Origin of the sequence: Amycolatopsis sp. NPDC023774, from assembly GCF_040639695.1 — a bacterium.
In the GTDB taxonomy this organism is placed as follows: Bacteria; Actinomycetota; Actinomycetes; order Mycobacteriales; family Pseudonocardiaceae; genus Amycolatopsis.
In genome coordinates, this window is the sequence record NZ_JBFAAJ010000003.1 from 421,763 (window position 1) to 476,235 (window position 54,473).

Annotated in this window: 60 protein-coding genes and 9 pseudogenes (2 of these 69 running past the window's edge); 32 read left to right on the top strand and 37 right to left on the bottom strand. The window is 71.5% G+C overall.

What is annotated here, in order from left to right; genetic code table 11:
* Positions 1-919, bottom strand: the 5' portion of a protein-coding gene (locus AB0F91_RS11505) for a DEAD/DEAH box helicase (protein WP_360596880.1). Its footprint begins 830 nt before the window's first position; 919 of the gene's 1,749 nt are visible here — the first part of the coding sequence; it begins with the start codon at positions 917-919; its stop codon lies beyond the left edge, outside the window.
* A gap of 225 nt (positions 920-1,144) precedes the next feature.
* Between AB0F91_RS11505 and AB0F91_RS11510 the strand changes: the two genes are divergently transcribed.
* A complete protein-coding gene (locus AB0F91_RS11510; protein WP_360596882.1) occupies positions 1,145-2,278 on the top strand; it encodes a YihY/virulence factor BrkB family protein in 1,134 nt (377 codons plus the stop codon).
* Positions 2,279-2,319: 41 nt separating this feature from the next.
* On the opposite strand, the gene AB0F91_RS11515 is transcribed toward AB0F91_RS11510, so the two are convergent.
* Together AB0F91_RS11515 and AB0F91_RS11520 are read right to left on the bottom strand one after the other, a co-directional pair.
* Positions 2,320-3,159: a hypothetical protein gene (locus AB0F91_RS11515; RefSeq protein ID WP_360596884.1), complete on the bottom strand. Its 840-nt coding sequence runs from the start codon at positions 3,157-3,159 to the stop codon at positions 2,320-2,322.
* Positions 3,160-3,557: 398 nt separating this feature from the next.
* On the bottom strand, positions 3,558-3,800 hold the full coding sequence (locus AB0F91_RS11520) for a DUF3039 domain-containing protein (protein ID WP_360596885.1): 243 nt from the start codon (positions 3,798-3,800) through the stop codon (positions 3,558-3,560).
* Positions 3,801-3,894: 94 nt separating this feature from the next.
* On the opposite strand from AB0F91_RS11520, the gene AB0F91_RS11525 reads away from it, so the two are divergent.
* The 5 genes from AB0F91_RS11525 to AB0F91_RS11545 all read left to right on the top strand — a co-directional run bounded on the left by AB0F91_RS11525 (position 3,895) and on the right by AB0F91_RS11545 (position 6,821).
* Positions 3,895-4,113 (top strand): hypothetical protein, encoded by a 219-nt coding sequence (locus tag AB0F91_RS11525; RefSeq protein WP_360596886.1) that lies wholly within the window; start codon positions 3,895-3,897, stop codon positions 4,111-4,113.
* Positions 4,065-4,388, top strand: a complete 324-nt coding sequence (locus AB0F91_RS11530) for a pyridoxamine 5'-phosphate oxidase family protein (protein ID WP_360596887.1) — start codon at positions 4,065-4,067, stop codon at positions 4,386-4,388. The genes AB0F91_RS11525 and AB0F91_RS11530 overlap by 49 nt, the downstream gene beginning before the upstream one ends.
* 331 nt (positions 4,389-4,719) lie before the next feature.
* Positions 4,720-5,031: a hypothetical protein gene (locus AB0F91_RS11535; RefSeq protein ID WP_360596889.1), complete on the top strand. Its 312-nt coding sequence runs from the start codon at positions 4,720-4,722 to the stop codon at positions 5,029-5,031.
* Between the two features lie 9 nt (positions 5,032-5,040).
* Positions 5,041-5,955, top strand: a complete 915-nt coding sequence (locus tag AB0F91_RS11540; RefSeq protein WP_360596890.1) for a pseudouridine-5'-phosphate glycosidase — start codon at positions 5,041-5,043, stop codon at positions 5,953-5,955.
* Positions 5,952-6,821 (top strand): sugar kinase, encoded by an 870-nt coding sequence (locus AB0F91_RS11545; RefSeq protein ID WP_360596892.1) that lies wholly within the window; start codon positions 5,952-5,954, stop codon positions 6,819-6,821. The genes AB0F91_RS11540 and AB0F91_RS11545 overlap by 4 nt, the downstream gene beginning before the upstream one ends.
* Before the next feature lie 62 nt (positions 6,822-6,883).
* Here AB0F91_RS11545 and AB0F91_RS11550 read toward each other — a convergent pair whose 3' ends face one another.
* Positions 6,884-7,231 carry a DUF3099 domain-containing protein gene (locus tag AB0F91_RS11550; RefSeq protein ID WP_360596894.1) on the bottom strand — a complete coding sequence of 116 codons (348 nt, stop codon included), beginning with the start codon at positions 7,229-7,231 and terminating at the stop codon, positions 6,884-6,886.
* A 17-nt stretch (positions 7,232-7,248) separates the two neighbouring features.
* The gene (locus AB0F91_RS11555) at positions 7,249-8,532 is read right to left on the bottom strand and encodes an amidohydrolase (protein ID WP_360596896.1); all 1,284 of its coding nucleotides are present in this window, start codon (positions 8,530-8,532) and stop codon (positions 7,249-7,251) included.
* Between the two features lie 19 nt (positions 8,533-8,551).
* On the opposite strand from AB0F91_RS11555, the gene AB0F91_RS11560 reads away from it, so the two are divergent.
* The 4 genes from AB0F91_RS11560 to AB0F91_RS11575 all read left to right on the top strand — a co-directional run bounded on the left by AB0F91_RS11560 (position 8,552) and on the right by AB0F91_RS11575 (position 13,940).
* Positions 8,552-10,066, top strand: coding sequence for a class I SAM-dependent methyltransferase (locus AB0F91_RS11560; protein WP_360596898.1), 1,515 nt, complete (start codon positions 8,552-8,554; stop codon positions 10,064-10,066).
* Positions 10,063-10,488: a D-aminoacyl-tRNA deacylase gene (dtd, locus tag AB0F91_RS11565; RefSeq protein WP_360596900.1), complete on the top strand. Its 426-nt coding sequence runs from the start codon at positions 10,063-10,065 to the stop codon at positions 10,486-10,488. Before AB0F91_RS11560 ends, dtd begins: the two co-directional genes overlap by 4 nt.
* A gap of 323 nt (positions 10,489-10,811) precedes the next feature.
* Positions 10,812-11,843, top strand: a complete 1,032-nt coding sequence (locus AB0F91_RS11570; RefSeq protein WP_360596902.1) for a sigma-70 family RNA polymerase sigma factor — start codon at positions 10,812-10,814, stop codon at positions 11,841-11,843.
* 426 nt (positions 11,844-12,269) lie between these two features.
* The gene (locus AB0F91_RS11575; protein WP_360596904.1) at positions 12,270-13,940 is read left to right on the top strand and encodes a fumarate hydratase; all 1,671 of its coding nucleotides are present in this window, start codon (positions 12,270-12,272) and stop codon (positions 13,938-13,940) included.
* A gap of 72 nt (positions 13,941-14,012) precedes the next feature.
* Here the strand turns inward: AB0F91_RS11575 and AB0F91_RS11580 are convergent, their stop codons facing one another.
* From AB0F91_RS11580 to AB0F91_RS11615, 8 genes and pseudogenes are all read right to left on the bottom strand, one after another.
* On the bottom strand, positions 14,013-14,438 hold the full coding sequence (locus tag AB0F91_RS11580; protein WP_360596906.1) for a MarR family transcriptional regulator: 426 nt from the start codon (positions 14,436-14,438) through the stop codon (positions 14,013-14,015).
* Between the two features lies 1 nt (position 14,439).
* Positions 14,440-15,876 (bottom strand): MFS transporter, encoded by a 1,437-nt coding sequence (locus AB0F91_RS11585; protein ID WP_360596907.1) that lies wholly within the window; start codon positions 15,874-15,876, stop codon positions 14,440-14,442.
* Positions 15,877-15,976: 100 nt separating this feature from the next.
* The gene (locus AB0F91_RS11590; protein WP_360596909.1) at positions 15,977-16,414 is read right to left on the bottom strand and encodes an SRPBCC family protein; all 438 of its coding nucleotides are present in this window, start codon (positions 16,412-16,414) and stop codon (positions 15,977-15,979) included.
* Between the two features lie 177 nt (positions 16,415-16,591).
* Complete coding sequence (locus AB0F91_RS11595; RefSeq protein ID WP_360596911.1) at positions 16,592-17,098, bottom strand: hypothetical protein; 507 nt, start codon at positions 17,096-17,098, stop codon at positions 16,592-16,594.
* 41 nt (positions 17,099-17,139) lie between these two features.
* Positions 17,140-17,631, bottom strand: coding sequence for a hypothetical protein (locus AB0F91_RS11600; protein ID WP_360596912.1), 492 nt, complete (start codon positions 17,629-17,631; stop codon positions 17,140-17,142).
* An 88-nt stretch (positions 17,632-17,719) separates the two neighbouring features.
* Positions 17,720-18,387: pseudogene (locus AB0F91_RS11605) on the bottom strand (phosphonatase-like hydrolase).
* Positions 18,384-19,502: a TIGR03364 family FAD-dependent oxidoreductase gene (locus tag AB0F91_RS11610; RefSeq protein WP_360596914.1), complete on the bottom strand. Its 1,119-nt coding sequence runs from the start codon at positions 19,500-19,502 to the stop codon at positions 18,384-18,386. The pseudogene AB0F91_RS11605 and the gene AB0F91_RS11610 overlap by 4 nt, the downstream one beginning before the upstream one ends.
* Before the next feature lie 94 nt (positions 19,503-19,596).
* Positions 19,597-19,977 (bottom strand): DoxX family protein, encoded by a 381-nt coding sequence (locus AB0F91_RS11615; protein ID WP_360596916.1) that lies wholly within the window; start codon positions 19,975-19,977, stop codon positions 19,597-19,599.
* Positions 19,978-20,228: 251 nt separating this feature from the next.
* Between AB0F91_RS11615 and AB0F91_RS11620 the strand changes: the two genes are divergently transcribed.
* Both AB0F91_RS11620 and AB0F91_RS11625 read left to right on the top strand, forming a co-directional pair.
* Positions 20,229-20,465 (top strand): hypothetical protein, encoded by a 237-nt coding sequence (locus AB0F91_RS11620; protein WP_360596918.1) that lies wholly within the window; start codon positions 20,229-20,231, stop codon positions 20,463-20,465.
* Positions 20,466-20,555: 90 nt separating this feature from the next.
* Positions 20,556-20,774: a hypothetical protein gene (locus AB0F91_RS11625; protein ID WP_360596920.1), complete on the top strand. Its 219-nt coding sequence runs from the start codon at positions 20,556-20,558 to the stop codon at positions 20,772-20,774.
* 10 nt (positions 20,775-20,784) lie between these two features.
* Here the strand turns inward: AB0F91_RS11625 and AB0F91_RS11630 are convergent, their stop codons facing one another.
* A complete protein-coding gene (locus AB0F91_RS11630; RefSeq protein ID WP_360596922.1) occupies positions 20,785-21,048 on the bottom strand; it encodes a hypothetical protein in 264 nt (87 codons plus the stop codon).
* 92 nt (positions 21,049-21,140) lie between these two features.
* Here AB0F91_RS11630 and AB0F91_RS11635 point away from each other — a divergent pair, with 92 nt between their 5' ends.
* Together AB0F91_RS11635 and AB0F91_RS11640 are read left to right on the top strand one after the other, a co-directional pair.
* Complete coding sequence (locus AB0F91_RS11635) at positions 21,141-21,338, top strand: hypothetical protein (RefSeq protein WP_360596924.1); 198 nt, start codon at positions 21,141-21,143, stop codon at positions 21,336-21,338.
* 221 nt (positions 21,339-21,559) lie between these two features.
* On the top strand, positions 21,560-22,366 hold the full coding sequence (locus AB0F91_RS11640; RefSeq protein WP_360596926.1) for a serine protease: 807 nt from the start codon (positions 21,560-21,562) through the stop codon (positions 22,364-22,366).
* Positions 22,367-22,437: 71 nt separating this feature from the next.
* Here the strand turns inward: AB0F91_RS11640 and AB0F91_RS11645 are convergent.
* Positions 22,438-23,518, bottom strand: a pseudogene (locus tag AB0F91_RS11645) (nitronate monooxygenase).
* Between the two features lie 119 nt (positions 23,519-23,637).
* Positions 23,638-23,757, bottom strand: a pseudogene (locus AB0F91_RS11650) (hypothetical protein); the annotation flags it as partial.
* A gap of 183 nt (positions 23,758-23,940) precedes the next feature.
* Between AB0F91_RS11650 and AB0F91_RS11655 the strand changes: the two are divergent.
* Positions 23,941-24,416, top strand: a pseudogene (locus tag AB0F91_RS11655) (thiolase domain-containing protein); the annotation flags it as partial.
* A gap of 16 nt (positions 24,417-24,432) precedes the next feature.
* On the opposite strand, the gene AB0F91_RS11660 reads toward AB0F91_RS11655, so the two are convergent.
* From AB0F91_RS11660 to AB0F91_RS11670, 3 genes are read right to left on the bottom strand one after another with little or no spacing between them, the layout of a single operon-like run.
* The gene (locus AB0F91_RS11660; protein ID WP_360596927.1) at positions 24,433-25,455 is read right to left on the bottom strand and encodes a YhjD/YihY/BrkB family envelope integrity protein; all 1,023 of its coding nucleotides are present in this window, start codon (positions 25,453-25,455) and stop codon (positions 24,433-24,435) included.
* 44 nt (positions 25,456-25,499) lie between these two features.
* Entirely contained in the window at positions 25,500-26,276 is a 777-nt protein-coding gene (locus tag AB0F91_RS11665) for a transglutaminase-like domain-containing protein (RefSeq protein WP_360596928.1), read from the bottom strand.
* Between the two features lie 37 nt (positions 26,277-26,313).
* Positions 26,314-27,540, bottom strand: a complete 1,227-nt coding sequence (locus tag AB0F91_RS11670) for a cytochrome P450 (RefSeq protein ID WP_360596929.1) — start codon at positions 27,538-27,540, stop codon at positions 26,314-26,316.
* 224 nt (positions 27,541-27,764) lie between these two features.
* Here AB0F91_RS11670 and AB0F91_RS11675 point away from each other — a divergent pair.
* Together AB0F91_RS11675 and AB0F91_RS11680 are read left to right on the top strand one after the other, a co-directional pair.
* A pseudogene (locus tag AB0F91_RS11675) lies at positions 27,765-29,006 on the top strand (steroid 3-ketoacyl-CoA thiolase).
* Positions 29,007-29,037: 31 nt separating this feature from the next.
* Complete coding sequence (locus AB0F91_RS11680; protein WP_360596931.1) at positions 29,038-29,400, top strand: VOC family protein; 363 nt, start codon at positions 29,038-29,040, stop codon at positions 29,398-29,400.
* 6 nt (positions 29,401-29,406) lie between these two features.
* On the opposite strand, the gene AB0F91_RS11685 is transcribed toward AB0F91_RS11680, so the two are convergent.
* From AB0F91_RS11685 to AB0F91_RS11695, 3 genes and pseudogenes are all read right to left on the bottom strand, one after another.
* Complete coding sequence (locus tag AB0F91_RS11685; protein WP_360596932.1) at positions 29,407-30,021, bottom strand: hypothetical protein; 615 nt, start codon at positions 30,019-30,021, stop codon at positions 29,407-29,409.
* Between the two features lie 416 nt (positions 30,022-30,437).
* Positions 30,438-30,908 (bottom strand): pyridoxamine 5'-phosphate oxidase family protein, encoded by a 471-nt coding sequence (locus tag AB0F91_RS11690; protein ID WP_360596934.1) that lies wholly within the window; start codon positions 30,906-30,908, stop codon positions 30,438-30,440.
* A 37-nt stretch (positions 30,909-30,945) separates the two neighbouring features.
* Positions 30,946-31,134 (bottom strand): annotated as a pseudogene (locus AB0F91_RS11695) (short-chain dehydrogenase); the annotation flags it as partial.
* 225 nt (positions 31,135-31,359) lie between these two features.
* On the opposite strand from AB0F91_RS11695, the gene AB0F91_RS11700 reads away from it, so the two are divergent.
* The 3 genes and pseudogenes from AB0F91_RS11700 (at position 31,360) to AB0F91_RS11710 (ending at position 33,432) form a co-directional block, all read left to right on the top strand.
* Entirely contained in the window at positions 31,360-31,584 is a 225-nt protein-coding gene (locus tag AB0F91_RS11700; protein WP_360596935.1) for a hypothetical protein, read from the top strand.
* A pseudogene (locus AB0F91_RS11705) lies at positions 31,581-32,623 on the top strand (nitronate monooxygenase). The gene AB0F91_RS11700 and the pseudogene AB0F91_RS11705 overlap by 4 nt, the downstream one beginning before the upstream one ends.
* A gap of 8 nt (positions 32,624-32,631) precedes the next feature.
* A complete protein-coding gene (locus AB0F91_RS11710) occupies positions 32,632-33,432 on the top strand; it encodes an alpha/beta hydrolase (RefSeq protein WP_360596937.1) in 801 nt (266 codons plus the stop codon).
* Between the two features lie 412 nt (positions 33,433-33,844).
* On the opposite strand, the gene AB0F91_RS11715 is transcribed toward AB0F91_RS11710, so the two are convergent.
* The 5 genes from AB0F91_RS11715 to AB0F91_RS11735 all read right to left on the bottom strand — a co-directional run bounded on the left by AB0F91_RS11715 (position 33,845) and on the right by AB0F91_RS11735 (position 35,948).
* The gene (locus AB0F91_RS11715) at positions 33,845-34,189 is read right to left on the bottom strand and encodes a hypothetical protein (RefSeq protein WP_360596938.1); all 345 of its coding nucleotides are present in this window, start codon (positions 34,187-34,189) and stop codon (positions 33,845-33,847) included.
* The gene (locus tag AB0F91_RS11720) at positions 34,186-34,764 is read right to left on the bottom strand and encodes a VC0807 family protein (RefSeq protein ID WP_360596940.1); all 579 of its coding nucleotides are present in this window, start codon (positions 34,762-34,764) and stop codon (positions 34,186-34,188) included. Before AB0F91_RS11720 ends, AB0F91_RS11715 begins: the two co-directional genes overlap by 4 nt.
* A gap of 57 nt (positions 34,765-34,821) precedes the next feature.
* On the bottom strand, positions 34,822-35,325 hold the full coding sequence (locus AB0F91_RS11725) for a hypothetical protein (protein ID WP_360596942.1): 504 nt from the start codon (positions 35,323-35,325) through the stop codon (positions 34,822-34,824).
* Between the two features lie 213 nt (positions 35,326-35,538).
* Positions 35,539-35,661 (bottom strand): hypothetical protein, encoded by a 123-nt coding sequence (locus AB0F91_RS11730; RefSeq protein ID WP_360596944.1) that lies wholly within the window; start codon positions 35,659-35,661, stop codon positions 35,539-35,541.
* On the bottom strand, positions 35,658-35,948 hold the full coding sequence (locus AB0F91_RS11735) for a hypothetical protein (protein WP_360596945.1): 291 nt from the start codon (positions 35,946-35,948) through the stop codon (positions 35,658-35,660). Before AB0F91_RS11735 ends, AB0F91_RS11730 begins: the two co-directional genes overlap by 4 nt.
* Positions 35,949-36,028: 80 nt before the next feature.
* On the opposite strand from AB0F91_RS11735, the gene AB0F91_RS11740 reads away from it, so the two are divergent.
* From AB0F91_RS11740 to AB0F91_RS11765, 6 genes are all read left to right on the top strand, one after another.
* Positions 36,029-37,159 carry a sensor histidine kinase gene (locus tag AB0F91_RS11740; RefSeq protein WP_360596947.1) on the top strand — a complete coding sequence of 377 codons (1,131 nt, stop codon included), beginning with the start codon at positions 36,029-36,031 and terminating at the stop codon, positions 37,157-37,159.
* Positions 37,144-37,800: a response regulator transcription factor gene (locus AB0F91_RS11745; RefSeq protein ID WP_360596949.1), complete on the top strand. Its 657-nt coding sequence runs from the start codon at positions 37,144-37,146 to the stop codon at positions 37,798-37,800. Before AB0F91_RS11740 ends, AB0F91_RS11745 begins: the two co-directional genes overlap by 16 nt.
* Before the next feature lie 20 nt (positions 37,801-37,820).
* Positions 37,821-38,783, top strand: a complete 963-nt coding sequence (locus AB0F91_RS11750; protein WP_360596950.1) for a squalene cyclase — start codon at positions 37,821-37,823, stop codon at positions 38,781-38,783.
* 840 nt (positions 38,784-39,623) lie between these two features.
* Positions 39,624-40,316 carry a hypothetical protein gene (locus tag AB0F91_RS11755; RefSeq protein WP_360596951.1) on the top strand — a complete coding sequence of 231 codons (693 nt, stop codon included), beginning with the start codon at positions 39,624-39,626 and terminating at the stop codon, positions 40,314-40,316.
* A complete protein-coding gene (locus AB0F91_RS11760) occupies positions 40,205-41,026 on the top strand; it encodes a S8 family serine peptidase (protein ID WP_360596952.1) in 822 nt (273 codons plus the stop codon). Before AB0F91_RS11755 ends, AB0F91_RS11760 begins: the two co-directional genes overlap by 112 nt.
* Positions 41,023-41,280: a hypothetical protein gene (locus AB0F91_RS11765; protein ID WP_360597110.1), complete on the top strand. Its 258-nt coding sequence runs from the start codon at positions 41,023-41,025 to the stop codon at positions 41,278-41,280. The genes AB0F91_RS11760 and AB0F91_RS11765 overlap by 4 nt, the downstream gene beginning before the upstream one ends.
* 67 nt (positions 41,281-41,347) lie before the next feature.
* On the opposite strand, the pseudogene AB0F91_RS11770 reads toward AB0F91_RS11765, so the two are convergent.
* The 5 genes and pseudogenes from AB0F91_RS11770 to AB0F91_RS11790 form a co-directional block, all read right to left on the bottom strand.
* Positions 41,348-41,590: pseudogene (locus tag AB0F91_RS11770) on the bottom strand (tyrosine-protein phosphatase); the annotation flags it as partial.
* Positions 41,587-42,789: an amidohydrolase family protein gene (locus tag AB0F91_RS11775; RefSeq protein ID WP_360596953.1), complete on the bottom strand. Its 1,203-nt coding sequence runs from the start codon at positions 42,787-42,789 to the stop codon at positions 41,587-41,589. The pseudogene AB0F91_RS11770 and the gene AB0F91_RS11775, both read right to left, overlap by 4 nt.
* A complete protein-coding gene (locus AB0F91_RS11780; protein WP_360596954.1) occupies positions 42,786-44,219 on the bottom strand; it encodes a sodium:solute symporter family protein in 1,434 nt (477 codons plus the stop codon). Before AB0F91_RS11780 ends, AB0F91_RS11775 begins: the two co-directional genes overlap by 4 nt.
* The gene (locus AB0F91_RS11785) at positions 44,219-44,419 is read right to left on the bottom strand and encodes a hypothetical protein (RefSeq protein ID WP_360596955.1); all 201 of its coding nucleotides are present in this window, start codon (positions 44,417-44,419) and stop codon (positions 44,219-44,221) included. Before AB0F91_RS11785 ends, AB0F91_RS11780 begins: the two co-directional genes overlap by 1 nt.
* 4 nt (positions 44,420-44,423) lie before the next feature.
* Complete coding sequence (locus AB0F91_RS11790) at positions 44,424-45,623, bottom strand: M20 family metallopeptidase (protein ID WP_360596956.1); 1,200 nt, start codon at positions 45,621-45,623, stop codon at positions 44,424-44,426.
* A 121-nt stretch (positions 45,624-45,744) separates the two neighbouring features.
* Between AB0F91_RS11790 and AB0F91_RS11795 the strand changes: the two genes are divergently transcribed.
* Positions 45,745-46,758, top strand: a complete 1,014-nt coding sequence (locus AB0F91_RS11795; RefSeq protein WP_360596957.1) for an Lrp/AsnC ligand binding domain-containing protein — start codon at positions 45,745-45,747, stop codon at positions 46,756-46,758.
* Between the two features lie 124 nt (positions 46,759-46,882).
* Here the strand turns inward: AB0F91_RS11795 and AB0F91_RS11800 are convergent, their stop codons facing one another.
* From AB0F91_RS11800 to AB0F91_RS11815, 4 genes are all read right to left on the bottom strand, one after another.
* Positions 46,883-47,062, bottom strand: a complete 180-nt coding sequence (locus AB0F91_RS11800; RefSeq protein WP_360596959.1) for a hypothetical protein — start codon at positions 47,060-47,062, stop codon at positions 46,883-46,885.
* Between the two features lie 317 nt (positions 47,063-47,379).
* Positions 47,380-48,870, bottom strand: coding sequence for a DUF1996 domain-containing protein (locus AB0F91_RS11805; protein ID WP_360596961.1), 1,491 nt, complete (start codon positions 48,868-48,870; stop codon positions 47,380-47,382).
* A gap of 240 nt (positions 48,871-49,110) precedes the next feature.
* Positions 49,111-49,860 (bottom strand): zf-HC2 domain-containing protein, encoded by a 750-nt coding sequence (locus AB0F91_RS11810; protein WP_360596963.1) that lies wholly within the window; start codon positions 49,858-49,860, stop codon positions 49,111-49,113.
* A 7-nt stretch (positions 49,861-49,867) separates the two neighbouring features.
* On the bottom strand, positions 49,868-50,401 hold the full coding sequence (locus AB0F91_RS11815; protein WP_360597100.1) for a sigma-70 family RNA polymerase sigma factor: 534 nt from the start codon (positions 50,399-50,401) through the stop codon (positions 49,868-49,870).
* Positions 50,402-50,798: 397 nt separating this feature from the next.
* Between AB0F91_RS11815 and AB0F91_RS11820 the strand changes: the two genes are divergently transcribed.
* Genes AB0F91_RS11820 through AB0F91_RS11840 form a run of 5 tightly spaced genes read left to right on the top strand, consistent with a single transcriptional unit; the run spans position 50,799 to position 54,079 of the window.
* Positions 50,799-51,224, top strand: a complete 426-nt coding sequence (locus AB0F91_RS11820) for a hypothetical protein (protein ID WP_360596965.1) — start codon at positions 50,799-50,801, stop codon at positions 51,222-51,224.
* Positions 51,225-51,267: 43 nt separating this feature from the next.
* Positions 51,268-51,960, top strand: coding sequence for a DUF4142 domain-containing protein (locus AB0F91_RS11825; RefSeq protein WP_360596966.1), 693 nt, complete (start codon positions 51,268-51,270; stop codon positions 51,958-51,960).
* Complete coding sequence (locus AB0F91_RS11830) at positions 51,953-52,561, top strand: ferric reductase-like transmembrane domain-containing protein (RefSeq protein WP_360596967.1); 609 nt, start codon at positions 51,953-51,955, stop codon at positions 52,559-52,561. Before AB0F91_RS11825 ends, AB0F91_RS11830 begins: the two co-directional genes overlap by 8 nt.
* Positions 52,558-52,782: a ferredoxin gene (locus AB0F91_RS11835; RefSeq protein ID WP_360596968.1), complete on the top strand. Its 225-nt coding sequence runs from the start codon at positions 52,558-52,560 to the stop codon at positions 52,780-52,782. The genes AB0F91_RS11830 and AB0F91_RS11835 overlap by 4 nt, the downstream gene beginning before the upstream one ends.
* Positions 52,775-54,079, top strand: coding sequence for an FAD/NAD(P)-binding oxidoreductase (locus AB0F91_RS11840; protein WP_360596969.1), 1,305 nt, complete (start codon positions 52,775-52,777; stop codon positions 54,077-54,079). The genes AB0F91_RS11835 and AB0F91_RS11840 overlap by 8 nt, the downstream gene beginning before the upstream one ends.
* Positions 54,080-54,122: 43 nt before the next feature.
* Here AB0F91_RS11840 and AB0F91_RS11845 read toward each other — a convergent pair.
* Positions 54,123-54,473, bottom strand: a pseudogene (locus tag AB0F91_RS11845) (acetyl-CoA C-acetyltransferase) (its annotated part continues 291 nt past the right edge of the window); the annotation flags it as partial.

Here is a 54,473-nt window from a genome sequence, read left to right on the forward strand (position 1 = left end):
GCTGCAGGATCTTTGCGTACGCGCGCGCCGACTCCTGGTCCGTCGCGATCACCAGACCGCCCGCGTCCGGCACGCCTTGGCGGACCTGCGACAGCCGCGTGTCGGCCGCCTGCAGGACGGCGGGGATCCACTCGCCCGCCGGGTCCAGCGCGGTGCGCCACGCGCGGGCGTTCTGCTCGGCCGTGAGCGGCTCGCCCAGCCGCGCGGTGAACTCCTCCCCCGCGCTGGTCCGCCACGACGCCTCGCCCGAGTAGGCCAGGAACACGACCGGCCGGACCACGCCGTCGGCCAGCGCGTCGGCGTAGCCGTACGAATGATCGGCCTTGCTGCGCTGGAAGCCGCCCGCGTCGGGCTCGTAGGTCACGAACGGGATGGCCGAATCGTCGCTGCGGAACGGGGTCCCGGTCAGCGCCAGCCGTCGGCGAGCGGGGGTGAACGCCTCGCGCACCGCGTCACCCCACGACTTCGCGTCGCCGCCGTGGTGGATCTCGTCGAGGATGACCAGCGTCTTGCGGTTCTCGGTGCGCACGCGGTGCAGCGTCGGGTGCGCGGCGACCTGCGCGTAGGTGACGGCGACGCCGAGGTAGTCCGACGAAGTGACACCCGTGGTGTTGCGGAAGTTCGAGTCGATCGGGATCCCGGCCGCCGCGGCCGAGGCCGCCCACTGGTGCTTGAGGTGCTCGGTCGGCGTGACGATCGTGACCGCCTCGATGGTGCGGTCCGACAGCAGCTCGGCGGCGATGCGGAGACCGAACACGGTCTTGCCGGCGCCGGGCGTCGCGACCGCGAGGAAGTCCTTTGGCTTGCTCGAGAGGTACTTCGTGAGCGCCCGGCGCTGCCATGCGCGCAGCGGACGCGCGGTGGTGTCCTGCTCGGCGGGTGGTGCCCCGAGGACCCCCTGCGTCGTCGTCTCGGACAACCTCGCTCACCCCCTCCCCAGGCCGCGAGTCGCGGCCGTGACGTGCGAAAACCCCCACTGTGGTACCGGCTTCGACGCCGGCGACTGCGGTGAGGGCACTTCGGGCAGCTTACCTTCCGGGCGCCGCGGCGCCCGGCACCGCCACGGGTGATGTCCCCCGACACACCCGGCGAGGGGACCCGCGACGAGCCAAATCACCGCGAATGGACCATGCTGGGACCCACCATGGGTGAGGTGAGACCGGACGCCGAGACGGCGACGGCGACGAAGACGGCGCGCAAAGGGCCGTGGCGCCTCACCACGCGCACCTTCGCCAAGGCGTGGGACGGCAACATCTTCTCCGAGGCGGCCGAAGCGGCGTTCTGGCAGACGCTCTCGCTCCCGCCCCTGCTGCTCGGGCTGCTGGGCAGCCTCGGCTTCGTCGGCGAGTGGTTCGGCCAGGGGGTCGTCACGGCCGTGCACGACCGAATCATCACGTTCTCCCGGACCATCTTCAGCACCAATGCGGTGCAGGAGATCATCGAGCCGACGGTGAACAGCATCCTCACCGTCGGCAAGGGCGAGATCGTGTCGGTGGGCTTCGTCATCTCGCTGTGGGCGGGCTCGTCGGCGATGTCGTCGTTCGTCGACGCCATCACCGTCGCCCACGACCAGTACGGCGTGCGCAACGAGGTGTGGCAACGGATCTTCGCGCTGCTGCTGTACCTGTGCGGGCTCGTGATCCTCGTCGTCGGGCTGCCGCTGCTGGCGATCGGGCCGGACCTGCTGCCGGAGTTCTTCCCCGTGGCCTGGCGCGGCACGGTGTCGGCGTGGGTCGGCACCCTCTACTACCCCGTGCTGGGCGTGATGATCGTGCTCGCGCTGACCACGCTGTACAAGCTGGCGCTGCCGCGGCGGCTGCCCTGGCACCGCGGGCTGCCCGGCGCGGTGCTCGCGATGCTCGTGTTCCTCGTCTCCAGCATCGGGTTGCGCATCTACCTCAACTGGATCACTAAGACCGGCTACACCTACGGCGCGCTCGCCGCGCCGATCGCGTTCCTGCTGCTGATGTTCTTCATCGGCCTGGCCGTGGTCTTCGGCGCCTACTTCAACAGCGCGATCCAGGAACTGTGGCCCGCCAAGGCGACCCGGCGCCAGCGCCGCAAGTGGCGCCGGCTCGAGATGGAGCGGGCCAACGAGCGCATGCGCGCCGAGGAAGGGCGCAAGCTCTGGGACCGCACCACGATCCCGTTGCGTCGCCCCAAACGCGCCGCGGACTCCGAACCCGAAGAGCCGCACGAAGAAGCGGTTCCGGACGAGGACGCGGCGGGCGAGCTGCCCGACCGGCCCGGTCACGACGCCGTGCGCAAGCTGCCGTGAAGGGCACCCCTGTTCCGTAGAGGTGCGCTTCACGAACCGGATCACTGCTGCCGGAACCGCCAGGTCTTGCTGTCCACGGCGATGCAGACGCCCGGCGACATCACGATCACGCGCAGGGTGTTGTCGCGCTCGTCGAAGTCGATGCCCTCGACCTCGAAGGTGCCGCTGCACCCGCTCTGCAGCGGCAACTGGCCCAGCGACGTGATGTGGCCGGTCACGTCGGAGCCCGAGAGCGGCCCGTCGAGGTCGACCTGCAGGAGCGGCTTGGTGGTGCCGAAGAGGCTGCCGCCGGGGTCGTCGGAGGCGCACATCAGCCGTGTGGCCGTGACGAAGTCGCAGCCCTGCACGTCGCGGACCTGGTGGTCCAGGCGGATCGCGGACGCGTAGGGCAGGTTCTGCGCCGGGTCGGTGAACGCCACGCCGGGCATCGGGTGCACGAGGAGGCGGTCCATCGTTCCCCACTCGCCGGCCACCAGCCAGCGCGCGTCGGGCGAGACGGCGGCGAACGAGTTGTTGCTCGCCTCCCACGGCTCCAGCGCGTGCTGGTAGTCGGTCTGCGTGCCGTCGGGCGCCTGCACGCGGAAGAGCTTCGCGCCGCGATCGTCGCGCTGGTAGGGCTCCACGTACCAGCCCTGCGCCGAGCCCGGGTCGCCGACGTGGTTCCAGCCCTGCACGGCCAGCCCGACGTCGACCGTGGCGACGCCGGTGTAGCGGATGGTGGTGCCCGACGGGCGGACGATCGTGGCGAGGCCCTGGCTCTCGTCGAGCGGGCGGGCGCGGTCGGACCCGACGGCGGTCCACCCGGTGACGGCCTGGGCGAGTCCCGGCACGGCGGCCGCGAGCACCACGACGAGAGCGAGGACGATCCCGGTTCTGCGCATGTGGAGCTCTCCTGCTGCGGGAAGGAACTGGCGGGATCGCAGATCTACCAGTTCTTTCCCGGCTCCACAGCCAACGGGTGAATGATTTTCAAGTTTGTTCGCCCGGACGTGCCTGCGCGGCCACGCCCGGGGCGCGGGTCAGGGGTTGGGCAGAGATAGCGCCGGCGACCGGCGGCTTCGGACGTCGGCAGTTCGCGGGCCGGTGCACCACGAGCACGGCCGACGCACCCACGTCAGGCCTCGCCCGACGGCTCGGGTCGGGCGGGAACGTTCACCCGGGCGAGTCGAGCGGCCGTTCGAGCGCACGCCGACAGCCGGCCCCGCGCCGGCGACTTGTTCGCCCGGACGTGCCTGCGCGGCCACGCGCGGGGCGGGTCGTCGAGGCCTGCTCGTCGTGGTTAGGAGTCCTCTCCGGGGCGAAGGCCGTCGTAGATCTCCTTGCAGGCCGGGCAGACCGGGGAACCCGGCTTGGGCGACTTCGTGACCGGGAAGACCTCGCCGCAGAGCGCCACCACGTGCGTGCCCATGACCGCGCTCTCGGCGATCTTGTTCTTGCGCACGTAGTGGAACATCTTCGGGGAGTCGTCGTCGGTCGACTCGGTGCTGTCGGTCTCCGGCTTCGTCAGCGTCTCGGTGCTCACGCGTCCATCATGCCTCAGTCGCGCGGGTGCCGGAATCACCGGCCGCGGGACTATCGTCAGTACACCCACGGGCACGGAGGGCGGGAGCCGCGTCATGGACGGACCGACCGCGACCAGGCCGCACATGCCGGGCTACGGCATCGCACCCGCTTCGGCCGGGCTGCTGCCGTGGCACTGGGCGGACGAACGGCTGCGCACCTCCCACGACTACTGGCTTGCCACCGTCACCCCCGCGGGCCTGCCGCACCTCATGCCCGGTGGGCCGTGTGGACCGGCGAGCTGCTGTGGTTCTCCTCGTCGCTGCGCTCGGTGAAGGCGCGCAACGTCGCCGCCGGCTCGGCCGTGTCCGTCGCGACGGAGGATCCCGAAGAGCCCGTGGTGCTCAGCGGCACGGCCGAGCTCGTCGCCGACGCGGACGAGATCCGCGAGTTCCTCGACGCGATGAACGCCAAGTACGAGACGGTGTACGGGACCGACTTCCTCGACCCGGCTGTGAACGCGTCCGTGCGGGTGCGGCCTGAGACAGTGTTCGCCTTGCGGGAGAAGGACTTCACGACTTCCCCGACGCGCTGGGAGTTCTCCCGGTGACGGCCTGGGGCGTCGCGGTCGCACACGTGGGCGGCGACGAGGACGTGGCCCGCGAAGCCTGGCGCGACCTCGAAGCGCGCTACGGCGAACCACACCGGCACTACCACGACCTCGCCCACGCCGCGGCCGTCGCGCGCGACGGTGCGCAGCTCGCCGCCGAAGGCGGTCTCGGTCCGGACGAATGCGCCGCCGTCGCGCTGGCCGCGTGGGCGCACGACGTGGTCTACGACGCCGTGCCGGGCGAGGACGAACGCGCGAGCGCCGCCTGGCTGCGCCACTGGCTCACCCGGGCGGGCGCCGCGCGCAGCACGTCGCGCGAGCCGAGGCCCTCGTGCTCGCCACCGCGGCCCACGAAGCACCGGAAGACGACGGAGCGGCCACCGCGCTGCTCGACGCCGATCTCGCGATCCTCGGCGCGACCCGCGCGACCTACGCCGGGTACGCCGCCGCGGTGCGCCGCGAATACGCGCAGTACGACGAGGGGGCGTGGGCCGCCGGGCGGGCCGCGGTGCTCGCGAACCTGCTGGCCCGGCCGCTGCTGTACCGCAGCGAAACCGCGCGGGCACGCTGGGAGACGGCCGCGCGGCGCAACCTGGCGGCCGAGCTGACCCGCTGGCGGGAGCACGCCGGCGATCGCCGATGATGTCCGTCCGTGACCACACAACTCTTCCTCCACGAGGAGGTCGCCTCGGCGTTGCGTGACGGCCACCCCGTCGTCGCCCTCGAGAGCACCATCCTGTCGCACGGGCTGCCCCACCCCCGCAACCTCGACGTCGCCCACCGCCTCGAGCGGGTGGTGCGCGACGGCGGCGCCGTGCCGGCCACGATCGCCGTGCTCGACGGACGTCCGGTGATCGGCCTGTCGCCCGCGGAGCTGGAGCGCGTGTGCGCGCCGGACGCCGGGCTGGACAAGCTCTCGCTGCGCGACCTGGGCCCGGCCGTCGGCCTCGGCCGCTCGGGCGCGACGACCGTGGCCGGCACGTCGGCGCTGGCCGCCGCGGCCGGGATCGGCGTCTTCGCCACCGGCGGCCTCGGCGGGGTGCACCTCGGTGCGGCGCAGAGCTGGGACGTGTCCGCAGACCTCGGCGTGCTCGCGAAGGTGCCGACGGTCGTGGTGTGCTCCGGTGTGAAGTCCGTGCTCGACATCGCGGCGACGCTGGAGGTGCTGGAGACCAACTCCGTGCCGGTGCTCGGCTACCGCACCGACGAGTTCCCCGCGTTCTACCTCCGCTCGTCGGGCCACCCGGTGGCCTGGCGCGTGGACGACGCGAAGGAAGCCGCCGCGGTGATCGCCGCGCACCGCGCGTACGCGAATTCCGGGGTGCTGCTGACGAACCCGATCCCGGAAGAGTCCGAAATGGACCGTGACCAGCACGACCGGCTACTGGCCGACGGGCTCGCCAAGCTGCGCGACGGCGGCGTGCACGGCTCCGACGTGACACCTGTGCTGCTGGAGCACTTCCACACCGCGAGCGGCGGCGTGAGCATCGACGCCAACGAAGCCCTCGTGCTCGACAACGCCAAGCTCGCCACCGAGGTCGCCGTGGCGCTGGCGGTGCGCGCGTGACCGGCATCGTGGTGGTCGGCGACGCCGGCCTCGACGTGGTCGCCCGCCACGACGAACCGCTCCCCCACGGCGGCGACGCGCGCGCGCAGATCCGCTTCACCGGCGGCGGCGCGGGCGCGAACACCGCGCTGTGGCTGCGTTCCCTGGGCGCCGACACCACGCTGGTGGCCCGCATCGGCGACGACTCCGGCGGCCGGCTGATCAAGGCCGAGCTGGAGGCGACAGGCGTGCGCTGCGCGTTCGCGGTCGACCCCGAGGCGGCCACGTGCTGCGTCGTCGTGATGGTGGACGCCGAAGGACAGCGCAGCATGCTCGCCGATCGCGGCGCGAACAAGCAGTTCCGGCCCGAGGACGTGACGCCCGAGGCGCTCGCGGGCGCGAGCCACCTGCACCTGTCGGGCTACGTGCTGCTCGACCCGTCGTCGCGGCCCGCGGGACTCGCGGCGCTGTCGGCGGCAAAGGAGGCCGGGCTCACCACGTCGGTCGACCCGCAGGCGGCGGCGCACATCCACGACCCGGCGGCGTTCCTCGACGACGTGCGCGGCACCGACCTGCTCATGCCCAACACCGAGGAGCTGGTGGCGCTCACGGGTTCGGCCGATCCGCTGTCGGCGAAGGAACTGCTCGGCACCGTCGGCGCGGTCGTGGTGACGGCGGGCCTCGGCGGCGCCGCGTGGGTCGACGCCCACGGCGTGACCACCGTGCCGGCGGTCGAGGCCGAGTGCGTGGACTCCACGGGCGCGGGCGACGCGTTCGACGCGGGGGTGCTCACCACGTGGCTCGCCGGGCAGTCCACTGTGGACGTCCTGCGCGCGGGGACACGGCTGGGTGCGCTGGCCGTGAGCCGCGTCGGCCCCCAGCCCTGAGCCTGAAAAACCCGTGGGTGCCGCCGCCGGTTCTCGCCGGCGGCGGCACCCACGAGCGGGCTTCAGCCGTCGATCACCCGGTGTTCGCGGTTCTCGATCTGCTTCGCCTCCCGCTCGTAGCGGTTGACGTTCTTCGCCTTGCGCGGCGGCCGGTCGTTGGCGATCAGCACCGCGATCCACGGGAGCGGCACGGAGATCACGAGGAACGTGACCGCCAGCCACCACGTGTGGTAGGTCAGCCCGGCCAGGATCAGGCACGGAATGCGGCACACCATCATGATGATGTACTTCTTCTTGCGCGCGGCCAGCTGATCGTCGTAGGACGGTTCTGCCTCGGTGATGAGCACCGGGGCCGGGCGGGGATCGGAACCTTGGGCGGGCTCGTTCACAGCACCACCTCCACCCCTCATGCTCCCACTCCGGGCCGTCATCCGACACCCGGGCCGGACATCCGCGACAACGCGGCGACGACGAGCGTCTCCACACCCGCGCGCAGCGTCGGGTGCGGGACCGGCGCGAAGCGCGGCGAGTGGTTCGACGGGATGTCGGTCTCGAAGCGGCCCTCGGTCATCGCCGTGATCACCTCCTGCGGGTCGAGGCCCCCGACCAGCCAGAACACCGACGGCACCCCGGCCGCCGCGCCGAACTCGCCGAAGTCCTCGCTGCCGGTCACGAGCGGCGCCGGCAGCACGGTGCCGTCGTCGAAGTGCCCGCGGAACACCTCGGTGAGCTCGTCGGAAGCGGTGTCGTCGTTCGAGGTCGCCGGGTAGGAGCTGAGCAGCTCGATCGTCGGCGGCTTCGGCGCGTTCGCGGCCACGGCCTCGGCGTTCACGATGCGTTCGATGGCGGTGCGCAGCCGCAGCAGCACCCCGTCGTCGAAGGCGCGAGTGTTGACCTCGAGCACGGCGTCGTCGGCGATGACGTTGCCGACCGAGCCGACGTGCATCGAGCCGACGGTGACCACCGCCGGCTCGGTGGCCGCGACCTCGCGGGAGACCACGGTCTGCAGCTTCAGCACCACCGACGCCGCCATCACGGCCGGGTCGACGGTGGTCTCGGGCCGTGAACCGTGGCCGCCGCGCCCGTGCAGCGTGATGCGCAGCGTGTCGGAGGCCGCCATGAGCACACCCGGCCTGGTGAGGACCCAGCCGGCGGGACCGGGCGCGAGGTGCTGGCCGAAGACCACGTCGGGTCGCCCGGCGAGGTCGAACAGGCCGTCGGCGATCATCTCGGCCGCCCCGCCGTTGCCCTCTTCCGCGGGCTGAAACACGGCCAGCAGCGTCCCGGACCACACCTCGCGCGCGGCGGCGAGCAGGCTCGCCGCGCCCGAGAGCCAGGTGGCGTGCATGTCGTGGCCGCAGGCGTGCATCACGGGCACGTCGTTGCCCGACTCGTCGACGCCGCGCGCGGTGCTCGCGTACGCGAGGCCGGTCTTCTCCTCGACCGGCAGCGCGTCGATGTCGGCGCGCAGCATCACCGTGGGGCCTTCGCCGTTGCGCAGCACCCCGACCACGCCGGTGCGGCCGACGCCGGTGTGGACCTCGAACCCGTCGGCCGCGAGCCGGCGCGCCAGCTCGGCCGCGGTGCGGGTCTCGGCGAACGCCAGCTCGGGGTGGCGGTGGAAGTCGACGTAGAGCGCCTCCAGGCCGGGCAGGGCCGCGGCGAGGGGAGCGAGGACACGGTCGACGGGCTGGGAGGTCACGGAATCCATCGTGGCAGGCTTACCCACCGTGAGCACGAACACGCCTCTGCCCGACCTGTCCGACGACGTCTGCGCGCGGTTGCGCGAGGCCTTCCGGCGCGCCGGTTACGACGCCGACGGGGTGGTCGACGCCCTCGGCGGCGCGGCCCACGCTGCGCTCGGCCGCGGCGAGCCCGAGCCCGCCCGGCGCGCGAGCCTCGACGCGGGAGACCTCGGCACGCTCGTGCGACTGTTCCTGCTCGGCCTCACCGAGCCCGAAAAGTCCGTTACGTCCGCTTTTTCGCCGCTGACACCGGAAGCCGCCGTCGCGGCGGGGATCCTCGCGGCCGACACCGACGGGTACAAGGCAGCCCTCGACATCCGCCCGCACGGCGACGAGGAGGGCTCCTGGTGGGTGGTGGCCGACCTCGACGCCGACATGCTCGGCCACGTCGTACCCGAGGACCACGTGCTCGGTGTCGGGCACGCGTCGCTGAGCCTCATCCGCGCCACCAGCCGGCGCCCGGTCGGCACGCTGCTCGACCTCGGCACCGGTAACGGAGTGCAAGCCCTGCACGCCACGCGCCACGCGCAGCGGGTGACGGCCACGGACGTCTCCGCGCGGGCGCTCGCGCTGGCCGCCGGCACGTTCCGGCTCAACGAGCTCGACGTGGAACTGGTGCGCGGCGAGTGGTTCGCGCCGGTCGCGCGGCGCCGGTTCGACCAGATCGTGTGCAACCCGCCGTTCGTGGTCGGACCACCGCGCGTGGACTACACCTATCGCGACTCGGGCCTGGCCGGCGACGACGCCAGCGCGCTCGTCGTCCGCCAGCTGCCGGGGTTCCTCAACGACGGCGGCACCGGGCAGCTGCTGGCCTCCTGGCTGCACACGGGCGGTGAGGACTGGGCCGATCGGGTGGCGCGCTGGCTGCCGCCGGAGACGGACGCGTGGTTCGTGCAGCGCGACGTCGCCGACCCCGCGCTGTACGTGGGCACCTGGCTGCGCGACGAGGGCATCGACCCCCGCTCACCCGAAGGCCGGGTGAAGGCCGCCGCGTGGCTCGACTGGTTCACCGAGAACCGCGTGCAGGGCATCGGCTTCGGCTTCGTCACGCTGCGCCGCACGGCGGGGAAGACGCCGACCGTGGTGTGCGAAGACCTGCGCCAGGCCTACGACGACCCGCTGGGCCCGGAGGCGGCGAACTGGCTCGACCGCGTCGACTGGCTGCGCACGCACGGCGACGAGCTCATGGGCACCGCCTTCCGCGTGCCCGACAGCGTGCTGCTGGAACGCGTCGACTCCCCCGGCGACGAGGGCTGGGAGACCAGCGTGCGGCGTCTGCACCGCACCGACGGGCCCGGATGGCAGCACGAGGTCGACGAGCTCGCCACGCGGCTGCTGGCCGGCTGCCGGGGCGTGCTGGCGCTGGAGGACCTCGTGGAGCTGCTGGCGGCCGCGCAGGGCCTCGACCCGGCGGAGCTGGCCGCGGCCGCGCTGCCCGTGGTGCGTGAGCTCGTGCGGCACGGGATGCTCTTGCCGGCTACGGCTTCCCTTTCACAGTGAGGGCCGTCGCGGCGCGCGTCACCCGGGCGAGTGTGACTGTCGACGGAGAGGTGACGGGCGCGCTCGAAGAACCGGGGCTGTTGGTGCTACTGGGAATTCATGCCGACGACGATCGGGCGAAAGCGGCGACGATGGCGCGCAAGCTCCACGAACTGCGGATCCTGCGCGACGAGCAGTCCTGTGCGACCACGGGCGCGCCGTTGCTGGTGGTGTCCCAGTTCACGCTCTACGGCGACACGCACAAGGGCCGGCGGCCGTCCTTTGTCGCCGCCGCGCGCCCGGCCGTGGCCGAGCCCCTGGTGGACGCCGTGGTGCAGGAGTTGCGTGACCGTGGGGCATCCGTGGCCACCGGGCGCTTCGGCGCGATGATGGCGGTGGAGAGCGTGAACGACGGTCCGTTCACCGTTATCGTAGAGGTCTAGACCACTTTCACTCTGCCGCTCTCGGTGCCCGGGAACGTAACCGGGCGCCGAGTGGTTCACCCCCTGCGCGGATTCTCATGAAATTCTCATGATTATTCCCGCTGTGGCTTGCTTCTCAGCAAAAGCTCAGTTTTGGTGGAGCAACCAGGCGACGGGTGTGCCCGTCCTTTCTTCAGCGAGCCGGGAACGTTTTGGAAACCCGGTGCGTTACCACAAGTGTCCAGCTAAGCCGGCTGGGTCGGCGGTCAGGGTTTCCACAGGGCCCGGCACCGAAGGCGCAGCACAGGCGAGACACGTTCAGCCCGTGACCGGGGAGGCAGAGAATGTCAGTCCAGACTCTCGAACGCGAAGCGCGCGGGATTCGCGAGCGTGGGATTCCAGCGCAGCAGAACGAGGAACCCGTGAGTGTGGGGACGCTCACGGACGCCGACCTCGACGCCCAGAGCCCGGCCGCCGACTTGGTGCGCGTGTACTTGAACGGCATCGGCAAGACCGCGCTGCTCACCGCGGCGGACGAGGTCGAGCTGGCCAAGCGCATCGAGGCGGGCGTGTTCGCGCAGCACATGCTCGACACAGCCGAAGATCTCACGGCCAAGCGCCGCACCGAGCTCACCGCGCTGGTGCGCGATGGGCACGTGGCGAAGAACCACCTGCTGGAGGCCAACCTCCGCCTCGTGGTTTCGCTCGCGAAGCGCTACACCGGCCGGGGCATGCCGCTGCTCGACCTGATCCAGGAGGGGAACCTGGGCCTGATTCGCGCGGTGGAGAAGTTCGATTACTCCAAGGGGTTCAAGTTCTCGACCTACGCCACGTGGTGGATCCGCCAGGCCATCACCAGGGGGATGGCCGACCAGGGTCGCACCATCCGGCTGCCGGTCCACCTCGTGGAGCAGGTCAACAAGCTCGCCCGCATCCGCCGCGACCTGCACCAGCAGCTCGGCCGTGACGCGACGCACGAGGAGCTGGCCGCCGAGTCGGGCATCCCGGTCCACAAGATCTCGGACCTGCTCGACCAGTCGCGCGACCCGGTGAGCCTCGACATGCCCGTCGGCGCCGAGGAAGACGCCCCGCTGGGCGACTTCATCGAGGACTCGGAAGCGACCGATGCCGAGAGCGCCGTCATCTCCGGCCTCCTGCAGGACGACCTGCGCCGCGTCCTCGCGACGCTCGACGACCGCGAGCAGCACGTCATCCGCCTGCGCTACGGCCTCGACGACGGCCAGCCCCGCACGCTGGACCAGATCGGCAAGCACTTCGGCCTCTCGCGCGAGCGCGTGCGTCAGATCGAGCGTGAGGTCATGGCGAAGCTTCGCCACGGCGAGCGCGCCGACCGGCTCCGTGCATACGCCTCGTAAGCCTGAGTAGTCCCGAAGACCCCGTGGCCCCCGGTCCACGGGGTCTTCGGCGTTTCCGGGCGGATTGCCGCGCCAGAAAGCGAACGATCACCGGCGTTTGAGCCTGTTGGTGAGTGGGTAGCAAGCAGTGGGCAATACCCGTTCGGCCGCGTTGACTTATGACCTACGTCACGAGACTGTCGTGCCAGGCGAACGGAACGCCAGGTTGAGCCACGCGGTACGGGTGTTCACATCCGGCCGCTTTCCCCGGGAGGTCGGGTCCGTCGGGGTGGGCCCGGCCTCCCGAACCAAACTCCGGGAGCCGCGCGAACGACCGTGGGACAGCGCGTTGAGTGCCCTGCAACACAGTCGCCGCGCGGGTGTGCGGCGAGCCTGACACCGCTGAGTACCGTGGTCGGATCCCGATCAGGGCAAAGGAGCCTGGCTGTGCCGTCCACCACGTTTCAGCACACCGAAGTCCTGCCGCTGGGCAAGGACACCACCACCGAGTACCGGCTGGTCACGGCCGACGGCGTCGAAACCGTCGAAGCGGCCGGCCGGAAGTTCCTGAAGGTCGATCCCGCGGCGCTGACCACGCTCGCGCGCACGGCCATCACCGACATCCAGCACCTGTTGCGTACGTCACATCTGCAGCAGCTGCGGGCCATCGTCGACGATCCCGAGGCGAGCGGCAATGACCGGTTCGTCGCGATGGACTTGCTGCGCAACGCGGCCATCTCGGCCGGCGGCGTGCTGCCGATGTGCCAGGACACCGGCACGGCCATCGTCATCGGCAAGCGCTCCGAGGGCGTGCTGACCGGCGGTGACGACGAGCGGGCCTTGTCGGAGGGCATCTTCGACGCCTATCAACAGCTGAACCTGCGCTACTCGCAGATGGCGCCCACCAGCTTCTGGGACGAGCGCAACACCGGCACCAACCTGCCGGCGCAGGTCGAGCTCTATCACAAGGACAACACAGCCGGGGAGCCGTCAGATCCTTCTTACGAGTTCCTGTTCATGGCCAAGGGCGGCGGGAGCGCGAACAAGACGTTCCTGTACCAGGAGACCAAAGCGGTGCTGAACCCCAAGCGGCTCGCCCGGTTCCTGGACGAGAAGCTGCGCAGCCTCGGCACCGCGGCGTGCCCGCCGTACCACCTGGCGATCGTCGTCGGCGGCATGTCGGCGGAGTTCAACCTGAAGGTCGCGAAGCTCGCTTCTGCGCGCTACCTCGACACGCTGCCGACCGAGGGTTCCGAGCTGGGCCACGCGTTCCGCGACCCGGGCCTCGAGCAGCAGGTGCTGGAGATGACGCGCCAGTTCGGCATCGGCGCGCAGTTCGGCGGCAAGTACTTCTGCCACGACGTGCGCGTGATCCGCCTGCCTCGCCACGGCGCGAGCTGCCCGGTCGGCATCGCCGTGTCGTGCTCGGCCGACCGCCAGGCCAAGGCCAAGATCACGGCCGACGGCGTGTTCATCGAGCAGCTCGAACGCGACCCTGCGCGCTTCCTGCCGGACGTGACCGAGGACGACCTGTCCGACGAAGTCGTGAGCGTGGACCTCAACCGCCCCATGGCCGAGATTCGCGCACAGCTTTCGCAGCTTCCGGTGAAGACGCGCCTGTCGCTGTCGGGGCCGCTGGTCGTCGCGCGCGACATCGCGCACGCGAAGATCGCCGAACGTCTCGACGCCGGCGAGGAAATGCCGCAGTACCTCAAGGACCACCCGGTGTACTACGCCGGTCCTGCGAAGACGCCCGACGGCTACGCGTCCGGTTCGTTCGGCCCCACCACAGCCGGGCGCATGGACTCCTACGTCGAGCAGTTCCAGGCCGCGGGCGGCTCGATGGTGATGCTCGCGAAGGGCAACCGCTCCAAGCAGGTCACCGCCGCGTGCCAGAACCACGGCGGCTTCTACCTCGGCTCGATCGGCGGCCCGGCCGCGCGGCTGGCCAAGGACTGCATCAAGAAGGTGGACGTGCTGGAGTACCCCGAGCTCGGCATGGAAGCCGTGTGGAAGATCGAGGTCGAGGACTTTCCCGCCTTCATCGTCATCGACGACAAGGGCAACGACTTCTTCGCCGCCACCAGCGAACCGGTGCTGCAGATCAGCTTCCGCTGACTCCAGGCCACCCCACCCCAATGTGGCGTTGGTTGCGTTGAGCGCACCGAACGCCACATTGGGGTGGTCGGGTCAGTCGTCGGTGATCTGGGCGGTCAGGCGGTCCAGCTCGACCAGCTCCTCGGACGTCAGCGCGAGCATCGACTTCGGCGGCTCCCCCAGAATGCGCTCGGCTCGGGCAGCCGTCACCGCGCCTTCGGCCGTGACGGTGACGACGCGGCTGCGCCGGTCCTCCGGGTGCGGCTCGCGCAACACCAGGCCTCGGCGGACGAGCTCGTCCACGACGTGCGTGGTGTAGGGCCGGTCGGTGTTCAGCTGCTCGGTGAGCTCGCTCATCGTCAGCGGCCGCGCCGCGACCCGGCGCAGGGCTTTGATCTTGATGAAGCTCATGCCGAGCGCTTCGCAGACCTCACGCTTGCGTTCGTGGCGGTCGAGCACCAGCGCGCGCATCCGGGCCCACACCCGAGTGGCGACCTCGGTGTCGGAGGCGGTGCCCATGTCAGGCCCGGACCAGTCCCGGGTCGGTTTCCTCTTCGACGCCCACACGCCGCGCCGTGGCATACGCCCAGCGTGTGGTGGTCACCAGCCCCAGCACGAGCACCAGCAGCCCGCAGCCGCCGATGATCCACCAGCCGGCGTGGCTGGCGGCCGCGAGGCCACCGGCGAACGGGCCGTGCACCCGCGCCGTGACCACCGCGCCGATCACCGCCACGCCGAGTGATGTGCCGACCTGGCGGCTCGTCGACGCGATCGCCGCGGCCACGCCCGCCTGCGCCCGCGGCATCCCGGACACTGCCGCGTAGGTTATGGGGGCGTTGACCAGGCCGAAGCCGACGCCGAACACGACGTAGGCGATGATCAGCCGCCAAAGCGGAGTGGTCGAAGACAGATCAAGCATGAGCAGCGCGCCGATCACGGTGCCGATGCCCGCGCCCACCAGCGGCAGCCGCGCGCCGCGGGTGCCCACGAGCCGGCCGGCGATGGGCGCGCAGATCGCGCACATGATGGCCATCGGCAGCGTCAGCAGGCCCGCGTGCAGCGCGCTGTAGCCGCGGGTGTCCTGCAGGTAGAGCGAGTTGAGGAAGAGGAACCCGGCCATCGCCGCGATGCCGGACACCGCCGTGAGCGTGGCGCCGGAGAACGGCGCGCTGCGGAAGAACCGCGGCTCCAGCAACGGGTCTCGCCGCCTTCGTTCGTACGGCACGAACACGGCCAGCGAGACCAAGGCGAGCACGAACGCGACGAGGATCTGCGGCGAGCCGTACCCGGCGTCGCGGCCCTCGATGATGCCGTAGGTCAGCCCGGCGAGGAACACGATCACCAGCAGCTGGCCCACCGGGTCGATCCGGCGCGGCCGCGGCGCGCGCGACTCCGGCACGAACACCGCGGTGAGCACGACCGCAGCGATGACGACCGGCACGTTGATCCAGAAGATCGAGCGCCAACCGGCCGCGCCGACGAGGAGTCCGCCCAGCACCGGGCCCACGGCCATGGACAACCCCATCGTGGCGCCCCACATGCCGATCGCGCGCCCGCGCTCCTTCGGATCGGTGAACGTGTTCGTGACGATCGACATCGCCACCGGGTTGAGCATCGACCCGCCGACGGCCTGGAGTGCGCGGAACGCGATGAGCAGGCCAACGCTGGGCGCGAGACCGCACAGCAGCGAGCCGACGCCGAAGAGCACCAGGCCCGTCTGGAACGTCCGCCGCCTCCCGAGCCGGTCGGCCGTCGAGCCCGAGAGCATGAGCAGGCTCGCGAGCACGAGCGTGTAGGCGTCGATCGTCCACTGCAGGCTCGACACGGACGCGCCCAGGTCGTGCTGGATGGAGGGCAGCGCCAGGTTCACGATCGTGTTGTCGAGCCCGACGATGAACAGGCTCATGCAGCAGACAGCCAGCACGATCTGGCGCCGCCGACGGCTGAGCTCCGGCACGGTACCCCTCGAGATAGTTGTAGAATCCTAACATTTAGCACACTACAACTAACTGTCCGCGCCTACCGCCGAACGCGGTACAGCTCACGCCGCATCCCGGTCAGCCTGGGAACATCTTCGTAAGCCGGGCGAGGGTCTTCTCGATGCCGGCAGCGTTGCGCTTGGGGAAGCCCATCAGCTCGATCGCCAGCGGCGAGGCCGCGGTCGAGTAGTCGAACGTCTCGGTCACCGTGGTCTTGCCCTCGCCGGCGGGCTCCAGCAGCCAGCGCCAGCGGTGGCCCACGAAGTGGCGCCACGCGATGAGCCGGTTCTCCTGGAACTCCACCACCGTGTTGCTGATCCGGTACGGCGCGCCCAGCTTCATGTCCATCCCGAACTTCGCGCCGAGCGAGAGCCGGGAAGGGGCGCCGTCACGGCCGCGGCGGACCGTGCCGGACCCGTCGATCAGCGGGTGGTTGGCGGGATCGGCGAGCAGGTCGAACAGCTGCTCGGGTGACGCGGCGACGACCGCGGTGCGCGAGATCTGGCGGGTGCCCATGCCCGGTGAGCCTAGGGCTCCGCCGATGCGCCCACGATTCGAGCGGCAGCCGCCCCTAGGGAGATCACCCGGGTACCACGGGGGCGGGTGGCACCCGGGTGACCGTCCGGCCGGTGCCGGGGCGCTCGGGCAGCTGGCCCCCCGAACGAGCCGCGCGACGCCGGCCTGGCGAAGCCGTCACCGAGGCGGCGACTGCTTCAGGACCACCGTCCGCTCGCCGAGCGGCGCGGCGAGCGCGACGGAGATGTAGGGGTACCGCAGGTCCATCGTGCACATCTGGCCGGTCTGCGCCTTGGTCTCGCTCAGGTCCAGCACCACGTGCTGCGCGGTCTGCTCGATCGCCTCGCCGAGGGCGTGGCCGCAGCCGCCCTCCTCGGCGCGGACGTTGATGATCGTGCCGCCGTTGGCCGTGTAGACCTCGTGCGGGAAGCCGGGCGGCAGCGCCTTCGCGTCGACCTTGTCCGCGGGGACCGGCGTGCTGCCGGCCGGCACCTCGAACCGGGGTTTGCCCGGCGGGTTGGGCGGGGGCTTCGGCACCGACGACGGCGAGGTCGAGATACTGCCGCTCGGCGCCACGGAGTCGCCTCCGGACGCGGGGTTCGTGGCCATGGTCCCTTGGGCGCCGCAGGCTGTCACCGTGGCGAGGATCAGGCCCGTGCCGACCAGCTTCGTCAAGTACCTCATGAGCCAAGGACGGACCGGGGGCCGCGTCCGGTTGCATCCGCTCACGGACCGGGGCGCAGGACCAGCTTCCGGCCGCCGAGCGGCTCGGCCAGCGGCACGGGCAGCGACACCTCGCGCACGTGCATGGGGCACATCTGGCCGTGGGGTGCCTTGGTGACGGTGACGATCACAACGGCCTGCTGCGCGGTCTGCTCCCCCGCCGCGGCCATGATGTGGTCGCAGCCGGCCTCGTCGGCGTGGATCACGACGACCTTGCCGCCCTGCGCGAGTGTCACGTCGTGGGGATAGCCGCCGGGCAGCGCCGACGCGTCGAGCTGGCCGGGGGCCGGTGCCGTGTCGCCGGGCGGTGTGCCCTGCGTCGGACGGCTCTGCGGCGGGCCGGACGGCGACGGCAGGGGCATCGGTGGGGGCGGTGTGGGGGAAGACGGCACCGAGGACGTCGTCGGAGAAGGCGACGAGCTCGCCGCGCCCGGTCCCGCCGGCGCGGCCCCTCCGCCGCCGCACGCCGCGGCCGAAAGCAGCAGAACGCTCACACCCAGGACTTTCACCGTTGTCCGCATACCGTGCGGACGGAATCCGGGCCGGGGCGGTTGCACGGGCCGGCCGGAAACCTCGGAGACTTCAGTCCAGCACGTCCGGCAGGTCGCGCACGGAGTCCAGCACGTGCGTCGCCCCGGCCTCGGTGAGCTCGGCGCGCGTGCCGGCTCCGGTCAGCACCCCGGCCACCACGCGCGCACCCGCGGACAACCCGGTGCGCACGTCCGACGGCGTGTCCCCGGCGACGGCGACGTTGCGCACGTCGGTGACGCCCAGGCGCAGCACGGCCGTGAGGACGAGGTCGGGGTACGGGCGGCCGCGCACGCCCTCGCTCGGGGTGAGCGTGAGGTCGGCGAGCTCGCGCAGCCCAGCGCCTCGATGATCGCCTGCTGCGTGACGGCCGCGAAGCCGGTCGTCAGCGCGACCTTCACGCCGCCGTGGCGCAGACCGCGGATCACGTCCTCCGCGCCGGGCACCGGCTTGCACTCCCCCGCCGCGACGAGGCCGGCGTAGGCGCGTTCGAACTCGGCGTTGGCGCGCTGGGCGAGGTCCTCGGCCGGCAGCAGGGCGCGGAAGACGGCAATCTTCGACTGGTCCATGGTGGCGTTCACGTGCGCGAGCATCGCCGGGAACCGTTCGTCCACTTTAGACACCCCGGCGCTGCCGACGGCGGCGGTGAAGGCGCGCACCACGAGACCGTCGTCGACGACGGTGGTGCCGACGAGGTCCAGCACCACGAGCTCGGTCGTCACAGGCCCAGCTCCCGCGCGGTGTCCTCGGCGATCGCCGGCGAGCACGTCATGCCGCGCCCGCCGGTTCCGGTGACCAGGAAAGCATTGTCCGCCAGGCGCTGCCGGTACACGATCGCGGCCGGGTCGAGGGCCTGGGCGTACACGCCGGCCCAGCGTCGGCGGATGCGCGGCAACGGCCGGCCCAGCAGCGCGCCGGCGACCTCGGCGAGGTGCTCGTACGGGTCTTCGATGACGTCGAAGCCGAAGGGCTGGTCGTACTCGTGCGTGTCGCCGATGGTGAGCGAGCCGTCGAGGCGCTGGACCATGAGCAGCTGCATCGCGTGGGCGGCGGCGACGTCGCCCTGGGGCTGGGTGCGGCCGAGCTCGGCGAGCGCGGCGCCGCGGAAGGCCGGGTAGTAGCGGAAGCTGTCGGCGTCGGCGACGCTCGTGGTCAGCGTCTCGCCGAGGGGTTCGGTCTGCGCCATCTGCAGCCGCACGCGGCGGACGGGGACCTCGTCCGCGAGCTCGCGGACGAGGCCGCCGAGCCACGCACCGGTGCAGAAGATCGTGACGTCGCCTTCGTGGTGGTCGCCGCGGTCGTCGGTGACGCCGGTGCCGGTCAGCGTGCGGACTTCGCGGCTGGGCAGCCAGGTGTAGCGGCCGGTCTTCCGCAACGCGTCGCGCAGGGCGGGCTGGGCGGTGCGGGGTTCGACGGCCGCGTCGCGCTCGCACCACAGGGCGGCCGTGAAGTCGCCGCGCAGAGCCGGATTCAGCCGGCGGGCCTCGGCCGGGGTGAGGAGCTTGAAACCGCGCTCGGCCGCGTCGGCCTTCGTGGTCGCGGCGTCGGCGACGGCGCGCTCGGCTTCGGTGCGCAGGACCGTGAGCGAACCGTTGGCCCGGAAACCCAGCGCCGGCGTCTGCTCGGCGATCGTCTGCCACAGCTCGCGGGCGCGCAACGCCGTGGTGAGCTCCGGGCCGCCCGCCCGGCCGCTGCCCCAGACGAGGCCGAAATTGCGCACGGACGCGCCGCGGGCTTCGGGCTCGCGTTCGAGGTGGACGACGTCGTGACCGCGGTGGCTCACCTGCCACGCGTGCATCGTGCCGAGGACGCCGCCACCGACGATGAGGATTCGCACGAGGGCCACGGTCGTTCAGTGGCGGGAATGGAAAGTTTCGCGGTGGGGAACGGAGAGTGAAGACGTGCGGTGGAGTGGCTCGGGGTTGTTCCCGTCAGAGGCGCCCACTGGCGACGAACACCGCGACGGCGAGGATCACGGCGTTGACCGTGACGTTGCGCCACTCGGCGGCCTTGTGCTGGACGATCGCGAGGCGCGCGTGCATGGCCATGGCGCCGATCATCACCACGACCAGGCCGACGGCGGCCCAGCCCGCGAGGCTCGGCGCGACGCCCGTGAGTGGGGGCAGGATGAGGCCGGCCACGGCGATGAGCTCGCAGATCGCGGTGAACCGCACCACCGGCAGCGGGTAGGCGGCGGCGCCGGTCTGGCCCGTTTCGAGCATGCGCTCGCGCGACATCGTGGACTTGAGCGAACCGGACAGGGCGAAGAGCAGGGCGAGGACGATCTGTCCGGCCCAGAGTGCGGCGTTCACGGGATCTCCCTTCGAATGGCGGTCGCGGAGGGAACGAGCGAGCGCGGCGTGGTGTGACAGACGGGATCTGTCGACCCCTTCCGGCCGTCCGCTGTGGTGGGCGGTCGCTGCCCGCCACCGGTGAACGGAACCCACGACGTCGCTCGCCCGCCGGCGGGGGCGGACCGACGCCGTGTTCCTCGGGCTCGGGTCGATGGGCGGCACGGGCGTGTTCGCGGCATCGCGCCCGCGGCCGGCGCCACTGGGCGGGGTTGCTGCCCGCGCTGGGGACCGCGGCGGTGGTGGCGTTCCGCAACGCGACGTCGTCGGCTCGGCCGGCGGCGCGGCACCCGGAGTCTGGCGGCACCTGCGGGTACGGGCGGGCGCGGCTCGGCGGGTTCTGCTGGTACCTCGGCGGCTGGGGGCTCGCCACTGGCAAGACGGCGAGCTGCGCGGCGATGACGCTGACCGTCGTCGCGTACGCGGCCCCCGGCGTGGGACGGCCGTGACGTGCGGTCATCGCCCGGGGTCATGGCGGCCGTGACGGGGTCAACTGCCTCGGGGTGCATGGGTCGGCGCCCGCGACGCGGGCGGTCGTCGTGGTCAGGCTGGTGGTGCTGGCGGCGGCGGTCGCGAGTGCGCCGTCGGGCGGGTTCGTGGCCGGGCCGGTCGCGCCGTTCGACGGTGGCGGGGTGCTGACGGCGGCGGGGCTGCTGTACTTCGCGTTCGCTGGGGTACGCGTAGCTGGTGACGCTCGGGGAGGAAGTACGGACGCCACGCGGACCATTCCGCGGGCGATCCCGATCGCCCTCGGCTGACGCTGGTGGTCTACGCCGTCGTCGCCCTCGCGCTGCTGCTCACCCACGGGCCACAGCGGCTGGCGGCGAGCGCGGGGGCGGCGGCGCCATGGCGCTCGCCGATCGTGCGGGCCAGTGCTGCGCCGGCGTCGCCGGGCTCGTGGCCGGCGCTGGTGCCCTGCGTCGCCGCACTCGTGGCCGGCGCCGGTGCCCTGCGTCGCCGGGCTTGTGGCCGGCGCCGGTGCCCTGCGTCGCCGGGTTCGTGGCCGGCGCTGGTGCCCTGCGTCTCGCGCACGACGCCGGCGATGGCCCGCGACGGGTACCTGCCGCGTGTTCTCGCCGTGGTGCACCTGCGGTTCGAGTTGCCACAGCGGGCGGAACTGGCGGGTGTCGGTGGTGGCCGTGCTCACCACGACGGTGGATCTCCGTGGGGCGATCGCGTTTTCGTCGTTCGCGGTGCCGGCCTACTACGCGATCGCCGACACCGCGGCCGTGCCGCTGCGGGCCGACGCGAACCCCGCGCCGCGGGTCGTCGCGGTGCCGGGACTCGCGGGGTGTGCGGTGCTGGCGTTCAGCCTGCCGTGACCGTCGGCGGTGGCGGGGTGCGCGGCGCTGGCGCTCGGGGCGACGGCCAACCTCGTGCGGCGGCCGAACGTCCGGCACTGAAACGGTTCTGTGACGCGAGGGGACCGCTCGCCCGAAAGATCCGAAGAAAGTCGGTTGTCCGGTTGCCCCGGGTTTGGTGTAGTCGAGTCATCACTCCCCGTATCCCCGTCCCTTGTGGACACCGGAAGAACGGATCCCCCATGACCTTCAAGAGACGGTTCACCCTGCTCGGAAAAGCTCTCGTCGGCGTCACGGCGCTGGCCGCCGCGGTCGGGCTCGCGACCCCCGCCGTGGCCGGCCCGCCGCCGTCGACGAACGGGACCCAGGTGGTGGGTGGCAGCCGGGCAGCGCAAGGTGAGTTTCCTTGGATGGTAAGGCTTTCCATGGGCTGCGGCGGCGCGCTGTACACACCGCAGATCGTGCTCACCGCCGCCCACTGCGTCACGCGCACCGGCTCGAACACCTCGATCACGGCAACGCTCGGCGTCGTCGACCTGCAGAGCTCCAGCGCGAAAAAGGTGCGCTCCAGCTACGTCTACCGCTCCACCACGTACGACACGACCGGCGGTGACTGGGCGCTGATCAAGCTCGCGAGCCCCGTCTCCGGCGTCCCGACGCTTCCGCTCGCCTCCAGCACTTCCCTCAACACCGGCACGTTCACCGTCGCGGGCTGGGGCGCCGCGACCGAGGGCGGCGCGCAGCAGCGTTACCTGCTGAAGGCCCAGGTGCCGTTCGTCAGCGACTCGACGTGCAAGGCCCAGGGCGGCGACTACTCCGGTCTCATCGCGGGTGCGGAAATCTGTGCGGGCAACGTCTCGGCGGGTGGCTTCGACACCTGCCAGGGCGACTCCGGCGGCCCGATGTTCCGCCGCGACACGGCCGGCGAGTGGGTGCAGGTCGGCATCACGAGCTGGGGCACCGGCTGCGCCCGCGCCCACGCGCCAGGCGTGTACACCGAGGTGACGAGCTTCGCGAGCGCGATCGCTTCAGCGGCCTCGAAGATCTGACCCGGCTGCCGGAGAATGGCGTGGCGCCGGTGCGCCACGCCATTCTCCGGCTCCATTCGAGACCGACCGGTTCAGCGGGTCTTGTCCAGCCGTGCCAACGCTTCCTCGCAGCCGCTCACCAGCTCCCCCATCACCCGGCCACCGGCCGGACGCGGTTCATCCGGCCGACGAGTTGGCCCACCGGCATCGACACCACGGCCGGGTCGTCCGCGGCGTGGAGGCGGTTGTGGGCGTGGGAGACCAGGAGGTTCTGCAGCGGTTCGGGCGCGTCGGGAGCGGCCCAGGCGTCCGTCCAGCGCGTTTGAGCAGGCGGGCGGGTTTGCCGGTGGATGCGGACGGTCTCGGCCGAAGTCGCGTTGACCAGCGCCGTCTGCATCGCGCCGAGCCCGGCATTGTCCGGCGGTACTCCTCGGTGGCGAGCCAGAACGATCCCTCCACACGCCCGACGTGCGGAGCGTCAGCGCGGCCGCGACCTGCCGGCCGGAGGCGATGCCGCCGGCCGCGAGCACCGGGACCCGTGCGCCGACGGCGTCGACGATCTGCGGCACCAGCACCATCGACGCGATCGCGCCGGTGTGGCCGCCGGCCCGATACCCTTGTGCCACCACGAGATCCACGCCGCGCGCGACGTGGCGGGCCGCGTGCTCGCCGTTGCCCGCGAGCGCCGCCACGGGCACACCGGCGGCGTGCGTGCGGTCGATCACGTCTTCGGGCTGCGAGCCCAGCGCGTTGGCGATGAAGCTGATGCGTGCTCCGTCGCGACGTCCACAGGGGACCGCGCGACGGAGTGCAGCCAGCCGAGCACACCGGCGCGTTTGTGGTGTCGTCGGGCAGCGGGGGCAATGGCGAGATCACGCAGCACTTTGTCGACAAAGGACCGGTGGGTGTCGCGGATGAGCTTGGTGAGATCGGCCTGGTGCCCTCGGCGGGGTTCTTCGCGGGCCTCACGATGTCTACGTCGTAAGGCTTTCCACCGGTGTTCTCGTCCAGCCAGGACAGGACGGCGTCGAGCCCGGCAGCGTCGTTGACCCGCACCCAGCCGAGCACGCCGAGGCCGCCCGCGCGGCTGATCGCGGCGGCGACGTGCTCCGACGGCGCGACGCCGACGATCGGCAGGTCGATGCCGAACCGGTCGCAGCGGGAACTCCGCATGCGCGCTCCTGAGCGGGTTCGTGTTCGGCGGCGTAGCGCTGGGCCCACGGGCAGTCGGGTTTGCCGGTGGGCGAACGGCCGATCTCGTCAGCGAGCCACACCGTGCGCGGCACCCTGTAGCCGGTGATCTCCGTGCGCACGTGTGCCTCGATCGTCGCGAGGCCGGGCGCCACCCCAGGCCGCGGCTGCACGACGGCGGCCGCGCGCTGGCCGAGGTGCTCGTCGGGCACGCCGATCACGAGCGCGTCGAAACGTCGGGGTGGGATTCAAGACGCCCCCGACCTCTTCGGGGTACACCCTCTCACCGCCCGTGTTCACGCATTGCGAGCCGCGCCCGAGGAGGGTGACGGTGCCGTCGTCCTCGTAGCGGGCGTAGTCGCCGGGCACGACGTAGCGCACGGCGTCGACGCCGGCGAAGATTCGCCGCGTGGGTCCACGCCACGGCGATGCGCACGGAGCCCACCACGTTCGCCGGCCGCGACCAGGTGAACCCGCAGGCCGGCCGTGATGCAGCGGCGGCGCTCTGGCACGAGGCAGGGATCACCGAACACTGTCCGAAGTGGACGCCACCGAGATTTACTTGCCGTTCTCGTGGTTCGAGCCGATGTGACTGGAGAACCTCGGGTCCGTGCCGGAGGCGAGTGCTGGAAGGTGACCGAGACGGGCGACACGGCGCTCTGCGGCCGGCTGCCGGTGGCCCGATTCAGGCGTGGTGCCGTCGTCGAACCCGATCGGCGCGTCGGGGATGCTGCGGTTCTCCGAGGCGGCCGAGCAGGAGATGGGCCGCGCGGGCGGCTACCAGGTCGACGCCGCGCGCGTGGTGCTCGGCCACGCGTATGGCGGCGGCTCGCAGTACTTCAGCATATGGGTGGTGGTCTCGGCCAAGCCCGGTTCATGACCGGCTCATGACCGGCTCATGACCGCCGGCGGCGGCGCAGCGCGAACAGCGTGCCCAGCGCCCCGAGCACCGCGCCGAGCGCGAGGGGACCGGCGGTGTGCTGGCGCGGCGCGATGACCGGCCGCAGCTGCGTGGGCGACGGCGGCGGGACGGGTTTCCGCGGCGCGTCTCGAGCCGTGGCCGTCCAGGCCGTGATGTACACGAGCATGCGCGCGATCAGGGAGATGAAGAACAGCAGACCGATCACGGACCCGAACGCGACGCCGGAGGGCGACGCGCTGATCAAGTTCAAGTAGATGCCGCCTGCCTGCTTGAGCAGTTCGAAGCCCAGCGCCGCCGCCACCGCACCGCGCATCGCGCTGCGCCAGCCGACGCGTTCGCGCGGCAGCCGCGTGAGCACCCACAGGAACACCAGCCAGTCGGCCAGCAGCGCGAGCGGCACCGACGTCGCCGAGAGCACCGAGTGGCCCCAGCTGGTGTCGTCGACGCCCACGAGTTTCAGCAGGTAGTGGCCCACGGCGGTGCCCGACACCGTGATGCCGAACGACACCAGGAGCGCGGCCGCGAGCCCCAGCAGCGCGAGCACATCCATGAGAATCGTGCGCAGCAGCGGTTCGTCGGAGCGGTTCTGGCCGTACATGGCGGTGAGCGCATCGCGCAGGGAGTTCATCCAGTTCCACCCGGAGTACAGCCCGACGACTAGACCCGCGACTCCCACGCCGGTGCGTTGCTCCACGAACCCGGTCAGCAGATCCGACGCCTTCTCGCCGAGCGAGCCGGGCAACGTGCCGGAGATGGCGTGCAGCATCTGGTCGAGCAGGTGCGGCTGTGTGGCCAGGACGAACCCCGCGGCCGACGACGCCAGCATCAGGATCGGCACCAGCGAGAGCAGGCTGAAGTACGTGATCGAGGCGACGTAGTGGTAGCCCCCGTACTCGAGGTACCGGTTGGTCGCCAGCGCGAGGTGGTCGAGCCAGCGGTACCGGGCACGCGCGCGGGCCCACCGGCTCGGCCCGGGCAGTTGAGGGTTCACGGTCACTGTCTACCCAGCGGGGGCCGGGTTTGTCGCACCGGACACACCGTTCAGGCCAGGACCACGGGTTTGTCGTGATCGTCAGGCGGTGGCGCGGCGTCGGTGGTCGCGAAGACCGTGGCGCCGAGGAAGTCGAGCTCGCAGCCGAGCGGGGTGAGGAATCCGGTGTCCGCGGCGTCGCGACCGGTGGCGATGCGGAGCATCACCGGGCGCGGGGCGAGGCGGGTCGCGTCGAACACGAGCCAGCGCCCGGCGACGCCGGCCTCGAACACGGCGTGGAAGTCCATGGGTTTCAGGCCGGGCGCGTAGACGGTGGTGAAGCGCGCGGGGATGCCCGCGGACCGGCAGAGGGCGATGCAGGCGTGGGCGAAGTCGCGGCAACCGCCTTCGCCGGCCTTCAAAGTGGCGGAGGCGTCCCGTCCTTCCGGAGTGGCGGGGACGTAGCTCAGCCGGCCGTGGACGTGGTCGGCGATGGCGCGCACGCGGGAGCGGTCGTCACCGTGTCCCCGTTTCAGGGCGGCCATGCGGTCGGACGGACAGAAGCGGCTCGGGCGGGTGTAGCGCGCGAGGTCGGCGAGCGTGACGGGCTCGGCGAAGGCGCGGCAGAGCGTGCGTTCGCCGTGGTAGGTCACGCGGTGCTCGCCGGCGGGGAGGTCGTACACCTCGGCGCGCGTGCCGTGGTCGAGTTCGGCGATGCGGGGGGCTCCGGCGGCGGAGACGGAGAGCTCGTCGGTGTCGGCGTGGACGGCGGCGACCGAGATCGCGGCGAGCCCGGGCTTCGTCACCCGGACGCCGAACTCGACGTCGACCGTCACGCGTTGCGCCACCAGACCATCATGCCGGTTTCGGGCGGATCGAGCCTGCTTACGCGTACCGGACCTGGTAGTGCTTGATGCCGTTGAGCCAGCCGGAGCGCAGGCGCTGCGGGGGCGCGACTTCGGCGATGCCCGGCATGACGTCGGCGATCGCGGAGAAGATGAGGTCGATCTCGAGGCGGGCGAGGTTGGCGCCGAGGCAGTAGTGCGAGCCGGTGCCACCGAAGCCGACGTGGGGGTTGTCCGCACGGAAGACGTCGAAGCGCTCGGGCTGGTCGAACACGTCGGGGTCGAAGTTGGCGGAGCTGTAGAACATGCCGACACGGTCGCCGCGGCGGATGTGCGCGCCGCCGAGCTCGGTGTCGCGCGTGGCGGTGCGCTGGAACGCGACCACGGGCGTCGCCCAGCGGACGATCTCGTCGGGCGCGGTCTTGGGTTTTTCCTCGCGGTAGCGCGCCCACTGGTCGGGGTGGTCGAGGAAGGCCTTCATGCCGTGGGTGATGGCGTTGCGCGTGGTCTCGTTGCCCGCGACGGCCAGCAGGATCACGAAGAAGCCGAACTCGTCGGAGCCGAGCGCTTCACCGTCGACGTCGGCCTGCACGAGCTTGGTGACGATGTCGTCGACCGGGCAGCGGCGGCGCTCCTCGGCCATGGTCCAGGCGTAGCCGGCGAGCTCGGCGCTCGCGGTGTGGGGTTCGAGCTCGTACTCGGGGTCGTCGTAGGCCACCATCTGGTTGGACCAGTCGAAGATCTTCATGCGGTCCTCCTGCGGTACGCCGATGAGCTCGGCGATGGCCTGCAGGGGCAGCTCGCACGCGACGTCGGTGACGAAGTCGCCTTCGCCCTTGCTGCGTGCCTCAGCGACGATGCTCTCGGCACGTTCGCGCAGGGTGTCCTCGAACTTGGCGATGGACTGCGGTGTGAAGCCTTTCGCGACGATGCGGCGCAGCTTCGTGTGCTGCGGGGCGTCCATGTTGAGCAGCACGAGGCGGTTGGCGTCGAGGTTCTCCGGCGTCATCCGGTCGTCGAAGCGGATGATGGCGGTCTTCTCCCACGACGAGTACAGCTGGCTGTCGCGCGAGACCTCCTTGACGTCGGCGTGGCGCGTGACGACCCAGTAGCCGTCGTCGCCGAAGCCGGCGGTGTTGCGGCGCTGCGGGTTCCACCACACGGGCGCCGTGCGCCGGAGCTCGGCGAACTCCTCCAGCGGCAGGCGGTTCGCGTAGAGGTCCGGATCCGTGAAGTCGAAACCGGCGGGCAAAAGCGGAGCGGCCACGGCTGCCTCCTGCGCGGGATCGGCGGTGATTCGAAATTGCAACACGTTCTATGGTTCATTGGAGCATACGGTGTTAACTCACGGAACCCCGCTTCGTGATACCCGTTTACTTTACCGATTCTGCACTGGTGAACGAGCGCTCAGTCGGCAGAGATCAAGATTGTTCGACAACTGGGAGTTCTTGAGTATAACTAGAACGTGTTCTCATTTTGCACGAGTGAACACTGTTAGCTCTCCCGGGCGAGCCGGTGCTCGTGGCGGCGGTGCCCACGTCGGCAAACGCGGCGGCTGGCTCTCGGGAGTGCACGCCGCCGAGCTGCTGGGCACGGCGCACCGGGAGCTGATCGACCGCAGTGGTCGAGCAGGTCATCGGCGGCGCCGTGTCCCAGGCCGGCGACATCACCCGCACGGCCTGGCTCGACGCCGGCCTGCCGAGCCGAACACCGGCACCACCACCATCGACGCACAGTGCGGCTCGGCTCAGCAGGCCACGCACCTGATCGCGGCGGGCGCGATTGCGGCGGGGTGGAGTCGATGCGCAGGGCGCCGCCGGGGTCGAACCGGGGGGGGCGGCGTGCTGGGTAGGCAGGGCGGGTCACGCGGGTCGGGACACGCGGCGCGACCGGTTCTGGCTGCTCGACCGGGATCGGCGGGATCGGCCGAGCTGGCAGCTCGACCGGGTCGGGCGAGTCGCGCGGATCGGCCGGGCCCGGCGGCTCGGCAGGACCTCGCGGCGCCGCAGGGTCTGGCAACTCGGCGGAATCGGCCAGGCCCGGCGGTACGGCAGAACCTGGCCGCTCAACGAGATCGGCCAGGCCCGGCGGCTCGGCAGAACCGCGGCGCTGCTTCGCTGCAGAAAGCCGCGGCCGCGTGGGCGGCCGGTCGGTTCGACCGGGAGCTCGTCCCGGTGAGAGCCCCCGACCCGGTCACCGGAGAATCCCGTTCGGTCATCCGGGATCAGGGTCTTCGAGTGGCCACTGTGGACGGTCTCGCCGCGTTGAATCCCGTGCTGCCCGACGGCCTCCACACCGCCGGCACGTCGTCCCAGATCTCCGACGGCGCGGCCGCGCTCCTGCTCATGGATGCCACACTCCCCCGGCCTGCGCCCCCGCGCGCGCATCCTGGCCCAGGCCCTGATCGGCGCCGAACCGTATTACCGCCTCGATGGCCCCATCCAGGCCACCGAACGCGTTCTGGCCCCGGCCGGCATCACCGTCGACGACCAGGACCTGTTCGAAGTCAACGAAGCGTTCGCCTCAGCCGGCCTTTCCTGCCAGCACATCCACCGCCCGGACCCAGCCGCGTGAACGTCAACGGCGGCGCCAGCGCCCTCGGCCGCCCCGTCGGAAGCACCGGCGCCCGACTCCTCACCACGGCGCAGCAGGAGCTCGAACGCCGCGACCGCGCTCATCACCATGTGCGCAGGCGGCGCCATGTCGACGGCCGCGAACGTCGGACGTATCTGAAACCCGGCGCCGATCGGCTTACGCTGAAGCGATGAAACTGACCGCAACCGTGCTCGGCGCGCCCGACCCGCGGGCGCTGGCGAAGTTCTACCAAGCGCTGCTGGGATGGCCCCTCGGCGCGGACGAGGCGGACTGGGTCACGCTGCGGCCGCCCGGGGGTGGGCCCGGGCTGTCGTTCCAGCTGGAACGCGAACTGGTGCCGCCGAAGTGGCCGCAGGAGCCGGGGTACCAGCAGATGATGCTGCACCTGGACATCGAAGTCGACGATCTCGCGCAGGCCGGCGCGAAAGCCGTCGCGGCCGGGGCACGGCTCGCGCAGTTCCAGCCGCAGGAGCACGTCCGCGTGTACCTCGATCCGGCGGGGCACCCGTTCTGCCTGTGGGTCCGGCCCTGAGCCGGCTCACGACAGCGGCACGGCGACGACTCCGGGTGGCATCCGCCCCGGCTCACGGCGCCACACCGCAGCGAAGGCGTGGGCGAGCCGCTTCGGAACTTCGACCTGCGCGCCGCCTTCGTGGAAGTCGACGGTCACCAACGTCGCCTCGACCTCCCAGGGCACGCGGCGCAGCAGCTTCGCGTAGTCCGCGCTCGCGGAGACGAACCCGAGGACCCGCCGGGCACCGATGCGCTGCACCTCGTACTGGATCGCGGCCTCGAGCGTCCCGGGCGGCCAGTCGCGCAAGCGGAGTTTCCGGTCGTAGAACGCGATCGGCTCGGCCGCCCTCGCGACGCCGTAGCCGCCGCTGAGGATGAGCAGCCGTCCGGACGCCGCGGCGTCGGGCAGCGCGTCGCCGACGTGCCGGTAGAAGTGGCCGTTGTAGCGCTGCCACGCCGGGAGCCACGTCCGGTCGTCGACAGCGGACCGGGGCAGGAGTTCCTCACGCACCCGCAGCAGCACCTCAGGCCAGTCCGCACGAGCCGCCGGGCGGGGACTGCCACCGGTGACCTTGGCCTTCGACGGTCCGATGATCAGCAGCGTGCCGGGCTCGTCGACCAGGTCCTCCACCAGACGCATGCCCGCATTCAACCACCCGGCCCAGCGCCGTCACCGCACGCGTGATCCACCGGCCGGGCAGGCCGAAACCGGCGGTACCCCGAAGCCGCCGGCAGACGCTCGCCCTCACGCAGAAGGGAACCGATCAGGCCCGGCATCGCCACGGCCACTCGACCCCGCAACGGAAACCCGATCAACCTCGACGGCACCCCGGACCACCGAGGGCCGCTCGGCCTCACACAGCTAACGCCTTGAGAGACCGGAACGCATCCCGGCACCGCCCACCCCGGCCGCCGCCGCACCAGCCCACGCACAACCCGCACCACTCAACCCAGCACTGCGCACCCCACCAGTCCGTCGTCCGACACACCCCAACCCACCCCGACACCACCCACCCCCGGCCGCCGCGGCACCAGCCCACGCACAACCCGCACCACTCAACCCAGCACTGTGCGCTCCACTGGTCCGTTGTCCGGGCGAGCGAAACGCACCCAAGCACCCCCCTCGTGCCAGGACTCCGCGAACAGCGTGTTGTCCGCGACCCACGTGTAGACCGCTTCGTGGATGTCCAGTTCGAAGAGGTGGCTGCCGGAGTCGGCGCGGGCGTCGGTGATTTCCCGGGCCACGCCGGCGAGTTTGGCGTCGCCCGGGCCGTTTTCTTCGATGCCCGGGTAGGCGTGGAGGGCGAAGCGGCCGTCGTGCTGGATGTCGCGGGCTTTGCGGGCACCGAGCATCGATCCGATGTACAGAGAGCCGTCGTCGCGGAAGGAGACTTCGGAGCCGCTCACGCGGGGTGAGCCGTCGCGGCGCAGGGTGGCCAGGACGTGGGACTCGCCGCTGAGGAAGCGTTCGTGGATGCGCTCGGCCAGCGAGGGAGCGGCCGCCGCGAAAGTCTGCCAGGTGGTCATGCGGACGAGTCAAGCACGCGCCACCGACAAAACGAGCTCAAGCGCCGGACACCGGTTCAGAGGAAGTCGCGGAAGCCGGCAACGAAGCCACCACCGGGCCCAGCTCGGCCGGTTCCCATCGGGCACCCTTGTCGCACGCCGGGCCGTGGCGCCAGCCGCCCGCGAGGGACACGTGGCCACCGTCCACTTCGAACGCCCGTCCGGTGACGCGGCCGGTTTCCTTCGTGGTGACGGAGAACGGTCCCCCAGAACATCTCCGCCATCGGCCCGCACGCGAAGCCCGCAAAGCAGCTTCTCGGCGTACTCGGCGAGACCGGCAACACCGTGCACCACCGCACGAGCGACTGGATACCGCGCCACAGCCGGCGGGTGTTCGTCGACCGCGTCGACGTGGTGTCGGGGGTCGGCCAAATGCGGGCGGGTTCCCTTGCCGTACCAGGACGTGCACCGCGTGGTGACCAACCTGGGCGTGCTCGAATTCGGCGGCGCCGACCACGCACCGCGGCTGCTTTCCGTGCACCGCGGGGTTTCCGTCGAGGACGTCACCGCGGCCACGTCGTCCCCGCTCGACACCTCCGGCACCGCACGGGCCCGCGCACCCGGCGACGACGAGCTTCGGCTCCCCAGGGAAGTCCCTGGACCCAAAGTCCCCGCACGACAAGGAAGCCCTTCGTGAGGACCGCACTGACCGACCCCGTCGGCGTCCGCCACCCGGTCGTCCAGACCGGCATGGGCTGGGCAGCGGCCCCCGGCTCGTCTCCGCGACAGCCCAAGTCGGCGGCCTCGGCATCCTCACCTCGACCCCCATCACCTACGACGAGCTGGCCACCGCAACCCAGGGAGACCCGCGCCCGCACCGAAAACCCCTTCGACGTCGACCTCCGCGCGGTCGCCGAGGACGCCGCCCGGCGCGTCGATCTGCTGATCGCCGAAGGTGCGAAAGTCGCCTCGTTCGCGCTGGCTCCGAGACAGGAGCTGATCACCAAGCTCAGGACCACGGCGTGGTCGTCCTGCCGTCGATCGGCGCGGCCCGCCACGTGGAGAAGGCGCGGCCTGGGGCGCCGACGCCGTGGCCGGGCAGGGCGGTGAAGGCGGCGGGCACACCGGCGGCGTCACCACGACCCTGTCGCTGCCCACCGTGCTCGACACCGTCGACATCCCCGTGGTCGCCGCGGGTGGCTTCTTCGACGGCCGGGGCCTGGCGGCCGCGCTCGCGTACGGCGCGGCCGGGATCGCCATGGGCACTCGTTTCCTGCACACGCACGAAAGCACCGTGCCCGACGCCGTGAAGCGGCTCCACCACGCCCTCTCTGCCACCGTCGGCACGCGCAAGGTCGACGATCTCGGCACCGCGTCCTGCGCACCGGGCTCGTCGGCGCGCTGGAGAAGTCCGGTTCCCCCGCCGGGTTTCCGCGCGCAGCGGGGACGCCGCCCGGTTCCGCCGGCCCAGCGGGCTTTCGTGGACCGCGCTCGTGCGCGAGGGCCTGCGGTTTCGGGCAGGCGGGCGAACGCGGGCGCAAGTGCTGATGACCGCCAACACGCCGATGCTGCTTCGCGCGGGCCTCGTCGACGGCGATCCGGCGGCCGGTGTGCCGGCGTCCGGCCAGGTCGTCGGGCTGCTGCGCGAACTGCCGCCGGTGACGGGCCTCATCGAGGGGATCGTGGCCGGCCCGGAGTCGATCCTGCACCGCCTCGGCGGCGGCCGTTGTGCTTGACTCAAGGCATGATCTCGGAAAGCCGCTGCCCGGTCGCGGAGGGCGAACTCGCCGTCCGCACCGGTGGCGAGGGCCCGATGCTGCTGCTCATCCCCGGGGGCACCGGCGGCGCGGACTCACTGCGCGCGCTCGTCAAGCAACTGCGGACGGACCACACCGTGGTCACCTACGACCGGCGCGGCCACTTCGCCAGCACCGACACCACCACGGGTCCGGTGCCGGTCTCGCTGCACGCGGACGACGCGCTCGCCGTGCTGGACCACGTCGGCGCCGGCCCGATCCCGGTGTTCGGCACCAGCGCCGGCGCGCAGATCGGCCTCGACCTCGTGGCGCGCCACCCCGATCGGGTGTCGGTGCTCGTCGCGCACGAACCGCCCGCGGTGCAGCTGATGCCCGACGCCACGGGTTGGCTCGAGGCCGCGAACGACCAGATCCGGCTGGCCCGTTCGGGTGATCTGATGGGTGCCGTCACGCGCTTCGCCGACGGCATCGCGGGCGCGGCGCTGCCCGATCTGCCCCACCTGCGCCTGCCGAACGAGGCCGACTGGCTGCGCCTGTTCGACCGCGAGCTCGCCGAGTTCTTCGACTACCTGCCGGACCTGCGCGCCCTGCGCCGCGCGAGCACCGAGATCGTGCCCGTCGCCGGCGAAGCCAGCCGCGGCCGCTACCACTACCAGCCGGCGAAGATCCTGGCGCTCGAGCTGGGGCTGCCGTTCGTCGAGGTCCCCGGCGCGCACCTGGCGCCGCAACGCAACGCGCCGAAGTTCGCCGCCGCGCTGCGCGAGCTGCTCGCGTCGGCGCAGGCCTGACCACTCACCCACGGCACGGGCAGCTCGGCGAACGCCGTCTAGCCGATGTCACCTCCCCGCCGCACGTCTTCGGCCGGCAAGGCGAGGTGGAGGCCCGGCAGGACCGTGAAGACCGCCGCCAAGTCCAGCCGGGCCGGCGCTGCGCCGAGGCAGAAGTACGGGCCGTGGCCGGATGCGAGGGGACCGGTGGCGTCGCGGCGGACGTCGAACCCGGTTGTGACCGGAGGATCTTTTCGACGGCGCCGCGCACCATCGCGGGATCAGCCCAGACGGCCGTCCGTTGCGCGGGATGGGTGTAGAGCAGCACGACACCCTTGTCGATCGCGGTCGTGGTGGTCACGTGGCCCGCCTACCGCAGCAACCTCGCGGATCGGAAGGCTTCAGAGGGCGGGACCTCCGCGGACGAGCTCGGTCAGCAGATCCTCCGCGGGGTGGCCGAGTTGAAGCGAGTGACCTCGGCCAGGTCCTTCCCGGGCGGTGCGCCGGGCGGACGGCGGATCACCAGCTCCGGGAACGGCTCCGAAAAGGCCGCGTGGAAATCGGCAGGCGGGCTCGCCAGTTCCGCGAGGAGCCGGCCGGTCAGCACGTCGACGTCGTCCCGCTGCCCGGCCAGGCGCCGAGCGGCGAAGGCGCCGCTGAGCAGGCGGCGCGTCCGCCGGTGCTCGGCCGCGCCGCGGGTGGGCATCGGCTCCAGCCGTCGGTCGGCGAAGAACCGCTTGATCTCCGCGTACCCACGCACGACCCACGGCTCGTTCACGCCGCACGCAGCCGGTTGCGGTAGACGAACATCGCCAGCAGCCCGGCGCCGATCACGGCATAGCCGACGGGCTTGCCCACGGCCAGGAACGTCGTGGTCGGCAGGGAGATCGCCAGCACCAGCAGCACCGCCGCGTGCAGGGTCAGAACCCCGCCGAGCAGGGCCGTCATCACGGTGATCCCCCTGCGCTGGGCCGGCGCGGGCGCGGGACGGCCGGTGAACCGGAGAACCAGGAGCAGCAAGGGTTTCCCGACCACCGCCGAGCCGAGCAGCACGATCCCCACCGGCCCGGTGAGCACGGTTTCCTGCAGCTTCAACACGAGCTCGTTGCCGCCGGTGAGGCCCAGGACCACGAGCATCACCACGAACCCCGCGATCGCCACCACCCCGACCGGATCCAGCCGTCGCCGGACGGCGAACTCGCCGACCGTGACGAGCAGCGGGATGGCCGCGGAGATCGCCAGCGCCACCACCTCGCTCTCCACGACCGGCTTCAGCAGCACGTACACCACCAGCGGCAGCGCGACATTCAGCACGAGGCTCGGCAGCAGCCGGCGCAGCAGTTCGGGTTTCACGAGCGGGTCCTCCCCTTCGGTGATTCGGACCCGCTCAGCGTGGCTTCCGGCGCTCGTTCACCGCGTCGGCGCCAGGGTGGGAAATCCTTCTCCACCCAGGGGTCTACGCGGTCGCCGGCTCCGCAGCACGACGCCGCAGCAGCCCGCACCCGCCGCCACGACCAACAACCACAGGAAGCCCCGGGGGCCGGCGTGTGGCCCGCGAGTCCCAACGCAAGCGGGATCGCCAGGCCCGGGATCGCCGTCACCACGGCCCACCGGTCCCGGCGGCCCGCCGCCAGCCCCGCGAGGGACCCGATCACCGCAAACGCCGCGATGCTGCCGCACCAGGAGCCAGCGCGTGAACGTTTCGAGATGGCCCTCGGAGACGGACTCGACGGCGTCGCCCAGCGCCCCCGTGAACGCGGCCACGAGACCGGCCACCAGGCAGTGCAGCGGCAGCAACAAGCGCGGCCCCAGGGCGTCGGCGGCCGGGTAGGGAATGCCGCCGAAGCCCTGGTTGAGCGAGGTGACCCACGGGGTGGCGAGCCGGGCCAGCGCGGCGATCACCGTCAGGAACACGCGGGAGTGGTTCCACTCGGGGGGCGGCGGCCATCGGGTCGGTGACGTTGAGAACGCCGTCGCCGAGCACGATGATCGTGAACAAACCCAGCCGCTCGCCGAAGTGCACGGTATCGAGGCGGGCGAGCGTCGGGCGCGGGCGTGGGCCGTCGTGGTGCGCGAGCTTCGCCGTGATGTTGACGACGAGCCGGTCACCGGAAACCGCCAACGTGATCACCAGGTCGAGACAAGTCCCAGCGCCCACAGCCCGTAGCGCCACGGCGAGTCGACCCAGAGCGACACCACCCACGACACCACCCCGAACCCCAGCTGCGCCACCGCCCAGTCGACGATCACGCGCACACCGCCGCGGCGGCTCTCCCACACGCGGTCAGAGCGCGCACCGCGATGTAGGCGATGGCGAGCACCTTCGCGTGGTCACCACGAATGTCCGCCACCGACGCGGCATGAACGCGAGGCCGGCGATCGCCGGCAGCACGGGCATCGTGCGGGCGGCGGCTTTCGCGACGTTGCCGTAGACGCGGCAGCACGTCCTGGGGCGACGTCGGGCTGTATGTGGTCTGCTTCCTGGCTTTCTGGACGGCATGGATGTGCTTCACCGCGCTTTTCCCGATCGTGGTCATGGCCGACAGCGTGGCCGCGGCCCGGGATCTACACCCGAGGGTTGACGACTCCTGCGCGGCCCGCCGATATCGTCGGCCGGGTGTCCGACAGACCTGTGAACAGCGCCGACCACCGCGTGCAGCGGCTGGTCTCGATGCTCATCCTGGTGCTGCTCACGTCGCTCGCGGCGAAGTCCGAACCACACCCCGCGCTGCACGGCCAGGGGCTCGGGGTGCTGCTCGGCCTGCTCGGCGTGCTGCTCGGCGGGGCGATGCTGATGTACGGCGTGCAGCAGTGGCGGCTGCCGGCGCCGGTCGAGATCGCCTTGTTCCTCCTCGTGCTGGCCAGCTCCGTGACGCTGGTATGGCTCGAGCCCAACGGCACGGGGTTCTTCGGCGGGTTCCTCCTGGCGGCCACCGCGTCGGCACGGCTGGACCCGCGCCGGGGCGGGATCGTCGCCGGCCTGGTCGTGGCGACCCTCGTGGCGGCGAGCCTGTTCGGAGCGCGCCACGAGGCGGTGCCGACGCTGCTGAGCGCGCTCGGCATGCTGGCGTTCTACCGCCTGGGCGTCTACATGCGGAAGCTGCGCGAACGCACGGAAGAGCTCGAACAGACCCGCGCGGCCCAGGTCCGCTCGGCGGCGCTCGCCGAGCGGCAACGGCTCGCGCGCGAGATGCACGACGTGCTCGCCCACTCGCTGTCCGGTCTGCTGCTGCACCTCGAAGGAGCCCGGCTGCTGGCCGTCCACAGTGGAGCCGACCCGCGGCTGACCGACACCGTGGAACGCGCCCACCAGCTCGCGCAGACCGGGCTCGCCGAGGCGCGCCAGGCGATCGGCGCGCTGCGCGGCGAGGACCTGCCGGGCCCGGAACGGCTGCCGGTGCTGGCGGCGGAGTTCGAACGCGACACCGGGATCCCGTGCGAGGTCACCGTGCGCGGGCAGGCACCGGAGCTGGCCGCGCAGACGCGGCTGACGCTGTACCGAGTGGCGCAGGAGGCGCTCACCAACGTCCGCAAGCACGCCGACGCAGAGCGCGTGGACCTGCGGCTGAGCTACGAACCGGGCGGCACGCTGCTGACCGTCGAGGATCTCGGCAGCCCGGGTGCGGCACCCGGCGACCACGGTTACGGCGTGAGCGGCATGCGTGAGCGCGCCGAGCTGCTGGGCGGGCAGCTCGACGCCGCACCGACCGGCACGGGGTTCCGGGTGAGCCTGTGGGCGCCGGCGTGATCCGCGTGCTGGTGGCCGACGACCAGCGCGTGGTGCGCGACGGCCTGTCGATGCTGCTCGGGCTGCTCCCGGGCGTCGAGGTCGTCGGCACAGCGGCCGACGGCGACCAGGCAGCCGAGCTGGCCGGGCAGCTGAAGCCGGACGTCGTGCTGATGGACCTGCGCATGCCGCGCTGCGACGGGATCGAAGCCACGCGCCGCATCCGCGCCCGCGACCACGACGTGCAGATCGTCGCGCTCACCACGTACGCCGACGACAAGTCCGTGCTCGACGCGTTGCAAGCCGGTGCCCGCGGCTACCTCACGAAAGACGCCGGGGCCGACGACATCCGCCGCGCCCTGAGCCAGGTGACGCGCGGCGCGGCCGTGATCGACCCCGCGGTGCAGCACCACCTCGTGGACGCACTCACGTCCGGCGCGCCCCGCCCGCCGTTCACCTCGCCCGACGGCCTGACCCCGCGCGAGGTGGACGTGCTGACGTTGATCGCCGACGGCTTGTCCAACACCGAGATCGCGCACCGGCTCTTCGTCGCCGAAGCCACGGTCAAGAGCCACATCAACCGCATCCTCGGCAAGATCGGCGCGCGCGACCGGGCGCAGGCCGTCGGCTACGCCTATCGCCACGGGCTGACTTCGGGCTGAGGCGGCCGTAGAGTCTGCCCATGGCTGAGGTGCTTCCGTGGCTGCTCGACTCCGACCCGGCGCTGCGGTGGCAGGTCGAACGCGACCTCGCGGGCTCCCCGCCGCAGGTCTGGGAGGCGACGCGCGCCCGCGTCGCCACGGAGGGGTTCGGCGCGCGCCTGCTCGCGCTGCAGGACCCGGACGGCCAGTGGGCCGGCGGCGCGTTCTTCCCCGCCGAGTTCAAGGGCTCGCCGGAAGACGGCCAGCCGTGGACCGCGACCACGTGGTCGCTCAACGCGCTGCGCGACTGGGGTCTCGACGCGTCGGTGCTCAGCGGCACGCCGGAGCTGCTGGAGCGCAACAGCCGGTGGGAGTACGAGAACCTGCCGTACTGGGGCGGCGAGGTCGACGTCTGCATCAACTCGTGGACGCTGTCCAACGGCCTGTGGCTGGGCGCGGACGTCCACGGCATCGCCGAGTGGTTCGTCGAGCACCGCCTGCCCGACGGCGGGTGGAACTGCCTCTGGGTCGAGGGAGCGGAGCGCTCGTCCGTCCACTCGACCCTCAACGCGTTGAAGGCCTTGCTGGACTACGAGAAGGCCTGCGGTTCCGTGGATTCCGCCGGCTCTGTTGCCGACGCCCGCCGCTGCGGCGAGGAGTACCTGTTGTCCCGCAGCCTGTTCCGGCGGCTGTCGACGGGTGAGCCGATCGCGCCGTGGGCGTTGACGTTCAGCTACCCGTTCCGCTGGTTCTACAACATCCTCAACGCGGCGGACTACTTCCGCGCCGCCGCGCTGGCCGACGGCACCGCCCCGGATCCGCGGATGGCCGAAGCCGTCGAGATCATCCGAGCGGCAAGGCAGCCCGACGGAACGTGGCTGCAGGCCCGGCGCCACCCCGGCGAAGTCTGGTTCGAGATCGACGCGCCGGCCGGGGAACCGTCGAAGTGGCTCACCTTCCACGCGACGAGGGTGCTCGGTTGGTGGGACTCCCACGCACGCTGAGGACATCGGAGAGTCCCTCGGACCAGACAAACCCCCGCCCTCCCTGGGTGTATTCGGCCAGGCCGTGGCGAGCGGAAGGGTCTGGCCCGCGACCAGGTCCGGACAGGTAATCCCGGGCCGGCACGACCGGGCCCAGCGGGAAGCCACCCGCAACCGCAGCACCAAGATCGGATACGACGGCCGCGCCGTCACCCGCATCCAACGGCTGATGACCGACAACGTCCGCGCCTACGACCGCAACGCCGACCGCACGACGGCCGTTGCATCCTGTCTCGAGCACCACAACGCTCAACGCCGCCACCGCGCACTTGGCGGCCACCCACGATTGCTGCCAAACCTGATGGCCAAACACACCTACGGGCGTGCTCTTGTCCGGCCTATCGCCCACGCCGGCAAACCCGGCCACCGCGGCACTGTGGCCGAGTTGTCCACAACTCGGTTTGCCCGGGGACAACCAGGCAAGTCCCTCGCGAAAAGCGTGCGGCGGTCGGACACGTCAAGGCCGCAGCGGCGACTCCTGCTGCGCGCTCGCGTAGGGCGCCCGGCTGGCGCACCTGACCGACGACGCCACCGCGGCGGCCGTGCTGCGCGGTGAGCCGGCGCGGGTGTCCGAACGGGAGCCGGCGCTCGCCGGTGAGCCTGGAAAGTCCTCGGCGACCCGACTGCGACGACCGCCGCCGACGTGACCGAGCTGCGCGCGAAGGTCCCCGCCCCGGTCTGGGGCGGCGGTCACGTTCGGCCGGTGATGGTTCACTCGTGCGGGTGCGAGGTCGCGTCCGCCCCTGCCGCGACCGGCTCGGCGGTGTAGGCCTGAGGAGGTCGCCGCCGAGGGGAGAGAGCATGAAGCTGGGTCGGGCGCTCGTGCTGGCCGTTGTCGTCGCTGTTCCGCTCGCCGCACCCGCCACGGCCACACCGCCGGACGCCGCCACGGCCCAGGTCGCGCAGGCCGTCCGCGCGGGTACGCTCGGCCAGGACCACCGCGTCGCGGACTCGTGGACCGGCGTCGTGCAGGGGCACCAGGTGGACCTCGGCTGCCTGACGAACGTCGTCACGCGCGACAAGGCGTCGGCAGATCCCCTCACCACCCCCGCACCGGCCGGGTTCTCGCCTGCCGACCTGGCGCGGGCCTACCACCTGCCGGACACGAAGACCGGCGAACGCGGCATGGTGACGATCGTCGGCATCGGCGCGTACCCGACGCTCGAGGCCGACCTCACGACGTACCGCGACCAGTTCGGTCTGCCCGAGTGCACCACCGCCGACGGCTGCCTCAAGATCACCGACTACCACGGCGGTCCGCCGCTCAAGCCCGCCGACGGGCTCGGCGAGATCGAGGAGGCCTACGCCACCGAGACCGCGCTCGACGTCGACCTCGCCTCCGCCGCGTGCCCGATGTGCCGCATCACCATGGTCCAGATCCGATGGACGTCGGGCGTCTGCTCAACGCCGTGCTGCTGCAACTGCCCGGCCAGCTCGCCGACGACTTCGGCACGGCCGTCAGCTACGCGGCGAGCCTGCGTTCGAGCGCCGTGAGCATGAGCTACGGCGTGCCCACCGGCCTGCAGGGCGACTACCTCGGCACCGGCGCGCCCGCCGTGGCGCTGCACCACCCGGGCATGGCCGTGGTCGCCGCGTCCGGCGACAAGGGGTATCTCGGCGGGCCGCAGCTGTGGCCGCAGGAACTGCCGTGGGTCACGTCGGTGGGCGGCACGTCACTCAGCGCCTCCGGCGGCTCCTTCGTGCAGAAAGCCTGGGGCAGCCTGTTCACCCCGCACGGCGAGCAGCAGCGCTGGGTGGGCTCCGGCAGCGGGTGCGCGCTCGACCTCGGCCCCGCGCAAGGCCAGCCGGCCGCCATCGCCGCCAACTGCTCGGGCCACCGCGCGAGCTCCGACGTCTCCGCGGTCGCCGACCCGCTTACCGGCGTCGCTGTCTACCGCTCCTACGCGCCCCACGGCGGCAAAGCCGGCTGGCTCGTCGTCGGCGGTACCAGCGCCGCCTCACCCTTCGTCGCCGGGCTCTACGCCCGCGGCGGCCGGCTGTCCGGTGTGGACGGTCCGAACTCCTTGTACAGCGCCCCGGCCGGCACCATCGCCGACGTCTCCTCCGGCTCCAACGCCCAGCACGGCCCCGCCGACTGCGCGCAGTTCAAGCCCGTCGTCTGCTCCGCCGGCCCGGGCTGGGACGGCCCGACCGGTCTGGGGGTACCGGTGGGGCTCGGCGCGTTCCAGGCGAGGAGCCGGTGACGGATCGCCGCGAGGTCGGCGCTGCCGACGCCGGCGTCGAAGCCGTCGACGACGGCCGCGAGCGCAGCTTGGATTGTGGTATCGCGGTTCGCGAGGAAGGTCTTGATGACCGGCCCCTGATCCTCCCTGCCCAGTGCGGCGAACAGCCGCCGGTCGGGTCGCGGCCCGCGCCGCAGTGGAACTCGGCACCGCCCGGCTCGGATCGGGCGAGCGCGGTGACGACGGCAGCGCAGCGCTCGAGTAAGGAGCGGTAGTAGCGCGGGCTGCCGTCGAGCTGCTCGTCGTCGACGTACTCCCAGAACGCCACGTCGCCGAGCGGTGCTCGACGCGGTCGATACCGGCCGGCATGGCGACGCCGGCCGCACCGGCGAGCTGCGCCGAACCCGCGTCGGATTCCGTGGCCGCCATCTCGTCGGCGTTGCGCAGATCGACCACGGTCCGCACGCGGTCCGTGGGCGCCCCGCCCAACCCCTCGCCCGTGACGAACCGGAGGTCGCCCGAACGGAAGAACACGCCGTGGCGCCCCGGCTCCTGGAAGAGCCGGAGCACCACGGAAAGCGTCACACCGCCCGCACGCCGTCCTGCCAGACTTCGCGGACGTTGGCCGCCAGGTTGGCGAAGTCGTACGGATCCCCCGCCACCACCACGACATCCGCGCGATGGCCGGGCGCGAGCCGGCCCAGGTCACCCTCCATGCCGAGCAGCCGGGCGGCCGACGACGTGGTCGCCACGAGCACGTCGGCCGGGCTCATGCCGCACAAGCGCATCAGCTCCAGCTCCTCCAGGTTCGTCCCGTGGGGACCCACCCCGCTGTCCGTCCCCATCGCGATCCGCACGCCCGCGGCGACCGCCCGGCGCACCGAATCCGCGTGGACCTCCGCGACCTCCTTGGCCTTCTGCACCACGGCGTCCGGCAGCGAAGCACCCGCCGCGGCCGCCCGGATGACGTTCACCGGCGCCACCAAGGTCGGTACCAGCCAGGTGCCGCGAGCCAGCATGAGCTCGATGGCCTCGTCGTCGAGGTAGATGCCGTGCTCGATCGAGCGGATGCCGGCGCGCACGGCGTTCTTGATGCCCTCCGCGCCCTGGGCGTGGGCCATCACGGCGCGGCCCTGCATCTGGGCCTCGGCGACGAGGACGTCGAGCTCCTCCAACGTGAACTGCGAGTGCCGCGGGTCGTCGCGGGGCGACAGGACGCCGCCGGTGGTGCAGACCTTCAGCACGTCGGCGCCGGCGCGCAACAACGTCCGCGCGACGCGGCGCATCTCGTCCGGGCCGTCGGCCGTCGCGTCGGGGCGGCCGGGGTGCGGCAGCGACAGCGGAACGCAGTGGCCCGAGGGCATCCAGCCGTCACCGTGGCCCCCGGTGGGACTGATCAGGCCGATGGCGATCTGCAGCCGCGGCCCCGGGATGAGCCCGTCGGTCACGGCCTGCTTGATGCCGAGGTCGGCGCCGGCCGCGTCACGCACGGTCGTGATGCCGAGCTTGAGCGTGGCCCAGAGGTTTCGGGCGGCCTCGTAGAACTGGTACGAGAACGGTTTCTGCACACGCGGCAGCAACCCGAGGTCCGACACCGTCACGTGCACGTGGCAGTCGAACAGGCCGGGCAGCAGCGTCGCGCCGGAGCAGTCGACGGACCGGTCGCCGTCGAGGCCGGTGCCGACCTCGACGATCCGGCCGTCCTCCACCGCCACGTCGGCCGGGGCGGGGGCGCTGCCGGTGCCGTCGAACACCGAGCCGCCGCTGAACACCGTGCGGGTCATACCGGTTCTCCTGTCTTCACGGGAACACCGGGCCGCGTCACGGCCCGCTCGATGCCGGCGGCCACGGCGAGCACCACGACGTTGGCCGCGAGCCCGATCAGGCCGACGTTCACGGTGCCGGCGAACTTCGTGTCGAAGAAGGTCAGCCAGATGACCACGATCTCGCCGACGACCAGCCCGGAGAGCACCGGGCCCTTGCCGACCGGCACCTTCTTGAGGAAGCCCAGCAGGTTCGCGGGCGCGAGCTGCACCGAGCCGGAGTACGTGAGCAGCAGCAGGTTCGCGAGCAGATCAGGCCGGAAGATGCCGAGCACCAACGCGAGCGCGCTCGCGAGGACGACCGTGCCGTGGTTGATCCAGAACTGCTTACGCTCCCCGCGCACCCGCGCGATGTTGCGGGCCACCAGCGAGGAGATCCCGATGAGGATGCCGGCCGCGGGCACCATCGCGGTGGCCGTGGCCGCCACGACGACCAGCCCCGTGACCCAGCCCGGCAGCGCGTCCTTGCTCAGGGTCAGGAGCACGCCGTTGGGGTCGCTGGTCTTGTCCACCACGATGATCGCGGCGAACCCGATGATCATCGGGAGCAGCAGGCACAGCTCGTAGATCGGCATCCACATGTAGTTGCGCCGCAGCACCTGGGGGTCGCGGGCGGCCATCAGCGCGGGCCACGAGTGCGGCAGCGTCATGAGCCCGACGCCGATCGCGCTCACGAGCATGCTGGTGATGAACCACGTGTGGTCGTTGGTGCCGGCGTGGACGAAGAGCTTCTCCGGGTGCAGCTGCTCGATCTTGTGGAACACGCCCGAGACGCCGCCGGCGAAGTGGGCGGGCACCGCGATGATCAGCACCACGAGGACCACGAGCATGATCGCGTCCTTGAAGTACGACGTCGCGGCCACGCCCCGCAGCCCGGCCCACAGCACGAACGCGACGATCAGCACGCTGCCCAGGACCATGCTCAGATTGCCCGAAGCCGCGTCGCCGGTCACGAGCCGCACGATCAGGCCCAGCCCGGTGATCTGCAGCTGCAGGTAGGGCAGCACGAAGATCACGCCGAGCACGGCCGAGAGCGTGCCGAGGAACTTGCTGGAGAAGCGGTCCTCGAGGAAATCGCCCTGCGTGAGGTACCCGCGCTCCTTGCCCATCCACCACAGGCGTTTGGCCAGGAAGAACAGGACCACGTAGGCGATCGGCACGTACGGCAGCGCGTACATCGCCGCGACGCCGCCGGAGAACGCGAGCCCCGCCATGCCGAGGAAGGTGAAGGTGGTGAACACCTCGCCGGCCTGGAGGAACCACATCGTGAGCGCGCCGAACTTGCGGCCGCCGACGGTCCACTCGCTCAGATCCGCCGCGGGCTTGCGTCGCCCGACGAAGCCGAGCACGCCGATGAGGACAATGCCGACGAGGGTGAAGGCCAGGATCATCAGTCGTCACCCGCCCCCGCGCGCGCCATCATGCGCTCGCTCAGCAGCAGGGCCGGGGTGAACATGAGGCACCAGAAAGCGCCCCACACGACCATTTTCGGCAGGCCGAGCCACAGCCCGGTGGAATTGACGAACGGCAGGAACGGCATGAGGACCAGCGCGATCACCGGGATGATCGGCGGGAGGTGGTAGCTGCGCATGTGATCACGCTGCCAGGACCGCGAGCTGCCGGCACGCCAGCTCGGCCAGCAGGGTCGTACCGTCGGCGAGCACCGAGTCGTCGAACGCGGCGCGCGGCGAGTGGTTGTTGGGCGCGCCGACCGGATCGTCCGAGCGCGACGCGCCGAGGAACACGAACGCGCCCGGCACCTTCCCGAGCACCCGGGAGAAGTCCTCCGACCCCGTCATCGGCTGCTCGAGCAGCGCGAACCGTTCCTCGCCGAACACCTCACGCACGGTGCCGGCGATGAACTCGTGGCCGGAGTCGTGGTTCACCAGCACGGGGTACTCGGCGTCGTAGGTGATCTCGACGTCCAGGCCGTGCGCGACGGCGATGCCCTCGCACACGCGCACGACCTGCGTGCGGAGGCGCTCGCGCACCTCCGGGTCGAACGAGCGCACGGTCGCCTCGAACACGGCGTCGTCCGGGATCACGTTGCGCCGGGTGCCGGCGTGGAAGCTGCCGACCGTGAGCACCACCGGCTCGAACGCGCCGAACGCCCGGCTCATGCGCGTCTGCAGAGCGGTGACCATCTCGCACGCGGCCGGGATGGGGTCACGCGAAGCCTCCGGCGCCGAACCGTGGCCGCCGGCGCCGACCACGCGGACCTTCACCGCGTCGGACGCGGCCATGAGCGGCCCGGACCGGCAGGTGAACAGGCCCCGCGCGTGGCGCGAAGCCGAAACATGCAGCCCGTAGGCAGCGTCGACCTGACGGCCGGACGCGGTGAGCACGCCCTCGTCGATCATGTAGCTCGCGCCGTCGCAGCCTTCTTCGCCGGGCTGGAACATGAACACGACGTCGCCGGCCAGCTGGTCGCGGCGGCAGACGAGCAGCTGCGCGGCGCCGACGAGCCCGGCCGTGTGCAGGTCGTGGCCGCAGGCGTGCATCGCGCCGTCGATCTCGGAGGAGAACTCCTCACCGGAGGCTTCCGTGACGGGCAGCGCGTCCATGTCGCCGCGCAGCAGCACGGTGCCGCCGGGTCCGCCGCTGCCGCGCAGCACAGCGGTTACGGAGGACAGGTCGCGGCCGAGGCTGATCTCGAGGCCGAGACCGTCGAGGGCCTGGAGCACCTTTTCCTGGGTACGCGGCAGGTCGAGGCCGATCTCGGGGGTGCGGTGCAACGATCGGCGGAGCGCGACGAGGTCGGGGTGCAAGGCTGCGGCGTCGGAGCGCAAGGACATAGGTCTCCCTCGCTGGAACATCGACATATGCTGGCCCGACGATGATGCGAGTGTCGAACGCTCCTGCCGGCCGGATCGCAGGAATCCGCCAAATCGGCGCCGTGCGGACGAAGGATCGGCCATGTTGAGCGAAAGCGACCTCAAACTCCTCGACGCGCTGCAAACCCGGCCGCGCGCGACGTGGGCCGTGCTCGGCCAGGCGCTCGGCATCGGCGCCGTGACCGCCGCACGCCGGTGGGAGACGTTGGTGGCGCGCGGGCAGGCGTGGCTCACCGCGTACCCGGGAGGCGAGCTGGTGGCGCAGCTGGCGCTGGCGTTCGTGGAGATCGACTGTGCGCCGGGTTCGGCTCTGGCGCTCGCCCAGCGCCTCGCGGCCGACCCGCACGTGGCGACGGTGGAGTACCTTGCCGGGCACTGCGACCTGCACATCCACCTGGTGGCGCCCACGCTCCGCGCGATCTCCGACTACGTGCTGCACAGCTTGTCGGCGCTGCCGGGTGTCACGGCGACCCGGACGGTGGTGTCGCCGCGGCTGTTCACCGAGGGCAGCCGGTGGCGCGTCCGCGCGATCTCACCGGGTGAGCGGGAGGCTTTGGTGTCGCCCTCGGCCCGGAGGTCCGGTCCTTTGCGGTTCGGCGAGCTGGACCAGTCGCTGATCCTGGCTCTCGGCGAGGACGCCCGGGCGTCGGCCGCTTCGCTGGCGGTGGAGCTGGGTGTGGGCGCGAGCACCGTCCGGCGCCGCCTCGACGCCCTGCTGGCCCGCGGCGCCGTCCGGCTGCGCTGCGAGATCGCGCGGCCCCTGTCCCCCGCGCCCGTCACGGCGATGCTCTGGCTGCGTGTGCCGCCCGACAAGCTCGAGACGACCGCGCGGTCGCTCGCGATGCTGCCGGAGGTACGCATGTGCGCCGCCCTCAGCGGGGCGGCGAACCTGATGCTGGTGGTGTGGTTGGGTTCACAGCACGACCTGCTGCCGCTGGAGGGGTCCCTGGCGGCCAAGCTGCCGTGGCTGGAGATCGTCGACCGGGCCGTGACGCTGCGCGGGTTCAAGCTCATGGGCCACCTGCTCGACGACGAAGGCCTCGCCGCCGGCCACCTCCCCCTGGACTTCTGGTCTCCGGTGACGAGAAACCCTTGACGGTCCGGCGGGCGCGGGGGGATGTGGGAGGGAAGCGCCCGCCGGACCGGCAAGGAACCCGACCCGGCGAGTGGGGGGTGGGTGAAGGAGAGGGAACCTCGCCGAATCGGAGCTTTGTGGAGGGTCAGCGGGTTTCCGAGGTGAACACCGGGGGCACCGGCAACACACCGCAGAACCGCCCGGAACCTGCCGCCCGTCCGCCTCCCTCCCGCCACGACAGCTCGGCAGCGGTGTCGCGCGCTGCGCCGGCCGGATCCTCGCGACCGTCCCGGTCGAAATCCTCGGCGTGGTAGGGGAAACTCATGGCTACTCCTGGGTCTTTCCGTGTTCCGGCGAGGCCGAACGTGCCTGGGCGGGCACCGAGCGAGGCACCACCCCGCGCCGCCGCTGCGGGCGGCCGAAGCGCAGGACCCGGGTTCCTACCCGGCGGCGGCCTCGGCGGGCTGTGAACTCCGCCTGACTCGAGGAAATCCGCATCGAAACTCCTTCAGTCGCTTGGTAGAAGCCCCACCGGCCGGGCCTCGACCGGCGCCACCGGTGCGGCGAGGGGGCGGGGTGGGGGCGGCCCGGGTCCCAGCGGGGTCCGAGCGAGACACCGCCCCGAGCCGCCCGCTCCCCTGGTCATTCCTTGCAGCGCTTTCCCGTGTTGATGCATGAGACCACGCGGTTCATCTGGGACTGCGTCATCACGTTGGCGAAGTCGTCGTGGTCCGAGCGGGGGTTGTGCTTCTCCTCGGGGAACGCGTCCACTTTGTACTGGCCTTTGACCTGCACGTCGTGCGGGATGTTGTAGACCAGCGTGATCTTCAGCTGCGGCACGGCCTTGAAGCCGCGCTTGCAGTTACCGTTCGCGTCGGAGAACACGATGTGGGTGCGGTGGTTGGCGCTGTCGATGTTCTTGCCGTCCCAGCAGTTGGGGAAGGCGTGGATGCGCTCGACCTTGCTGCCGTCGGGGCAGATCGGGTAGTGGTCGGTCAGCCGGTCCTCGAAGCCGGAGCACGTCCAGCTCGCGCGGGCGTTGGCGGGCCCGTTGGCGCCTTCCTTCGCGTCACCGTAGAGCACCCGCAGGAACCGCGGCATCGCCACGACCCGGCGCGCGCCGCCACTGCCGAAGGACAGCGTCGCGGACACCACGCGCTGGACCTCGCCGTCGTTGCCGGCGACCTCGTTCTCATCGTTCACGCCCGGGAGCTCGGCGGCCGCGCCGTTGTCCTGCTTCTGCTCCTGCTCCTTGGCGCTCTCGCCGGCGGCGGGATCGCTGTTGGCGCCGCCGTTGTCGAGACCCGCGTCGTCCGGGTCCTGCACTGCGCAGCCGGCCAGCGCGGCCGGGTCTTCCGGCTTCACGCTCTGTTCGGTCATCGCGTCCGAGATCTTCTTCAACGACGCGGACCGTTTGCCCTTCAACGAGTTCAGCACCGCATCGGCGTCCTGCCCGGCCTTGACCTGCTTGTCGGCCTGGTCGACCTGCGCGTCCATCGTGTCGAGCTCGGTGTTCACCGCGTCCATCGCCGCGTCGGGCACGTCGGGTAGCTCGCTCACCACGTCGGGGCATTCGACCTGCGGCGCGGCGGCGTCCTTCGCCGCGCCGGCGCGGTCCGCAGCCACGTCCTCGCCCTCGGCCGGAGCGGCCGCTTCCGAAGACGCTGGGGTTTGTTCCTCTTCGTCGTCGGTGTCGATGCGGACGACCGGCCAGTAGTAGGTGGACTTGTCACCGTTCTTGCACGTCGTGCCGGCGCGGGCGAGGCTGCGGTTGGTCGAGTCGGCGTTCGTGGAGAGATTGCCGACGTAGTCGTGCAGGTGCTGGGCACCGTTGCGCACACCCGGCTGCGCAATGAAGTTGTCGGGGTTGAAGTGACCGTTCTCGTTGCGTCCACAGTCGACGGTGAACGTGCCACGCGCGCCGCGGTTCTGCGTCCGGCTCACGTTCGAGCCCTTCGGGACCTTGGTGATGTCCAGGAAGAACGACTTGTCGGCCGGGTCGGCGCCGGCGCGGTCGGGCTGACCGGACGTCGCGTTCACGGCCAACGCGCCGACCGCGAGGGCCAGGCCGAGCGCACCGGTGGCGATCGTGACGCGCTTCGCCGACCGGTGCCGGGGATGGTTCCTGGTCATGGTGTTGTGCTCACCTCGTTCGATCCTCCGGGCGCGCCGAACTACGGCCGCGGCCCGGGTGTGAACTACTTGGAGTCGAGACGCTCGGCAGCACGGATGCGGGGAATCCGGTGCCGGCACTGGGGAATACGGACGGGGAGGCGAAGTGGTTCAAAAAGAAATCGCCGCGTTATCCGCGCGTGATCGGCAAGGCCGCCCATAGATTCCACAAAGGACAGAGCATTCCCCCAGCGGGGAGGGTCAGCGGTCGACGACCACGAGCAGTGTGCCGTCGTCGGCCCGGACCTCGAACCGCGTGATCTCGTCGGCGGACAGCGACGTGCCGCCCGTCACGTGCAGCGGAGCGGGCGAACCCGGGATCCCGTAGCCCTTCGCGGGCAGGGACCAGCCCGTGACCGTGCGGATGTCACCGGCGGAGGAGATGGCGAGCAGCTGGCAGTTCATCGGTCCCGCGACGCCACTCAGCTCGAGGTCCACGGAGCTGCCCCACTCGCGCGGTGTCACGGTCACGCGCGCCGTCACGGCCGAGGCACCCTGGCCCGACGACGTGCCACCACCGGGCGCGGACAGCGAGGAAGACGGCGACGGCGGGACCGAAGTCGGCGCCGCCAGGCTCACGGCGGGACCCGCGGCGTCGGCCGGGCGCACCGCGAGCGTCACGAGCGGGCCCGCCACCACGAGCGCGGCCGCGGCCGCCGCGGCGACGAGTCCGACGCGCCGGCGCCGCCTGCGCTTCACCGTCGCCTCGGCCATCAGTGCCCGCAGCACGCGCGGGCCGGGCGCGAGCGTGCGCCCCGGCGTGACCGGTACCGGCGGCTCCGGCCAGTTCTTCTTCACGAGGTCGAGCACGTCGGGCAGCTGGTGGAGCTCGACGAGGTCGAGCTGGCAGTGCGGACAGTCGAGCAGGTGTTCCTCGAACTGCGTGTTGTCGGCTTCACTGAGCACACCGAGCACATACGCGGCGAGGTCGGTGTGCGGGGATCCGGCCACTGTCAGCTCACCCCCGCTCGCGCATGGCCTTCCGCAGAGCGCGGACGGCGTGGTGGATTCGCGATTTGACGGTGCCGGGCGGCACCCCCAGGGTGGCGGCGACCTCGTTCACGGTCCGGTCGGCGAGGTACGTCTGCTGCACGGCCTCCCGGTGCTCGGGCGAAAGCCCTTGCAGCGCCTCGTAGAGGATCATGGCCGCCACGGTCTTGTCCGACTCGTCGGACACGAACACGGCGTCGGACTCGATCTCCTCGAGCTCCTGCGGACGGACACTGCGGCTGCGCCAGCCGTCGATCACAATGCGCCGAGCGACGGTGAACAGCCACGCGCGGAGCATCGCCGGCCTGCGGTCGAGCTTGTCGGCGTTGCGCCACGCCTTGATCAACGTCTCCTGCACCACGTCCTCCGCCCACTGCCGGTCGTGACCGGTCAGGCGCAGCGCGAAGCCCATCAAGGCGCCGCCGAACTCTTGGTACAACGCTTTGGCCAGGTCGTCATGAACTCCGGGGGTTTCGGTTTCATGATCGTCCGTCGGGCTCAGCGTTCGATTGTGCCGTCCCACGCGGGACATCTTTGTGGCTACGACGCCATTTCGTCCAGTACCAAAATCACGGGCGTTGGTCACGAAAGTTTTTTGAACCGTGTCGAACCCGTGTCCGTATCCCCCGTCGAAGACCCCCGACAAAGCGTCGTTCCCCCGCGACGCGCCGCATTCACCATGGGCTTACTGTCCACAGTGGATCAACTGCGCCCTTTTGCCGTCGTTCCCCCGCGACGGTGCGTAGTTCCGCCCCCTGGAGGAAGCCGTGAACCGCTTGTTCCGCACAGCGGCACCGCCCGCTGTGTGCCTGGCCGCATTCACAGTATTGACCGCATGTCAGTCCGGAACCGCTCCCGGAGGCTATTCTTCGAGTGCAGCGGGCTCGACGACCATGCCGATGGAGATGCCCGCCGACCAGACCGACCCGGCGAAAGCCGCCTTGCGTGCCGCGCGCGCATTCGACCTCGGTCCGGTCGTCGTGGACGGAAGCGGTTTCGCTGTCTACCGCTACGACCGCGACAGCGCCAAGCCCTCGCGTTCCCGCTGCACCGACGACTGCGCGCAGAAGTGGCTGCCCGTGCGCGCTAGTGGTGACGTGAAGCTCACCGGCATCGACCGCGACCTTGTGGGAAGCGTCACGCGCCCCGACGGCACGGATCAGGTCACCCTCGCCGGCTGGCCGCTCTACCGCTTCACCGGCGACGAAATGCCGGGGCAGACCGCCGGGCAGGGCGCCGACCGCGCGTGGTTCCCGCTGTCGCCCGACGGCCGCAAGATCGAAACCACTACCGATACCTGGCGGACCGATGCGTTCCGGATCTGATCTCCCCCGCAGGTTCGTTCGTGGTATCCGTGTCGTTCTCGTCTTGCTCGCCGCCGTCGCGGTGCTGCAGCCGCAGACCCCCGCGTCGGCCCAAACCGGCGTCGACGCCGGCGACCAGCTGCTGCTCGTGAAGGTGCGTCAGGCCGGTCTGTGGGAGATGCCCGCCGGGACGTGGGCCGAAACCCGCGGCGCGAGCCCGAAGGTGCGGGAAGTCGGCGCCGCGATCATGGTCGACCACGGCCGGCTCGACGTGATGACGCGCCAGCTCGCCGCGAAGCTCCACGTCGCGCTGCCCGCCGAGCCGTCGGCCGAGCAGATGGGCTGGCTCAACGAACTGCAGAACGCCCCCACCCCCCAGGACTTCGACCGCATCTTCGCCAACCGGCTGCGCGCGGCCCACGGCCAGGTGTTCTCCGTCATCGCGCAGGTCCGCGCCGGTACGCGCAACCCCGAGATCCGCGCGTACGCGACCGTCGCGAACCAGGCCGTGCTGCGGCACATGACGCTGCTGGAGAGCACCGGTTTCGTGGACTTCTCCGCGCTGCCGCAGGCCAACGTGGCCAGTTCCGCGGCACCCGCGGGCGCTGCGCTCGACCTGCGGACCGGAGACGTGCTCACCGGCGCCCTGCTGATCCTGCTGGTCGGCGGCGCGACGCTGCTCGGGGTCCGTTACGTGAAGTCGGGCCGCCTGCGCGGCGGCCGGCTCCGCCCGAACTCAGGAGAAACCCATGGTTGACACCGTCCACGAGGCGGTGACCACCCTCGCACAGCAGTCCACAGATCCGGCCGCACGCGGCATCGCGGCGCTCTCCGCTAGGCTGTCGTACGCGTTCATGTGCCTCACGCTGTGCTGGGGCGTCCTCACCGCCACAGGCTGGGTGCGCTCCGTCACCGGCCGCAAGGCTCTGCGCAGCGGCCACCTGACGCTGGCGACGCTCACGCTCGCGTTCGGCTGCCTCCACGCGCTGGGGTTTCTCTACCTCACGGTGAACCCGTTCTCGCTGGCCTACATCACGGTCCCGTTCATGCCGGGCACGCTCGCCCGGCACACGTTCGGCATCGTCGGGCTGGAGCTGATGCTGGCCATCGCGCTCACCACGTGCGTGCAGCGCTGGACGTCCTACCGGCGCTGGCTGTGGCTGCACCGGCTGGCCTACCCGGCCGTCGCGCTGACCGCGTTGCACGCGTTCTTCGGCGCGATCGCGAACGGTCACCTCGCGACGCTGTGGCTCGTCGGCATCACGCTGCTCGTCCCCCCGGTCACGCTGGCGCTGCTGCGGTTCCTGCCGCCGCGAACGCTCGAGCGCATCGGGCTCGTCGAGGAGCAGGTGGCGTGAAACTCCCCGGCAGTGGGCCGCGCGTGAGTGTCGACAACGACCGGTGCGAGCTCTACGGAATCTGTGCGATGGAGGCCCCCGGCCTCTTCGACCTCGGCCGGGACGGGCGCCTGCGCTTCCGCAAGCGCCTGCTCGAACCCGAAGACATGACCCAAGCGATCGCCGCGGCCCGGGTGTGCCCGATGCAGGCGATCGTGCTGAGAGGGGAACTCGATGGCTGACGGCGACCGGATCGTGATCGTCGGCGCAGGTGTCGCCGGCCTGCGCGCGGCGGAACGGCTGCGTGAGCTCGGTTTCGACGGCGAGATCGTGGTGGTGGGCGACGAGGCCCGACGCCCGTACCACCGGCCGATGATCTCGAAGCAGCTCGTGATGGGAGCGGCGCGGCCACCCGACACCACGCTGCGGGCCTACCGCGACCTCGACGTCCACTGGCGGCTCGGCACCCGCGCGACGCACCTCGACACCGTCGAGCGCGTTGTGCACCTGCCCGGCGGTGAATCGCTCTGGTACGACGGGCTCGTGCTGGCCACCGGCGTCGTGCCGCGGCACCTGCCCGGCTCGCCGCGCCACGACCCGCGCGTGCGGGTGCTGCGCACGATCGACGACGCGCTGGCCGTGCGGCACTGCCTGCACGTGAGCACCAAGCCGGCCGTGGTGATCGGCGGTGGCCTGATCGGCAACGAGTTCGCCGCGAGCATGCGCCACCTCGGCCGCGACGTCACGCTCGTCGGCCACGCGAAGGCGCCGCTGCACCGCTTCGGCAGCCGGATCTCCGACGCGGTGGTGAAGCTGCACAAGGAACACCGGACGAAGCTCGCCATGGGCTCGGAGGTGCGGCACTGGATCAGCACCGACGACACCGTCGGGCTGCACCTGACGAACAATAAGCTGCTCGTGGCGAGTTGCGTGGTGCTCGCGATCGGCAGCGTCCCGGCGGTCGACTACCTGCGTGGCTCGGGCCTCGACGTCGAGGACGGCGTGCTGTGCGAGCCGACGCTGTTCGCCGAGGGCGCCGACGACGTGGTGGTGGCGGGTGACCTCGCGCGCTGGCCCAACCTGCGCTTCGACGAGGTACCGCGCCGCGTCGAGCACTGGATCAACGCCGTGGAGTCGGCGCGCGCGGCCGCGGAGAACCTGATCGCGGGCCGGTCGGCGGCCACGCCCTTCGCGCCGCTGCCGCGAGCGTGGTCGACGCTGTACGACGTGCGGCTGCAGATGGCGGGCATGCCGTCGCTGGGCGAGGACACCGTGTCGCTCGCCGACGGCATCACCGGGTTCGTCCGCGCGGGCCGGCTCGTGGGCATCACGGGATGGGACAAGCCGCGCGCGATGCTCGACTGGACGGCCGAGCTCGACCGGCGACTGCCGGTGCCGGACTACACCCCGGTGGCACCTTCGTCGGTCGATGCGTGGACCGAGGACGAACAGTTCGACACCGACGAGCGGTTCGACACACAGGAGTTCTACGCGGAGTTCGCCGACGAGCTCGGCACCGTTCAGGACTACGCGCGGTGAGAGCCGGGGGTGGCCGCGCGCGGAGGCCGCCCCCTCCTGCCGGTCACCACGCCGTCCCTGCGGCTGGGCGGTGTGGTGACCGGCCCTTCGTCCCCAGCCGTTCGACGGTCGTGACGTTGGCGGTGCCGCCGCGTCCGCACAACGTCTGCAGGCCGAACCGCGCGTCGGCGTTCGAGCTCGTGCAGAAGCGTGGCGAACAGCTTCGTGCCCGACGCGCCGATCGGATGGCCGAGCGCGATGGCGCCGCCGTTCACGTTGCCGCGGTCCGGGTCCGCGCCGGCCTCGTCGAGCCACGCGCGCACGACGCCGGCGAACGCCTCGGAGACCTCGAACAGATCGATGTCACCGATCGTCAGGCCGGTCTCGCGCAGCGCGTGCGCGGTCGCCGGGATCG

What these genes read in the sequence shown, in the direction of transcription:
- AB0F91_RS11510 (WP_360596882.1), top strand. Translation starts at nt 1,145, where the DNA reads ATGGGTGAGGTGAGACCGGACGCCGAGACGGCGACGGCGACGAAGACG.
- AB0F91_RS11515 (WP_360596884.1), bottom strand. Translation starts at nt 3,159, where the DNA reads ATGCGCAGAACCGGGATCGTCCTCGCTCTCGTCGTGGTGCTCGCGGCC.
- AB0F91_RS11525 (WP_360596886.1), top strand. Translation starts at nt 3,895, where the DNA reads ATGGACGGACCGACCGCGACCAGGCCGCACATGCCGGGCTACGGCATC.
- AB0F91_RS11550 (WP_360596894.1), bottom strand. Translation starts at nt 7,231, where the DNA reads ATGAGGGGTGGAGGTGGTGCTGTGAACGAGCCCGCCCAAGGTTCCGAT.
- AB0F91_RS11555 (WP_360596896.1), bottom strand. Translation starts at nt 8,532, where the DNA reads ATGGATTCCGTGACCTCCCAGCCCGTCGACCGTGTCCTCGCTCCCCTC.
- AB0F91_RS11570 (WP_360596902.1), top strand. Translation starts at nt 10,812, where the DNA reads ATGTCAGTCCAGACTCTCGAACGCGAAGCGCGCGGGATTCGCGAGCGT.
- AB0F91_RS11580 (WP_360596906.1), bottom strand. Translation starts at nt 14,438, where the DNA reads ATGGGCACCGCCTCCGACACCGAGGTCGCCACTCGGGTGTGGGCCCGG.
- AB0F91_RS11590 (WP_360596909.1), bottom strand. Translation starts at nt 16,414, where the DNA reads ATGGGCACCCGCCAGATCTCGCGCACCGCGGTCGTCGCCGCGTCACCC.
- AB0F91_RS11595 (WP_360596911.1), bottom strand. Translation starts at nt 17,098, where the DNA reads ATGAGGTACTTGACGAAGCTGGTCGGCACGGGCCTGATCCTCGCCACG.
- AB0F91_RS11640 (WP_360596926.1), top strand. Translation starts at nt 21,560, where the DNA reads ATGACCTTCAAGAGACGGTTCACCCTGCTCGGAAAAGCTCTCGTCGGC.
- AB0F91_RS11680 (WP_360596931.1), top strand. Translation starts at nt 29,038, where the DNA reads ATGAAACTGACCGCAACCGTGCTCGGCGCGCCCGACCCGCGGGCGCTG.
- AB0F91_RS11685 (WP_360596932.1), bottom strand. Translation starts at nt 30,021, where the DNA reads ATGCGTCTGGTGGAGGACCTGGTCGACGAGCCCGGCACGCTGCTGATC.
- AB0F91_RS11690 (WP_360596934.1), bottom strand. Translation starts at nt 30,908, where the DNA reads ATGACCACCTGGCAGACTTTCGCGGCGGCCGCTCCCTCGCTGGCCGAG.
- AB0F91_RS11710 (WP_360596937.1), top strand. Translation starts at nt 32,632, where the DNA reads ATGATCTCGGAAAGCCGCTGCCCGGTCGCGGAGGGCGAACTCGCCGTC.
- AB0F91_RS11735 (WP_360596945.1), bottom strand. Translation starts at nt 35,948, where the DNA reads ATGACCACGATCGGGAAAAGCGCGGTGAAGCACATCCATGCCGTCCAG.
- AB0F91_RS11750 (WP_360596950.1), top strand. Translation starts at nt 37,821, where the DNA reads ATGGCTGAGGTGCTTCCGTGGCTGCTCGACTCCGACCCGGCGCTGCGG.
- AB0F91_RS11755 (WP_360596951.1), top strand. Translation starts at nt 39,624, where the DNA reads ATGAAGCTGGGTCGGGCGCTCGTGCTGGCCGTTGTCGTCGCTGTTCCG.
- AB0F91_RS11760 (WP_360596952.1), top strand. Translation starts at nt 40,205, where the DNA reads ATGGACGTCGGGCGTCTGCTCAACGCCGTGCTGCTGCAACTGCCCGGC.
- AB0F91_RS11775 (WP_360596953.1), bottom strand. Translation starts at nt 42,789, where the DNA reads ATGACCCGCACGGTGTTCAGCGGCGGCTCGGTGTTCGACGGCACCGGC.
- AB0F91_RS11780 (WP_360596954.1), bottom strand. Translation starts at nt 44,219, where the DNA reads ATGATCCTGGCCTTCACCCTCGTCGGCATTGTCCTCATCGGCGTGCTC.
- AB0F91_RS11785 (WP_360596955.1), bottom strand. Translation starts at nt 44,419, where the DNA reads ATGCGCAGCTACCACCTCCCGCCGATCATCCCGGTGATCGCGCTGGTC.
- AB0F91_RS11790 (WP_360596956.1), bottom strand. Translation starts at nt 45,623, where the DNA reads ATGTCCTTGCGCTCCGACGCCGCAGCCTTGCACCCCGACCTCGTCGCG.
- AB0F91_RS11795 (WP_360596957.1), top strand. Translation starts at nt 45,745, where the DNA reads ATGTTGAGCGAAAGCGACCTCAAACTCCTCGACGCGCTGCAAACCCGG.
- AB0F91_RS11800 (WP_360596959.1), bottom strand. Translation starts at nt 47,062, where the DNA reads ATGAGTTTCCCCTACCACGCCGAGGATTTCGACCGGGACGGTCGCGAG.
- AB0F91_RS11805 (WP_360596961.1), bottom strand. Translation starts at nt 48,870, where the DNA reads ATGACCAGGAACCATCCCCGGCACCGGTCGGCGAAGCGCGTCACGATC.
- AB0F91_RS11820 (WP_360596965.1), top strand. Translation starts at nt 50,799, where the DNA reads ATGGAGATGCCCGCCGACCAGACCGACCCGGCGAAAGCCGCCTTGCGT.
- AB0F91_RS11830 (WP_360596967.1), top strand. Translation starts at nt 51,953, where the DNA reads ATGGTTGACACCGTCCACGAGGCGGTGACCACCCTCGCACAGCAGTCC.
- AB0F91_RS11840 (WP_360596969.1), top strand. Translation starts at nt 52,775, where the DNA reads ATGGCTGACGGCGACCGGATCGTGATCGTCGGCGCAGGTGTCGCCGGC.